The organism is Shewanella waksmanii ATCC BAA-643, from assembly GCF_000518805.1.
GTDB lineage: Bacteria > Pseudomonadota > Gammaproteobacteria > Enterobacterales > Shewanellaceae > Shewanella > Shewanella waksmanii.
Map to the genome: position 1 here is coordinate 1 of NZ_JAEH01000010.1, position 57,671 is coordinate 57,671.

Consider the following 57,671-nt stretch of genomic DNA (forward strand, 5'->3'; position numbering starts at 1 on the left):
GTTCAGATTGGCGTAGTTTTCTTAAAGAACACAACCTTGAAGCAAGTATGAGCCGCAGAGGGAACTGCCATGATAACGCTGTTGCAGAGAGTTTTTTCTCACTCCTAAAGAAGGATAGAGTTAAGCGAAAAGTCTATAAAACCAGAGATGAAGCACGCTCAGAAATATTTAACTATATCGAATATTTCTATAATCCAGTGCGCCATCATGGTAGTAATAACGGACTGTCACCAATGAAGTTCGAAAAGCAGTATTTTGAGAAACTAGAAAGTGTCTAGATAACTAGGGGCTTACCATTGTGAGCCTATGAATTTGAATCGAAGAGAAAAACTTCAGGTGTAGATACAGTTGCGAGCTTCCAAAACATGGATGTTTTGGCAGAGCTTACAGGGATGTACTTGCAGCGTCTCGTAGTTGTATCTGCACAATAGCCTGCGGCAGGCAACTAGGCTGATACAATCAATGTCAGGTTCACTTACATTTGAACAAAATAAAGCTTTTGGTCGAAAGCTTGGGTGTGGGTAAAGCGCCACGACGTTGATCCAAACAGAGTTTGGAAATCACTCGTATCACACAAATGAAATTGTACACAGGCAAGAAACAAATTTGTGGTGTAGATACAGTTGCGAGCTTCCAAAACATGGATGTTTTGGTAGAGCTTACAGGGATGTACTTGCAGCGTCTCGTAGTTGTATCTGCACAATAGCCTGCGGCAGGCAACTAGGTTGATACAATCAAGACCAAGCAATTCGTTAATGTCACTTAAGATTGAACAAAACACAGCTTTTAGTTGGAAACTGGGGGGGACAAAGCACTACAATGTTAATACCTTTAACTCTGCACAAAAGGTTGCATATCCGCTTCACTAAACGGTAAAACCTCGCCAACTTGCATATCACCGAGTTGAATGTGCCCGACTCGAACTCTGACCAGCCTGAGAGTAGCAAAACCCACTGCAGCGGTCATTTTGCGTACTTGGCGGTGTTTACCCTCATTGATCACAATTGACACCCAGCTAGTGGGACCATGGCGAGCGTCGCGGATTTTACGGCCGCGGTCTGGCAAGTCGGGTACGCTATCGAGTCGCTTTACTTGGCAAGGTAGGGTTTGGTGGGGCTGGCCTTTATGGGTAATACGCACACCTTGGCCTAACTGCTGTATGGCCGCTTGGGTTATCAAGCCGTCAACTTCTACGTAGTACTCTTTTTCAACGTTTTTGCTGCGTACATAATGGCTCATTTTACCATCTGTGGTTAATAAGATGAGTCCTTCAGAGTCATGGTCTAGCCGACCAATGGCCATAATTCCTTGAGGAAAAGAGCCTAAGTCAGCCAATAACGGCTTACGTTTACGCTGCTCGGGGACAAATTGGCTTAGGGTTCCGTAGGGTTTAAAGCATCGAAAATGGGCAACAGACATAATGCACTGTAATTAGCTTAGGGTAGACAGCTAGTGTAACGGCATTTAGAGGGAGCTGCATGTACTTTGGCTTACAGTTAATGGATGACAGCGCTGTCATTTGGGGTTATAGTTATGTTAATAAATGGCATTAACGCTGAGTTAATGCCTGGCATCAGCAGTTACTGAAGCTGGTTGGTGCACTTAGGCGCTTTAGCCACATTCAATCTCCATTTATAGAGTCAACGTTATGCAAATTGTGATTTTAAAAGACAGTAATGAAGTGGCGGCTTACGGTGCCAATATTTTTATCAACCAACTGCAGAAAAAAGCCAACTCAGTTTTAGGTTTAGCCACAGGCTCAACCCCGGTTGCGCTTTATCAAAAGTTGATAGTTGCAGCCACGTCAGGGACGATCAGTTTTAAGGATGTCACCACGTTTAACCTCGATGAGTACTTAGGCTTAGCAGGTAGCCATCCACAAAGTTATCGTTACTTCATGAACGAGCAGTTGTTTGATCATGTTGATATCAACAAAGACAACACTCACGTGCCACCCGGTGATGCCAGCGATCCTATTGCAGCCTGCGAAGGTTATGAGCAGCAAATCGTGGCCGCAGGCGGCGTGGATATTCAACTGCTTGGTATCGGGCGTAATGGTCATATTGGTTTTAATGAACCTTCGTCTGGCTTGATGTCTCGTACTCGAGTGAAAACCTTGACCAAAGCCACCATCGACGATAATGCCCGTTTTTTTGCTGCCGACGAATATCAACCACACCTGTCTATCACCATGGGGATAGGTACGATTTTAGATGCCAAAAAAGTCGTGCTATTGGCTACTGGTGAAAACAAAGCCGATGCTATTTTAGCAACAGTAGAAGGTGCGCTAACGGCATCTTGCCCAGCATCTGCGTTGCAATTACATCGCGATGCGGTTTTAGTCATCGACGAAGCTGCTGCATCAAAGTTGTCTGACTGTGAGTTCTATAAGCACATTGAAAATGAGAACCAGAAACTGCAAGCACAGCTCGCCAAGTTGTAAGTGGCACCTTATCCAAGAAAAGCAGGCTTAGCCTGCTTTTTTTATTGCTAAATTATCTATTCCAACTGATTAAATTGGTTAACTATTTGACGGCAAGCACAGTTAGTTCCTATGGTTAATACCAATCAGTATAAGAATTTGATCTACTCAGCGCGCTTTTGGCAAACTAATTCAAGGCGAATAACTGAAACAATGGTTGCTCCCTTGTGAGGTTATTCAACGCAGAAGTAGGTAGCCAAAAACGCGCCAGAATGGCGAGTTTTAACAGTTCTGATGCTGTGTTAACGAGCTTAACCGTAGAACAACTATGCTCTTCACTCGTTGCCTTACCTCAGAACCGCTAAACTCTCGCTGAGTGACTAAATGTTTATACTGATTGGTATAATAGATAACGTTAACAGGGAATAGACCTCATGCTTAAAAAAGTACTCATCATCTTTGCTGTACTCATTGCGCTGCCGTTTGTACTGGCACTGTTTGCGCCAAAAAACTACTCGGTAGTTACCAGCGTTGATATTGGTCGAGATAACCAAACCGTTTATGACTATGTGGTGTTACTTAAAAACCAAGATAATTTTAGTGTCTGGGCGCAGGTGGACCCACAGATGCAAAAAAGCTATCGAGGCGAAGATGGCCAAGTGGGTTTTGTGTCTGCCTGGAAAAGCGATAATCCGGATGTCGGCGAGGGTGAGCAAGAGATCACCGCGATTGTACCGGGGCAACGCATTGATTATGAGCTCAGGTTTTTAGCGCCTTTTGAGGCAGTGTCACCGGCGTACATGATTGTCACCCCTATTGATGCTGATAATACTCAAGTCACTTGGGGTTTTACTGGGCACCTTGATTATCCGATGAATTTGATGATGTGGTTTATCGATTTTGAAACCATGATTGATAACGATTTAAGCCAAGGGCTGAACTCATTAAAGTCATTGCTTGAAGCGCAATAACGTCTATTTCGGTAGCTTGAATTAACTTGCCATGACCATAGCGAATTGCCATTTCAAGCACAAAAATGCATTTGCTGTTAGTGATTAATTGATAGTCCTTCATCGCAGTTAGCCTATCTAGCAACGCCTCGCTTTCATCGGTTCTAGTAATGCCTGTGAATGATTTTGATTGAGTAAAGCTCTACTAAAATGAGTAGAGCTTTACTGTCGAGTTGCAGGTTAAATTGTTAGCTGTATTTTGTGGTGATGTCTATGGCTTTATACAGGTGAAGCTTTCGGCTTTCTCCATATCGCCAGTGCCATTATAGGTCGCTATTTCAGGGAAAGGACAGAGCGGGCGTGAACGATCTTTGGCCCAATTATTGGGTAGATCTAGGTTTTCTGCGCGGGTATTGGCAATAACTTTTTCTGGTGCTTCACCTCTTTCTACCCAAGCAATAATGTCTTCTAAGATGAAGTTAACTTGGTCAGTAGCTGGACCTTGGCCACAGTGATTCATACCTGGTACTAAGAATAACTTAGCAAAAGAGTCAGCTTTACCCCCATTTGCCTCATCAACGTTTTGATACCAATCAATGGTGTGTTGTACTGAGAATACCGGATCAGAAGAACCATGTACTACAATCATTTTGGCGCCACGCTCTCGGAGCGTATCAAAAGCTACTTCGCCATTTAATCCCATAAACTGCATGGCAGATTCATTGAATTCGTTGGTGGTATGGTTGATGGCAAAATTTGCTTCATCCATATCTAGGTTAATTGAGTATTGATAAGCTTCAATTAATCCAGGATCGCCATAAACATTATAGTCATCAAATTCTGTCGGCGGCACACTAAACACGGTCGCCACAGTGCCTGCATCGCGACTAAAAGCGTTAACCATTTCCCAAGATATCCAGCCATCATAGCCAATACCAATGTCATATGGGAATTGAGCATAAAGTGCTGTGCCATCTGATTTTTGTGGTCCTTGCATTATGTTGTCTAATGCGGTCTTTTGCTCATCCGTTAAACAGGTGCCATCTCGTTCGCCCACACAACTTGGTACATCTCGTTGTATATCAAACGCCATTTGGCAACCCACAATATTATTTACCATGCCATCTGCTGCGCCATCTAAGGCATCACACAGTTTCGTAACAGTATTTGCGATTAGCATATACTCTGCTGGGGTAACTGTTGCCTCTACAGCACTTTTAATCGCCGCAGCAGAGTCCATAGCAGTACCATCAGGGATTAAAGTGGCGAATTGTTGAACACCATATAACTGTGTAATAGCGGCTTGCGGCAGATCGAGTCCAGGGTTAGCGACAAGGTATCCATCATATTGTTCAGGTAGCCGGCTTGCTGCGACCATAGTGTGACGGCCGCCATTAGAACACCCACCAAAATAAGAACGATCTGGCGCTTTGCCGTAGGCTTTCTCGATTAACGACTTAGCCATTGGTGTAAGCTTTTCGACCGCTTGGTAACCATAATTAAGTCGTGCTTGGTTATCTAGCCCGAAGTATTGCTGCCCATACCCCTCATGGCCCGCATCAGAGCTAATAACTGCAAAGCCGTGGTTAAGTGCGCTTTCATCTTTGTGGACAAATCTTAAAAAGGTACCAACGGCTGCATTTACTCGGCCGTCTAAGCCGCCATTGGCTTGATAGTAGTAGCGCCCAGTCCAATCGATGGGTAAGCGCATTTCAAATTTAATTGCATAAGGTTGTTCTGTTGAACCTTGCAGGCCATTACCCAAACGTGATTCCATTTCGCCAGTAATAACACAATGCTCTGGTGCGGTGAAGCCTGAAACTTCACCTGCTTCAACCTTTACCGCAGAAGTAATTGTTGTGTCGTTAAAATCGAATTCGGTGATTAATTCATCGCAGAGTTCAAGCGTTGCAGGTTCTGCCTCTCCGAGAATGGGAAGATTGGTATTTTTATTATTGTCTGAGCTATTACAGGCCGTAAGTGGAACGGATAAAGCAACAGCGATAGCAATAGCATTAAATTTGTACGTCATAACAACTCCATATTTTAATATTATAGTAATTTACGCAGCAGGGGGGGGAGTGGAGCCAGCCAGTTGAGCACTGGCTCCGGGGAGCAAAGTAAGTCTGATGAGGGGCCTACTTCATGATGAAAAGTTACAGCTTAAATTTATAGTAAACGTAGAAGCGAGTATCAGTAAGGTCATCACCTTCTGCGTAACTAACTATTGCGTGGCGGGCTCGAACGCTTAGACCATCAACATATTGTGCTAAATCGTAAGTAACAGAGAAATCTGTTTCGTCAATATCTGTTGCGCTATTACCATCAACTTGATAATTGGCGTAGTTAACATAAGCGCTGACACCACTTAATACTGAGTCCTCGTTAAATCGATAACCAAGTTGAGCGCCATAAGCTTCTTCTTCAGCTCGAGCTGATTGATGAACTTGTTGAATAATGACTTTGTCGTCACCAAATGGCGCAACTACAAAGCCATCGCCAGTTTTCACGTACTTAACCGTGGCGTCAAAGCCATTCCATTTTGTACCTAAATGGAAGCCGGCTTGGTAGGTGTCAAAATTAGCCTCTGTGGCATCTAGGTTGCCAATTGAGTCTTGCTTTAAATACGATGGCTTGAAGTACCATTCAGTCGCTCCAAACTGCTTACTTATGTCGAATTTGAGGTGATATTGACTGTATACATCTTCCATGGAGTAGTACCACAGGCTTGTTTTGGCTTTAACGACATCAGTTGGAATGGTGTAGTTCGCACCTACAGCAATCATTGGGTTGTCATCAAAGTCAATATCAGCAACATTAATGCCATTACGTTGCATCTCACCTTTTACTCCGTCAGCAACAGACACGAACTCTTCGTTAGTCCAGCCCATGTAGTCAGTAATGTACAGTGCAGAGAGTTTAAGGTTATCGAATGATGTATTTTCAATACTTACACCGCGATAAGTAAACGGAATTGCGCGCAATGGGAATGGATTCATCATCGGCGTACGTAGCTCTTGAGCACCAATTCTGATGTTAGTGTCGTACCAATTACCATTAACAAAGTATTCTTGTAGGCGGTTAACTGATTGGCGCTCAGTCACCATACCTGGCGCGCCGCCGCCAACTAGACCATAAAGGCCATCATTGGTTTCCCAAATTGGGTTTGCAGAAGCAAATGAGCCGCCAAAGCTAATGCCGTTTGACTCGCCGGAGCGTAAGTAGAATAGCCCGCCCAAACTAGTATCACGGCGATCGGTAGCCTCACTATCAAAGTCTCTTTGGAAATCAAATAGTTGTAGTTGACCCTTAAAGCTGCCGTCTTTGAATATATTTTCTAATGGGTCAGCAGCAAAGGCAGGATTTACTGTCAAACAAGCTGCGACAATAGGTAGTAATTTAGTTTTCATAACTGTAATCCTTGTTATATTTAGATACTTGGTTTTTTAACCAAACCTTATGGCGTAACTAAATCAAATCGTAAATGACAACTGCCACAGTAGTTCACAGACTCTTCGTGTTGTTTGTGGCAATAGTTACAGTTAGTTTCTGTACCGAAATGGCGATTTTCATGCGGGTTGGTAATAGGGTGACCAGCCGTTGTTTCAGCTAGTTCAGCAGTGTCATGACACTCGATACACGTCGTCATGCGTACTTCATCTTTCATATTGTTAATATGGCAGTCTTTACAAACTAGGCCAGCATCTTTATGCGTTGCTTCAAGTAACTGCGAATCAGCAGCGATTGCTCCCGTTGTAAACAAGCTGAAAGCAAGAGACAACACGATTTTGTGAAGTGTTATTTTTTTCATAGTTTTATTCCATTGTTTCATTTTGAAGGCGCCCGAAATATCGGGCATCAACTTTGTTATTCATTAATGAGTTACAGTTTTGCCACGTACTTACCTGTCAAATAGCCTTCCGTGTAACAGCGGCCTAAAGACAAGCCAAATACAGTGAGTGGGTAATCAACGCCACCATAGAAACCGCCAGCCATATTGCCGGTAACAAATAAGCCGCCAATTGGGTTGCCATCCGCATTGAGTGCTTGTTGATTTACGTCAACTAACATGCCTGAGTTGATGGCGGAGATGCGCATACGGCGGTGAATGCCATAGAATGGCGCTTTGAGTACTGGAGCAAGGCGATTAGATGGCTTCCCAAAATCTTCATCTTGGCCTTTTTTGCATAACTCGTTATAACGCTCAACATTGGCTTTAAAGGTTTTTGGATCGCAACCTAATTTGACCGCAAGCTCTTCTAATGTATTTGCTTTGAAAGTATTGACTTGCGATGCATACACGCCTTTCTTTTCAGTTGGGTCTTCTGGCATGTACTTTTTTATTTCTTCAGGTGACCACAATTTGCCAGGCCAGTCTTTGGCGTCAGTCATATAGTTAGAGTCAAAAATCTGCGAGTAGTAGCCTGCGTCTTCTGCGGTGCGCAAGTAGTTATTCATTAGCGACATATCAACAGTTTCGTTGACAAAGCGCTTACCCTGGCGATTGACTGCTAGGAATGGCATGTCACACATAGAGGCAGGTCCTGCGTCAAAGTCGTGTAGCATTTTGGTATGACCGATTGGCTCAATGACACCACCTGCCCAATAAACCATATTGAAACCGTCACCGGTACGGTCCATTTGCTTGCGCTCAAAGTGTTTTAAGTCTGGAATGAAGAAATCACACATGGCTTTGTTGTTCTGGTAATCACCTGCAGATACGATCACACCTTTTCTAGCCATAAACTTGTGGTATGAACCGTCACGGTTTTGGGCAATAACACCGATAACTTTGCCAGACGGATCTTGGATTAGTTGATTCGCTGGGGTGTTGAAGAAAAATTTAACCCCAGCTTTTTCAGCGACTTTAGCAAGGTCGCGCATGCCATCGCCTGTGGTGTAAGGCTTAGGGCCACAGAAAGAAGTCACAAAGTTCAGTTTATATTCTGTGAGGCCACGAATACCATGTTGAGGCCCTGTTCCCTGATCGACAATACTACCACCGCCCTTTTGGGTACGGTCAATAACCCAAGAAACTGCTTCTCCTGAGTTATAGGCCCACTTTCTTAGTAGGGCTGGGTTGGCACGGTGTGCACTGTCACTTAATAATCTATTGACTAGTGCTTCTACACCCGCTTTATCACAGTTTTTTATATCGAGCCCGGAACCAGTATTGCCCTGAGAAACCACAATGGCTTGCTTTTGAATTACGGCGACTTTTGCACCACTTTCAGCTGCAGATAAAGCTGCTGGCACACCCGAAGCCCCGGCGCCGACAACTACGACATCAAATGTTTGTGTTGAGGATATTTGGCTATCTTTAATGGCTTTAGGTTTCGGCATGAAATCTAATGTTGCACCGCCATCGCTACTTTTCGCTAAGTTTTGGTTGTCGACAGTTTCAGCAAGTGCACTAGAACCCGTTAAGCCAGCAAATGCTACGGCACCGGTTCCCATCGTCGCGCGGGATAAAAAGCTTCGGCGAGATATACCATTTTGCAGTACATTTTTTGTGTATTGATCCATGACCTTAGTTTCAGGTGATTTATTTTTACTCATTTCATGCTCCTTTGCCCCGCGAACTGGATTGGCGCTAATTACCGTTTGTTCTGCTTTAAACTTCGCAAGGTATCTATTTTCTTGTTATAGAAAGTGAGAACGAGGCTGTGTGACGTTGTGCAGCCATCATGTTTTTATAAATATCAAATGTATGACATTTGATATTTAAAATGTATGACATTTGAATTTGGCTGTACACGGAAAAAGTTCCAAGCTGTAAAAAGCATCACATATTGAGTTTTTTTCACGTAGGGTTCACTAAAATCAACAATGGTTTGAGGATTTGCTATCTGTATGTTGCTTTATTGAAAAATCAGCGCTAGGAGCATTGGTGGGAAATAATGGCCGGGAATTAATCGAGAAACTACTACTAATATACGTATGTGATAGAATTATGATCTATCTACTTTGAGGATGTATTTTGACCCCTTTCAAACCTGTCAAACAAGTAAAGGCTTCTGAAGAAGTTTTCAATCAACTAAAGTCGGCTATTTTTAAAGGGCAATACCTTGCTGGTGAAAAGCTACCTTCTGAACGAGAACTCATTGCGACTTTTTGTGTTAGTCGCACGGTAGTCAGAGAGTCGATTAAAGCTTTAGAAGCCAGTGGCTTAGTGCAAATAAAGCAAGGCGCTACTGGTGGTGCATTTATTAAAGAGTTGACCTTTGAAAGACTGACTTCAGCGACTAAAGATTTATTCTTCATGAATCAAATGACGTTTAGTGAAATTTGCGAAGCAAGACTGAACATCGAGCCTATGGTTGCTCGCTTGGCTGCTGAGAACTGTACAGAAGAATGTGCCGAAAAGCTCAGGTTAGCCTGTTCGAAAGAAAATGACTCATTGGAGTATCCAGAAACGGTAATGTTAAGAAGTCATGTTCATTATTTGCTCGCGGATATGTGTAACAATCGCTATTTGACTGCGATCGTTAAATCTATGATTCAACTGGTAGGAAGAATTACCGAAGAATTTCAACCTAATACAGATGAGATACACCCTGCGGGTCTTCATGATGTTATTGTGGAAGCGGTCATTGCAGGTGATGGAGCTAAAGCTGAACGTGAAATGTATCTTCACCTCAAAACGTTTTTAACTATCACTCAAGAAATTGAAAGACAATATAGAGAAAGCTTAGCTAGCTGAACTTTAATTTAATATTGTTCAAAAGCGCAGTAGTTGAACTGCTAAATATCAATATAAAAGGTTTTATATGCCTTAATACCTCTGGTGAATGTTGAGACAATGATTTGCGAATTCCTTTGGAAACAACCTGTATACGGGCTGTGTCGTGAGTATAGGTAGATCGCCAATTTCAGATTAGTTTGCTTTTTTGTCTCTGTTTGGGAAGACTTTTCCATTACTATTCATGCTATTTTCGTATTCCTTACTTTTAATCTATTACTGGTTTAAGAGATAGATAACGGTAAAATTCACTCTATTTTTTATTGGTAATGTTTAATAAATTCAACTGGTTAACAGTTTACCTCCTCATGTTTTTTATATTAGTAACTCAAATGTAAATTTTGTTGAGAGTGGTTATCATTTTCATTAAGATCTTTGGCCTTTTTAGTGTGTTTAGAGACCTGCTAGTGTTACCAAAGAGGCTGATGATGGACCAAATGTTTAAACTAAAATACCCAGGGTTGCTACTTGCGATGTCCCTGACTGCACAGCCTAGCTGGGCAGAAGAGCCAACGACAACTGCTGCGGCAGATGAGAGTGAAATGGAGATCATCACCATTAGTGGTAAAGGCCTGATCTCTTATGTCAGTGCTTCTGCGGCTAAAACGGATATGCCGATTATTGAAACGCCGTCTTCAATCTCGGTATTAACCGAAAAACGTATTACTGACTTGGGGGCAGAAAACGTACAAGACGCCATAGGATACGTGGCCGGGGTCTATAATGGTCCCTATGGCGTCGACACCCGCGGTGACTGGGCACAAATTCGTGGCGTGTCGCCGCTGCAATATCAAGATGGTTTACAGATGATGTTTGGTAACTATAACAATGTCCGTACCAATCCCTATATGTTGCAGCAGATTGAAATTCTTAAAGGTCCTTCATCAGTACTTTATGGTCAAGGCTCAACGGGCGGTATCATTAACTTAGTGACTAAGCGTCCTGAAGCTGAGCAAAAAGGTGAAATTTGGGCACAAGTTGGTAACTACGATCGCAAGCAACTAGCCGCGGACGTAACCGGTGCCATCGATGAAGATGAGACCTGGTTGTACCGCTTAACCGGTTTGTACCGTGACAGTGATACCCAAACCGATCATGTTGAAGATAACAGCTACTTTGTTGCCCCTGCATTAACTTGGTTTGCCACAGACAGCACTAAGATTACCTTACTGGCCAACTTGCAAAAGAATGAATCGGGTTCAAGCACCCAGTTTTTCCCTCATGTTGGCACAATTCTGCCTGCGCCTAATGGCCAGATCCCAAGTGAGCGTTTTGTCAGTGAGCCTGGGTTTGACCAATATGACACGCAGCAGCGTGCGATCACCTTATTAATCGATCAAGAGCTTAATGACTATATGTCGCTACATTGGGCGACGCGATACGTAGACAGTGAATCGACTTACCGCACTATGTATGCTTGGCCATTTGCGTTGCAAGCTGACAATCGTTCGCTATTACGCTCAATTTCAATGAGTGATGCAACGGCTGAGGCATATACTTCAGATCTGCGCCTACAAGCCAAGTTTGACACCGGCTCAGTGGAGCACAACTTAACCTTCGGTGTTGATTATCAAGATGTGGAAATTGATACCGACCGTCTATTTGTTTGGAACGGCGGTGGCTTGATTGATATTTATGATCCGCAATACGGCGTTAACCCAGAGCAGTATCCGACTGATGCGGATATTCCTGATTCGCCAGCAGAGAAAAGCCAGCAACTGGGTATATACCTGCAAGACTCGATTAAGTTTGGTAGCTGGGTGATCAGTGGTGCTTTGCGACACGATCAAGTCGAATCTGACACGGCTACAGAAGGCACTCAAGATCAAAGTGCCACAACCGGTAGACTGGGAATTTTGTATAGCTTCGACTCGGGTATTGCACCCTATGCAAGTTACTCACAATCGTTTCTACCTATTTATGGCTCTAATGAAGTAGGTACACCATTTAAGCCCCAAGAAGGTGAGCAGTATGAGGTGGGGGTTAAGTATCAACCCAGTGGCACTGAGCATCTATTCACCGCATCGGTATTTGATATCACCGACAAAAACCGCAAGCAGTCGGCAGGGCCAGATCTGACTTTACAATTAGGTGAAGTTGAAATTCAAGGTCTAGAGCTTGAAGCGCAGTTAGAGTGGGATGAGATTGATGTCTATGCAAGTTATGCCTATACCGACTCAACCAAACATAGCTCAACGTTAGGTGAAGATGGCGCTAAGTTAGCCGCTATGCCAGATCACATGTTGTCGACTTGGTTAACCTATCGCCCACAGTCTTTCTGGCAAGGCTTCAAAGCCGGTGTCGGTTTCCGTTATGTTGGCGAAACCTCTGATGGCAGTATTGACGTCGTATTGCCTGATGGTACGGTAGCGCATAATGCGTTAAATACGGATGCTTATCACCTGTTTGATATGATGATTGGCTACGAGTTTGACCAATTTGATATTAGCGTTAACGTGGATAATATTACCGATGACACCGTTATTACGAGCTGTTTAGCGCGCGGTGATTGTTTCTATGGTCAGCGCCGTACCATTACCGCTAATGTGAGATATAACTTCTAGTTGCGCTAGCCACTCGCGGGCAACGTAGCGATACAAAAAGGCCATAGCTGACGCTATGGCCTTTTTGTATGTAAACCCTTTACCCGCTAGCAAGGCTATGCGGTTTGCGCTATCAAGGGGCAAGTTTGATTGCGGCCTTGGCTTTTGGCTTGATACAGCTGTTTATCGGCTTGTTCGATTAACTCATCGAAGGCGGTATTACGCAGGTGCCCGTAAGCGAGGCCGATACTGGCTGTAACGGCAAGATCGCTAGCATCAGCGCTGAATCTCAATTGTGAAATGCGCTGGCGTATACCCTCAGCAATGGCCTGAGCTGCTTTCATCTTGGTTTGCGGTAATACGATAATAAACTCTTCTCCCCCCCAGCGAGCGGCGATATCTTGCTGTCGTTGGCTAGCCTGGATCTGTTTAGCAATTGCAATCAATACCTTGTCACCTGTTTGATGACCGTAGTTGTCATTAATCGCTTTAAAATGATCAATATCGATGATCACAACAACTAGGCTCTTATCTGCTTTGCTGGCCTTAATAAACTGTTGGGTTTTCTGATAAAAAGCCCGGCGGTTGTTCAAACCTGTGAGTGGATCCGTTTTAGCCATGTATTCGGCGTGCAGTTTGTCGCGCTCGCTAATTCTAAACTTGTTCGCCAGCGCTAAAGCCAGCAAGACCACATCAATCAGTAAGCCCACTTCTCCTGCTCTAAAGGTCATATTGCTGTAGGGAATTACGCCAATAACAGCAAGACCGGTAGTCGCGGTACCTAACATTGATGATACCGATGCCAGCAGAAAAATTTTCGCGTTGGGCATATTGGCGCGCCATGCAAAGAACCCCAACATCAGCATCAGAAAAGAGAACAACAGCATAAAATCAAAGGCAAGGATCAATGCCATCACCTGGTCGTCAAACAGGTACGCTAAGCCAAAGAGACCAGGGAAACCAATGCAGATAGTACTGATTAACCTATGTAGTCGCGGGTAGAGTTGGCGAATATTTAAAAACCGTAACGCAAACAGCAAGCCAAATACATTGAAGGTCATCATCAGTAGTGGTAAGCCCCACTGTTGCCACATAGGAGTGTTAGACCAGAACCAGCGAAACCCATGGCCAGTATAGGCTAAGTTCATTAGTAAAAAAGAAAACAAAAACAAGGAATAGAGTAGGTAACTGATGCTACGCATACCGATAAACAGCATCAGGTTATAGATCAATAAACAGGTTATTGCGCCATAAATAAACCCGTAGGTATAACTTTCAAACTCCAGCTCGTCTGCCGCTTGATTATGGGTGAGTAAATACATCGGCACGACCATAGGGTCTGGGCTGGCAATATGAAGTAGTAGCTGCGATTTACCCGGCGGTAGCATCAGCATGCTATTGAAGTAACGGCCGTTGTCAGCACGTTGATCAAACGGATATTGGTCCCCCAAAATACGCACTTTAGTCACAGCTTGTTGATGAAACTGGTAAAGCTCGATACGGTTTAACCAGGAGTTTTTGATTTGAAAGAACCGGCTTGTTGGCTTGTCGTTGGGATTGAGAAACTCAACGGCTATCCAGGTTGGCTCCGCCCCAATGCCGAAGTTAATGGTCGGGCTATTTTGTCGCGTAAATTGACCTTGTTGAAACAACTGCCTTGCTTGTATTGCTTGGATGGGCTGTTCGGGGTGATAAACATAGCTGTGCTCGCCGATGGGCTGGTGATATTCATGGCTAATGTCAATCGAGGCAATAGCTTGACGCGCGTTGGCTTGGGCCGCGGTGTAAAAGCTGCTCAACACGAATATGCATAACAAAACGAGTGGTGCCCATCGATGAGTCAACATAGTTAAAGGTCACTTTATATGGAGTTGGCCAAATTATCTGCGCGATTGGGTTGCTTACCGGCAATGATAGTTGGCTAGTTTACAGTATCTTAACATCCAAGGGGCTCGGCTATTGGTATTAATCGGTAAAGTTTTGTTGCGTGCGCAATGAAATTGAGGCTGTGTAAAGCAACTGCTACAAGGATGAGTTATTTTAGCGTTGCTTAGAAAAGCTGATTTTTGTTGTCAGGTTTGCTAGTTTGGGTCATCGTTTATTGGCACTGTTTTAGACTAAGGATTGCGCATGTCAGAGATTCATCACCCACTCACCGATTTTATTAAATACAGTGAAGCTGAGATGCTTACCCGTGCCACTGAGCAATATACAGAAGTGAAGCGCCGGCACAGTATTCGGATGTTTTCAGACAAGCCTGTACCACAGGAAATTATTGCCAAGTGTATTCAGACTGCAGCGACAGCGCCAAGTGGTGCCAATCATCAACCTTGGCATTTTGTCGCCATTAGCGATCCTGAAGTGAAAGCGCAAATTCGCGAGCAAGCTGAGGCGTTAGAGCGCTCTTTCTATGAGGGCAGAGCTGGCGAAGAATGGCTAGAAGCACTGAAGCCGTTGGGAACCGATGCTAATAAAAGCTACCTTGAAAAAGCGCCGTGGCTGATTGCGGTGTTTTCACAAAAACGTGGCGGCCTAGATAACAATGAAGATACGACTAATTACTACGTTCATGAGTCGGTTGGCATTGCCACAGGCTTTTTGCTGCAAGCCTTGCATCATGCTGGATTAGGTACACTAACCCATACGCCTAAGCCTATGTCTTTTTTGAGTAAAGTCTGTAACCGAGACAATGATGTTGATAGGCCTTATATGCTGATAGTGGTGGGTTATCCTGATGACGATGCCACCATTCCTGAGCATTCAACTAAGAAAAAATCGCTGGATGAAATTTGTACTTTCCTATAAAAAAACGGGCATCAATGATGCCCGTTTTTTTCACTCGAACTTGTCAATATTAGAGCGTGGCATGGGGACCAAAAACTTCATAATGAATGGCATCGCTCTGCACGCCCAGCGCCAATAATTGCTGCTGCACTGCGCGCATAAAAGCAACGGGTCCACAAAGATAGAAATCACCATCATTAAGGGGTAATTGCTCGGCTATAGGAGCCAGTTGCATTAGGCCTTGGTGAACCTCAGTACCTTTGATCGAGTCACTGGTTTGCTGCTGATTAAGCCATAGGTGGCAGCGCAGCGGTAATGCTTCACTTAATTGCGCAACACGTGATTGAAATGATAACTGCGCGGCATTTTCACAGGCATGCAAATAAGTGATGCCATGTTGATGTTTATTACTGGCTAAGGTTTCTAGCATCGCCTGCATTGGGGTGATCCCCACACCGGCAGAAATGAGCACAACTGGCTTATCATTATCTTGGTAATGGAAATCACCGGCAGGCGCAAACAACTCGACACGGTCACCCACGTTTACGCTGTGATGCAGATAATTGGACACAACACCATCCACTGCTGACTCGCCTGTTGCAGCAGCATTGGCAGACTCGCGTTTGACAGAAATACGATAGTGAGTGCCATTGGCCTTATCAGATAGCGAGTACTGGCGGATCTCTTGATGTGGGTGACCGTCGGGAGCAACTTTAATACCGATGTATTGTCCGGGTAGGTAATCGGCGACCGCCAGACCATCTTCTGGGCTGAGGATAAAACTCGTGACTAACTCAGATTCAATGACCTTGTCACTGATGATAAACCCCCTTGGGCCCTGCCAACCGCCGGTCTTGTGACTGCTGGCGTGATACAAGCTGGCTTCTTTATCTATAAAGACATTGGCCAGCAGCCCATAAGCTGCGGTCCAAGCTTCTTCTACTTCAGCGGTAAACGCATCAGGTGCCAGTTCTCTTAGTGTCTCAATTAAGTAATGGCCGACGATGGGGTAGTGTTCGGGCTGAATGTGAAAGCTCGTGTGTTTATGGGCAATGCGTTCCACTGCGCTACCTAATGCCGCAAGGTTGTCGATGTGTTTGGCATAGGCCAAAATGGCATTGAATAACGCCGCACTTTGGCCGCCAGAATGTTGGTGGCTCAAGTTAAAAATATCTTTTAGCTCAGGGTTGTGGCTAAACATACGCTGGTAAAAATGTTCAGTAATGGCAGTGCCGGCTGATTCTAGTAATGGCACGGTACTTTTTACGGTATTGATATGTTGCGCAGATAACATCGATATATCCTTTTTTGTTGTCATTATCGGTAGCCAATGCTGACTACCCATATATTAGCCCAATCAGGCCAAGTTGTTGCTTCAGGTGAATAAAGTGTCGGGTTATTCAGGTTTAAGCTTATTTACTGGCCCTTGCCGCTGTGAGAATTGGTATGTAGTGCCAAAGAAATAGCCCAAAAGCGATAATCCAGCAGCCAGCACTGAGTTGCCAGCCAAGTATCGGTTGGCCAACGCTTGGCAATGCGACCCGCGCTACAGCGCCTATCAGCAGCAATGCGAAGGCTGCAATCATGTTGCGGTGGACACTCAGTGCACGTCCGGTATGGCCTAACGAGACCCGTGAAATCATCGCTAAGATCATCGCACCTATCGTGCCGACGGTGATCATGTGTAATGCATCGGCAAAACGAATACTATCGACGTGATAGCTTAGCCCTAAGCCGATTAAACCTATGGCTAAAGCAAAGTATGACGCGTGCAAAGACCACAGCAGAGGGACCTTGGCGGTTGCCAGTGGCGCCCAAAAATACTGTCTCATCAAGTGTAAGGTGCCACTGAGAATCAGCAGACTAGCGGGCGTGAAAGGTAATGGCACAAAATAACCTAGCAGAAAAACACTGGCGCCGATGACTGTACTTATAAGCAGTAACTTATCGAGCATGGGCGTTGCTGTGACCTTGGCATGTTGCGCGCCGCGACCGGTGAAAAAGGGGATAACTCTGCCCGCGACTATGCCGACTAGCAGGCCAAAGACTAAAATTGCCGAGCGAGATAAATGCAGAGCCAGCGCAGTGTTGTTAGCAAAGTCACTGAGCAAAACCCCAATATTGAGCAGCATCATCATGCTTAGCAATGGAATGAATTGATAGTTACGCTGACTTTTAGCAGTGACTACCATCGTCGCGAGGTAGGTGATACTGATTAACCACCACAGGCTTTGCATGCCGACAGTCAGCCATTGTAGTCCGTCAGTGGCAAACCAAATCAGGCCTCTAGCTGCTAGCCAGATCAGGGTCAACGCAATCAATCTCCAGCCATGAATACTCTGCTTGCCGGTCCATGTTTGTGCGGCGGTTAATAAAAAGCCCACAGCGATAGTGGCCCCAAAACCAAATAGCATTTCATGGATATGCCAAACGACAGGCGATAAGCTGCTATTGCTAAGCATTATGTCGTTACCCGTAAGCGCTAACCACCAAGCTAGCATACTGATACAAGATAGTAGGCTGGCAGCGATAAACCATGGGCGAAAAGCCAGCTCCCACAGCGGGTGTTTAGCAATCGTGTTGGTCAATCCAACAGTACGTTGTGGAGATATTTGGCTGAGCTGACCATCACTATTTAGGATAGTTTTGCTATTTAGCTTAATAGGTTGTTTTGCCATAGCCTGCTTCTTGTTATTGAGTTGTCGAGTTGTGAGTTAAGGGGGTTAGTCGTTGGCTAGAGACAGCTAACGCTGCTAACTTGTCAGCGGCCACTTAAAGCTGTTTGTACCCCAGTCCATCTAAGCCGATACAGCGCACCACGTAGCCGATTTTGATAAAGGTTGCGAATAGGATGAGCGCTATATGGCTGGCAACTTGGGCCACTAAAGAGAAATGAGTGGCAAAGGTGTATCCCACCAATATGCTGAGCAACATGCCGATCACGGCGATAGCCATAGTGATGTTGCCCGCCGACTGCACACGCTGATAGAAACTGGGACCTTGAGCGATTTGGGCATGAGTCGATGGCGTCGCGAAATAATCGGGAGTTGTTAAGGTCATGGTTTGCATAGTAATGCTCCTTAATAAGCCATTATCGTGACGGCAATCTTGAGGTGTCGGCGATAATTTATTTTGGGTAACTAACACTGTAATAGCGATAATCGTGCCAATTATAAAAATCACTAATAATCAATTAATTATGATTTTTACATTGAAAAAAAGAGTCTTTATGACTCACTATTTTTGCTGTCAAAAAGACTGCTTGGTATCTTTTTGACTGTGGTGTTAGACTGATATCGCGCCGATTACTTGGCATCGTGCCAAATTAAGCTGTTGAACTAGGATGACAACATGAGCGAAATCTCCTCTGCTGCGCTAATTGCCTTAGCGTTAGATTTGACCCAAAGCTTGGCGGATAAAGACAGGTTTGATCGCTTGCTGAGTACGGTGCGCCATGCGGTGGATTGTGATGCGGTGGTATTGCTACATGTACAAGGTGAGCAGCTAAAACCTTTGGCACTGCAAGGGCTTGCCAAAGAAACCTTAGGGCGACGATTTGAGATTGGTGCCCACCCGCGTTTTTTACAGATATGTCAGTCAACGGAGCCGGTACGCTTTGCTGCAGACTGTGGCTTACCTGATCCCTACGATGGCCTGTTATTGGTTCACGATGGCGATCTGCCTGTGCATGCTTGTATGGGGCTGCCACTGCTGGCCAATGATCAGCTAATCGGGGTGCTGACATTAGACAGCATGGTGCCCAATGTGTTTGATGATATTCCCAAACGCAGCTTGGATATTATCGCAGCTATGTCCGCTGCCACCTTAAATACTGCCATGATGCTGCAGGAGCTAGAAAGTCATTCGCAGCATAGTCAGCAAGTGGTCGCTGAGTTAACCCATGAAGCCTTGGTGAAAGATGGCGGCGAGCTTATCGGTGACAGCGAGGTCATGCTCAAGCTTAAAAATGAAATTGACATGGTGGCAGGCTCTGACTATTCGATACTGATTGAAGGCGATACCGGTGTCGGCAAGGAGCTGGTGGCCAGAACCATTCACACTCGCTCTTCTCGCCGTGATGCCCCTTTAGTTTATGTTAACTGCGCCGCATTGCCGGAAACCCTGATTGAAAGTGAGTTGTTTGGTCACGTAAAAGGTGCTTTTACCGGAGCAGATCGTGACCGTGTGGGTAAGTTCAGCCTCGCCAGTGGCGGCACTATTTTTCTTGATGAGATTGGTGAGCTACCGCTTGCGGTACAGAGCAAACTGTTACGTGCCCTGCAAAATCAAGAGATCCAAGTGGTTGGCAAAGACAGTATTGAGCACGTCGACGTGCGCATTGTAGCAGCGACCAATCGTCAACTTGCCGTTGAAGTTGAACAGGGGCGTTTTCGTGCTGATCTATACCACCGCCTCAGTGTTTATCCGTTGCAAGTGCCAGCACTGCGCGAGCGTGGCGGCGATATCAGCTTGCTGGCAGGGTATTTTATTGAGCTTACTCGGCGTAAGTTAGGAATGGGGCAGTTGGCGATAACCGCAGATGCTTTAGCCTTATTGTCGGCGTATGACTGGCCCGGCAATGTGCGTGAACTTGAGCATGTAATTAGCCGTGCAGCGCTGCGTGCCCGTGGTGATAGTCGCACCGATATTGTGCGTATCGGTTTAACTCACCTAGCGTTGACCATGCCGCAGCAATCCGATACGCAGCCCATAGCAGCCAGCGCAGCAGTAGCTGTTGATACTCAGCTTAATCTCAAGCAGCAAACGGAAGCCTTTCAGCGACAATTGATTATGCAAAAACTGGCTGATCATCAAGGAAATTGGTCTGCAGCAGCTAAATCGCTGAATGTGGATCGTGCTAATTTAAACCGTTTAGCCAAACGCTTAGGCATACAAGTGAGCAAACGGGTAGAGCTAAACTGAGTATTGCTTTAGCAACAATTTATATTCAATTGGGCGAAATCGCTGCGACTTTGCTATAATCCGTGCCCCAAATATGTCGGTTAATCGAGTTTGAGACTAAGTTTATGAGCAGTGTTGGCATCTTTAGACCTAATGAACAGCCCCCGAAAGAGCCGGTTGCGGTGCAATCGAATCGATTGGAGCTGCTGGCACCGGCGAAAAACGCCGATTACGGCATTGAGGCGATCAAACATGGTGCGGATGCCGTATACATAGGCGGTCCTGTGTTTGGTGCTCGTGCGACAGCGGGTAACAGCGTTGAAGATATCGCCCGCTTATGTGAATTTGCTCATCGTTACCATGCGCAAGTGTTTGTCGCGATAAACACGATTTTGATGGATGAAGAATTACCGCAGGCGCAACAACTTATCTGGGGTGTTTATAACGCCGGTGCCGATGCGCTGATTGTGCAAGACATGGGCATATTGCAACTGGATATTCCGCCAATAGCACTGCATGCCAGCACGCAGATGGATAACCGTAGCCCAGAAAAAGTTGCCTTTTTAGAGCAAGTCGGCTTCTCTCAAGTGGTACTCGCCCGTGAACTAGGATTAACCCAAATCCGTGAAGTGGCTAAAAACACTAACATGCAGATTGAGTTTTTCATTCACGGAGCCTTGTGTGTGGCCTATAGCGGCCTGTGTAATTTGAGCCATGCTTTTAGTAATCGCAGCGCTAACCGTGGTGAATGTTCGCAAATGTGCCGTTTGCCAGGTGAGCTTAAAACCCGTCAAGGCGAAGTGTTAGCAGAAAACGAGCATCTGTTATCGCTAAAAGATAATAACCAGACTGACAACCTTGAGGCTTTGATTGATGCTGGCGTGCGTTCTTTTAAAATTGAAGGCCGCTTGAAAGACTTAAGTTACGTGAAAAACGTCACCGCCCACTATCGTCAAGCACTCGACAAGATCATTGCTAAGCGTCCAGAGCTTAGCGCCTCATCCCATGGTCGCTGCGAGCATACATTTACCCCAGATCCAGAGAAAACCTTCAACCGTGGCCGAACTGACTACTTTGTCAATGAGCGTAGCCAAGGCGTGAGTGACTTCCGTTCGCCTAAATACATAGGTGAAGAGGTCGGTAAAGTTATTTAGTTAGGCAAAGACTTTATTGAAGTCAGCTCAACTGAGGTGTTTAACAATGGCGATGGCTTAGCCTATTTTCCGCCTAATTACACTCAAGCAAAGCAATCTGATGATAAGTTGCAGGGGTTACGAGTTAACCGTGCTGATGGGCTCAAGCTCTATGTCACAACCATGCCTAAAGACTTAAAAGTGGGCGCGACGCTTTATCGAAATCACAACCAAGCATTTGAGATGGTGTTGGCAAAAGAGTCATCTAAGCGAATTATCCAAGCGGACTTGTGCTTAACCGATAGCGAAGACGGGGTCAGTTTGACCATTACCGATCAATACGGTCATCAGGGGACGGCGGCCATTGTGGTTGAAAAGCAATTGGCCAGTGATATTGAAAAAACCACTAAGAATATCCGCAAGCAATTAAGTAAATTAGGCAGCACCGACTTTAGCGCCCGTGAAGTGCAAATTAATACTGAGCAGATGTGGTTTATGCCGGCCTCGCTGCTTAATGGTTTACGTCGTGAAGCTGTGAGCGCACTGGAAGCCGCTAGAGTGAATGACTATCTGCGTCCCACAGCCTGGAAACACAATCAAGATGCGGTGTATCCAGTGAAGCATTTAAGCTTTATGGGTAATGTGGCTAATGAACAAGCCAAAGCGTTTTATACTCAGCATGGTGTGATTGAGATAGAAGACACCTATGAGAAAAACGGTATTACCGAAGATGCGCCCTTAATGGTCACTAAGCACTGCTTACGATTTAATTTTAATCTTTGTCCAAAAGAGGTACCGGGAATTAAAGCCGACCCTATGGTGCTAGAGATTGGTAAAGATGTGCTTAAACTAGTATTTGATTGCCCTAAGTGTGAAATGATGGTTGTTGGTGCCAATAGACAGGTATAAGCTAGCTGGGTCAATACACTAAAGGATTAAGGAATCGATCATGGGACTACTCGACTCGCTGATGGGCAATGCCTCCGAAGTAAACTTAGAGGAGTTAGCCGCAGAGTTAGCACCTATTATGGCTGACGGTGAGAGTTTATCACTGGCTTATAAAGTCATTAGGGACATGTTTGTGTTTACCAACAAACGACTTATCCTGATAGATAAGCAAGGCGTGACGGGTAAAAAAGTCAGTTATCATTCAGTGCCATACAAGTCGATCACCCACTTTGAAGTGGAAACCGCGGGTACCTTCGATATGGACTCGGAGCTAAAAATCTGGATATCTGGACAAAAAGATCCTTTAGTCAAAGAGTTGAAGAAAGGCACTGATGTGGTGGGTATTCAAAAAACCATTGCCAACTATTCACTGAAGTAATTTAAACAGCCCGAGTATCAGCTCGGGCTGTTTGCTTTTGATAGCTTGAGTTATCGTTGCCTGAGCGTTGATGCACGTTACCAAGGTGACGTTGAAGGATATTGATTAAACCTCGCGACGGTTAAGCGATAGCGTATCGTTTAAGTTATACCAATCAGTATAAGAATTTGATCTACTCAGCGCGCTTTGGGCAAACTAATTCAAGGCGAATGATTGAAACAATGGTTGTTCCCTTGTGAAATTATTCAACGCAGAAGCAGGCAGCCTAAAACGCGCCACAATGGCGAGTTATAGCGATTCTGAAGCTGTGTTAACGAGCTTAACCGTAGAACAACTATGCTCTTCACTCGTTGCCTTACCTCAGAACCGCTAAATTCTCGCTGAGTGACTAAATGTTTATACTGATTGGTATTAGTTCATGTTCGCTAAGATTAAGGAGGTAGCTTGCGCATTGTCATTGCCACGGATATTTTTGGCAAAACTCCAGAGTTCAGTCGTTGTCTTGAATCATTTCCCTTTGCTTATCATCTTGTCGACCCCTATCAGGGCAAGTATCAGTCTTTTGCGGATGAGCATAGTGCCTATCAATATTTTATCAACAATGTCGGTATCAATGCTTATGCTGGCCATTTAGCGCAGGTTATTCAAGCTGATGAAAGCCCCACGGTGGTCATAGGTTTTAGTGTCGGTGCTGCCGCACTGTGGCAAGTCTCAGCCATGAGCGCTATCAAACACGTTGTGGCGGGGTTTGGTTACTATGGTTCGCAAATTCGTCATCAAATTGAACTACAACCACAGTTTGAACTGCAGTTGGTGTTTCCGCGAACAGAACCCAGTTTTGATGTCGGTGAACTTGTCACGCAGTTGGCTACTACGGCTAAGGTCAATGCTGTGCAATGTCAGTATCTGCATGGCTTTATCAATCCGTTGTCCGTCAATTTTCATCCTAGAGGCTGCGCCGATGCACTTCAATATTTAACCAAGCAGGTAGGCCGTTTAAGCGACTCAATGACTCGCATGTGACCGTTCGCACTAGAGCGCTGTAGTAATAATGATTATGATGCTAGCAACAGGGCAAACCGTGTTAAGCATATCGACTCGAATTGAAGGTGAATTAAGATGAAAAAAGTGGCTGTTATTTTATCTGGTTGTGGCGTATTTGATGGTGCAGAGATCACTGAATCGGTACTAACCTTGCTGCATATTGCTAAAGCTGGCGCAAGCTATCAGTGCTTCGCGCCCGACATTGAGCAAATGCACACATTGAACCATCTAACCGGTGAAGAGATGAGCCCCAATCGCAATGTGTTAGTCGAATCAGCGCGTATAGCGCGAGGCGACATTAAGGCGTTGGGTGAACTTAACTGTAATGAATTTGATGCGTTGATTTTACCCGGTGGCTTTGGTGCCGCTAAAAATTTGTCAGATTTTGCGGTCAATGGCGCCCAAGCCAGTGTGCAAGCCGAGGTATTAGCCTCTTGCCAAGCTTTTGCTGAGGCGAAAAAGCCTGCTGGCTATATGTGCATTGCTCCGGCGATGCTGCCTTTGGTTTATGGTAAGGGAGTGAAAGCAACCATAGGCAATGACGCCGAAACCGCCGCCGCGATTGATATGATAGGTGGCGATCACCAAGACTGCCCTGTGGATGAGATTGTGATTGACCAAAACCACCGGGTGGTCAGCACACCGGCCTATATGTTGGCGAGTTCAATTGTTGAAGCCGATGCCGGTATCAGTAAGTTAGTTAATCAAGTACTCGCGATGACCTAATCCATCAAACTAGCTCGACCACAAAACCGCCACATATTTGTGGCGGTTTTTTTGTATTTGATTGCCATTACCTCAGGCTATTTAGTTTTGAGCACCATTAGCCTGCTGGCAAGCAATGGCGTGAATTAACCGCTCGGGCTGATCGATGCCGAGATAGACTTGGCGGGTATCGCCAATGGGTTGCTTAAGCTCAATAGCGAGGTTAGGCGTGCCAGATAGGTTATAGCGCTTTGCATGTTTGCTACGAGGGATAAATTGGCTGTTAGGTGTGATACTGGCAATATTGGCGATATCAATGCTTAAGCTTGGGTATAAGCCATAGCGAATGATGAGTTGCTGATTATCGATGCTAATAGGCCGTTTGGCTAAAGCGCGGTACTCAGCAATGAAAAACAGCAAGATTAGCAAGGTGAGACCGCTAATGATATTGGCGGCGAGGGGTGACCATAAGAAGTGCAGCAATAGGTGCATAAGAGGGAGTTCAAAGGCAATAATTACGATGAACCCCAATGTGTTATCGCGGCAACCGTCTTTATTGTGATAACTAAAATGCTGCTGTCCACGATAGTATTGAGGCTGGATACTATCGTGGCACAGCAGGTAGCTCCATAGGCGTAAGTCAAAGCTCAGCAGTGTGGCTAGCGGTTGATAATGGGTCAGTTTGGCAATGGCATCTGCTAAGGCGTCATCAGGGTCGCTAGCTGCGTTTAACGCGCTTTTGACAGCCAAAATCACCAGTGCAATGCTAAATAGCTCAATGGCCAATATTACTGCTAACACCACATAGCGCAAGGGAGATAATTGACTAATTAGCACCTGTTGTTCGGTGGGAATTATCAGGCTCCCTATCAACAGCATGAGTGCGATATAGGCCAATGCCTTGAGGGTGGCAGTGCGTTTATCGCCGATAGCCCAAAAGCAGATGGCGGGCAGCACCAGCAGAATATCCAATAGATATAACCACTCTAATTGTGCGAGGCCTGCATCATTGAGCGGTGATGGAACATGAAAATTGAATGCCCAACTGAATGCCAGCAATAACATCACTGCTAAGGGGGCGTAGGGTTTGTACTGAGCAATACTTTTCAATGGTTTCTCCTTGGCCTAAGGCCTTGTATTGGATTCAGATTGACTGCTGGCTGGTGACGCAAAACAATACGCTGCATTCACCTTCGCCTGCTGCGTGCACACTAGAGTAAAAGCTGCAATGACTCGGCAGCTCGGCGGCGATTTGCTCGTTTGCTTGCTGATATTGATTCACATCGATTTGTCCATGGGCTAAAAGCAATGCAGCGCTGATGTTAGCCCTTGAGTTCGCTCGTAAAAAATCGACGGCACTGTCCAGTGAGCTAAAGGCAAAAAGGTGCGCACTAGGGTCACTAAATAATCGTAAATCAGCCACATCAAGATTGTCGGGCATTGTCTTACTCACCAACTTGGCTTTAATGTTGCTGGCTACCGTTCTAGCAATGTGGTCATCATTGCTCGGGTTGGCAATAAATAGCACCGGGCAAAGATTTATCCGGCAGCGCATTAAGATTTCTTGCGCTTGCGTCATATTAGCACCGGTGACAATCAATAGATCACAACCATCCAGAGCTTGGGGCGATAGGGCGATGATGTCTGCGTTCTCGCGGCAACCTTTTGCTAAGTTATCAAAGCGAGTCATGACAATGTTAGCAGGTGCTAGCTCATCAATAGGGTGAAAATTTAAAGACAACCCAATGTACTCCTAATCAGTGGCAACAGTTGCCCGTTGCTAAGCCCAAGTGAGGTGTTGATGTTAAAGTAGTTTCACTATGGCATAACAGCCCAATACCCAACTTGCATTGAAGAATGCTCTTAGTAGCCAGGGTTGATTGCCGTAGGTGATGTTGAACACTTTGGTGGCAACTACGCCTAGACCCATTAGTGAAAACCAAGGGGTTAAGGGCCAAACAAATTGCGCTTTTAGCAGTGAAATTGCTAAATCATGCAGCGCGCCGCTGACGGTAAAAGTGGCGATGATGGCTAACGCGCCGGGCATCACTTGCCTGCAAGGCTGCATGATAAAGCGGGCCAAATAATAGCCCCATATGGGATTCCAGTAGAGCCAAAATTGTGCAAACGAGGCTGCCCCTAGGGAGTTGTGGAGCATATTGCTCAGTGAGCCTGCAGCGCCAAGGGCAACGCCATTTCGCTTTTTAACGTATTGCGCTAATGTCATCTGCGGATGCTTCAACTTGCCTCCTTGTGCTTTTTGCAGCGGTAGCTTGGCTATTGCCTTAAGCTAACATGTTGGTTGTGGTGATCATACTTATCACCACGCTGCTGTTAGGCGATACTCAGCGACAGCATACAGAGCCACAGCAGCTGCACACCATAGGATAGCCGCTGTTGCAGCCCCGGGTTGGTTTGTTGTCGCACGGCGATAACCATCTTATATAGGTAGTAGACAGTGATAAGCACTGCAGCTACCGATATCAGTCGTATAGAGATGGGGGTAATTAAAGATGTTGGCCCCAGGGCGACACAAATTGGCGCGATGAGTAGCGACAGTAACATGATAAAACCTGCCCAAGAGTGGATCTTGCAATGGCGACTGGGCGTTTTAGTATAAGGGTCGGCATCCATAGGGAAGTAGCCTGCCACCCATGTCCCTATGCCATGCAATCCAATCAGGTAACCGGCCACGTGCAGTGAGATATGGGCGTTATCAATAGAGATGACATGCCAGCCACACAGCAAAAATAACAAGCCTAATGGGTAATTATTGATCCGTGGTGATAGCTTTTGAGTAGGGCTGCCAACGGCGCCCAGTTCACTGCAAAATTGCCGTTGGTGGCTATAGCCAGGGTAATACCTAGCAGCAATATAGACACCCAGCACGATCCAAATGCTGGCAATGATCCCTGAATAAACACTGAGAGTATGTAACAACGCTGCTGTCCTTGCGTGAATTGATTTATGTCTAGTTAACTCATTTATGGCTGAGTGATTTTTGCATGGGAATACAATCTAAGCTGATGCCTCTTGGCGACTGGTAAGTCGCAATTTTGTCTCCAACAAAACCGCAGCTACGATAAAAAGCAGCGGCGTTGAGCGTGGACTCTAACATCAGCTGAGATAAACCTTGTTGCTTGGCCTGTTGTTCTAAAAAAGCCAGCATCTGGGTAGCGATCCCTTGGCCAAAGTAGTCAGGGTCAACAAAAATAGCGTCAATCATGGTCGTATCTACGGTCAGCATGCCACAACCAACCACCTGTTGGTTAAGCTCTGCCACGTAAAATGCGTTAATAATGTCCTGTTTTATGGCCTCAGAGACTTCACCTTCGGTCCAAATCGCTAGCTGCTCAGATGAATAGAAGTCGCTACATTGGGCTAATATTGCCCGCTTGCGTAGTTGACATATAGCGCTGATATCAGCAGCCAGGGCTTTTCTTATCACCATGTGCTACTCATCCTTGATTACTTAGAATAGGCTAATTTATATCATGGCAGTCAATTGAAATCTATCAGGATTATTTCATATTTTACATTCATTTAACTTGTGTGAGTAACAAGATTGACGTTAGCGGTTGTGATCGTCAAAAGCACTACTTTTCTCATTGGGTGCCAAATTAATTCACTCGTTTAAAGCGGTGTATTTTAATCGATTTATTTTGTGCTGCAGATGTCGGTATCGATTGCTTTTTTTCACTGCCAATTTGTTGTGCTTAGTGTTTTATCACGCAGTTTTTCGATCTCAAAGTTGGCTATTTGACTGTTTGCATACGTCAAGATATTGCCAGTTGAATTAGCTCAGTTATGTCGTGATAATCGCTGCCAGTTCAATAGCGGAACTATCTAAATTTATTAATAAATAACAATTTTTCAAAAGGAGTTGTTTGCTGTGAAAAAGTCAATTTTTTCGGTGTCGACAATCGCTACTGCGCTGTATTTTTCTGTGCCAACAACCGCAATTGCCCACGGTTGGGTAGAATTTCCCCAGGCACGCCAATCTATCTGCTATGAACAGGGCGGCATATGGACTGGTAATCCGCCTAATGCAGCATGTAAGGCTGCGCTAGAAGTGTCAGGCACTTATCAGTTTGTGCAGCGTAATGAGGTTGCGATTAACATTCAGGCGCCGGATTATCTTGATGCGCAAAAAGTCAGAGCAGCAATTCCCGATGGCAGCCTTTGCTATGCCAATGACCCACAAAAGCGAGGATTAGGTGTTGAGCATGGCGACTGGACCCGCACAGAGGTAGCGCCGGGCACTTTTGAGCTCGTGTTCAACGCCACGGCGCCGCATAATCCGTCATATTGGGAGATTTATCTCACTAAGCCAGGTGTCGATGTGTCAAAGGCGCTCAGCTGGGATGATCTCGAGCTGATCCAAGAGTATGGCAATATTGAAGTCGGCGCCGACAAGAAGTATCGCATGAGGGTTACGATTCCTGCTGAGCGCAGTGGTGAGGCAATACTATACACCCGTTGGCAGCGTATCGATCCAGTGGGAGAAGGCTTCTACAACTGTAGTGACATAAACATTAGTGGTGACGAGTTACCGCCAGTCGACCCTGATGAGCCGTATCTACATAAAGGTGAACAGTTTATACCCAATGACGTCTCGTTACAGACACCGCAAATTGGCGAGTCTGTTAAGTATGATGTGCTCAATCGATACGGTGATATTCACACTAGCTTTAGCCTAGAAATTACCGAAGATAACCAGCTAGATTGGGACCGTTTGTTAGCGGCTAAGATCAGTGGTTATTATGAGTCTAATCACAATGGCAATGTGTTTATTGGTGATTGGCATGCTGAAATGAACCACTATATGTATTTCAGAGATAACCTCTACGCCAACTATTTTAATGCCAAAGATGAACGAGCATCTGGAGTGTTTAGTATTGTTGCTGACGAGGTCAATCCGGGCTTAACTGCTGTCATTACCCCACAAACATTGCAAGAGATTCAACTGGCGGAAGTGCAGCACGGCACGGTGGTGGTGCTCAACCCGTTAAACACTACTGGTGACTATGACCAAGTGGTTTGGCAACAATTGAGTGGCCCAGCTGTTAATACTGATCAAGGGCGCTACGATGAATTAATCATTGATACGGACGCTTTATCGGGCGGTCAAGACCATCAGTTATCCTTCCAGCTTACTGTGGCCAATGTCCAAGGCAGTGATAGTGCGGTTTACAGCTTCACGGTGAAATCTGGCGATGATGAGATACCAAGTGATGGAAACTGGTTGGCTGACAAAGTGTATGTTCAGGGCGATATAGTGACTTTTGCTGGTCGTAGTTGGACTGCACAGTGGTGGACTCAAGGTGAGCAACCTGGTACTACCGGTGAGTGGGGAGTGTGGCGTTAGTAGTGATAAAATCTGTTGGCCTAGAGAGTAACTTAAGATGCTGATTCTATGAGCTTATTTTAGACGTTTATGCTAACAACTTAATCTATTGACTCACGGATTGCGACTTGGCTAAACGGGCGAGTAATAGAGGCTAAATCTAGGCGCAAGGGTTTTAATATAAGCGCTTGCGCCTTGTTATCTTAATGCTGCTCTCGCACTGCGGTGACAGTGATTTCAATGAGCACATCGCCCTCTAGTGCCACACCGACACACGCCCGTTGTGGCCAATGTTGCGGGTCGTCTCCCAGCCAATCACACCAGAGCTGATCCATAACGGGTTTGTTTTTCATATCACTAATGTAAACCTGCGCCGAGACTATGCGGGTTTTATCGCTACCCAGCTCAGCTAAGTTTTGCTCTATGGTGGCTAAGGTCTGCTGGGTTTGCTCAGCGATATTCAACTGTGTATCCGCCGCTGTTGCGACTGTCCAAACCAAATCCTGATAGGCCGTAGACTTATTGCGGCCGATATATCTGCCGCGTTGACGTTCAATCACCATTGTATTCCCTGTTTTAATTGCGTATCTATTTGCGCTTATCCCAGTACTGCTGTTAGCACCCTTTGCCAGTTACCGCCCATGATTTTGTCTCGTTCTAGGCCGCTAAACCCAGCGCCGGCCAAGGCATCATCAATACGCTGCATGCGGTTAATATGATTAAGCTCTGGCACCACTACGTGTTGCGGTTCAACATCAAAACCTAATACGCCACGTGCGCGTAAACTGTGCCACCAATCTAGGTACTGTTTAACGCCTTGCGTATTGTCATTATCCAGTGCCTGTAACTCTTTGTGGCCTCGTAGTGGATAATCATTGGCAATGGCCACCGCATCGATGCCAGCGACATTGGCGACATGTTTTAGGTGAGCTAGATAGTGATCAGTTGTCGGTGGGTTATCTTGGGTCAACCAAAAAGTCATCATGAACACCCCGAATAATCCACCCGTACCCGCGATGGCTTTAAGCACATCGTCAGGGGTGCAGCGTGCATGGTTTACAATCGATCGCACCGCGCCATGGCTTTGTACTATCGGGGCTTTTGACAGCTTTGCGGTGTCTAGGGCAGATTGAGGACTGGAGTGACTGACATCAATGAGAATGTTGCGGCTATTAAGTTTAGCAATCAGCTGTTCACCCGCGGTAGTTAGAGGCAAGTTGAGGCCTTGTTTACCATTATTATCTAGTGCACCGCCAGCAAATAAATTGCCGTAGTGGTGGGTTAATTGTAACGCGCGTAACCCTTTATGATAAAACTCATCGACTTGATCCAGCCCAGAAGTGATGCTTTGCTCAACACAGTCGGCGCCTTGGATTTGGAAAAATACCGCGGTGCGTTGGCTGTCGATCGCTTTGTTTATATCGCTGCCAGAGCGCCCTAATAATAGCTGTTGTGGATTTTGGTTTACTCGGGCTAGCGCAGCAGTGATGCTGTCCATGCAGGCTTTGTAAGTCCGTTTATAGTTGGTGGTGCCATCGGGCTTTTTGATGGCTTCTATGGCTGAAATGTCGCACAAGTAAGCATCAAGTTTAGATGCGGCTAAGTCGGCGAGATCGTCAGGTAAGAAAGATAAGCCGTCAATGTAAACCCGTTTTTTAGGGCTGTTGAGGCTATAGGCTAATGGGGTTTGTGTCAGTAAAACTCCGGCTGCCATGGCTTGCAGTATCCGTCGTCGTGAAACTATTGCTGAGGCAGTTGCTGAAGTTTTAAGCACACTATGCTCCTATTATGAGTGTTTGCAATAAATGCTACCAGTAAACAAGCTAAAAGTAGAACAAAGTATCTAATGCAATATCTTGAATATTGTTTGATTATAATTTGTTGATATTTAAATATAAAGTAAGTATTTTAACTGGCGTATTAACACATTCAGGGATAGTTTTGTGATTGAAATTCGTCAGGCAACGGCTGCAGATCTACCGCTTTTTTTCCAATATTTAGCTAAGCAGCTTGAGGAAAATGGCGCCAATAATACTCCTCTTTTTCAGCCCTTATCTCGCTCAAAAAGCCAATTGAGTGATGATATGCGTATTCGTTTCGCTGAAGGCATTGTCAGAGAACGCGACCAAGCTGGTTGGCGCCAGTTGTGGATTGCCATGGATAACGGTCAAGTTTTAGGCCATATCGATATTCGCGCCACCGATGAGCCCTATACCGAGCACCGTGCATTAATGGGAATAGGGGTGGATGCCAGTGCGCGCCAACAAGGGCTTGGTAAGCGTTTGATTGATCATCTGTTTAGCGATTTAGCTTCGCAACTTAATTTTGGTGACAGCATTGTTGAGCGTATTGATTTGTGGGTACTGAGCCACAATCAAGCGGCGAGGAATCTGTACCTGTCGATGGGCTTTAAGTTATGTGGCGAGTTAACGGATATGTTCCGCATTGACGGTCAATCACTGGATCACACCTTGATGTCGCGACTCGTTTAAGCTGCATGTTTAACTGCAATGCGCGCCAATAATAGCGATTCCATTCAAAAATTGTGATTTTTTGTGCGCTTGACAACCCCGTCTGCATAGGTAAATATCGGAGCACTTTTAGTAAGTTGTCGGTATTAGATGGACGTGATTACCAGCATAAAAATAGTGTCAAATTGGTGGTCCTTAATACTGTTTACTTAATCAATATCAGGAGCCTGTTATGATTCGTAAGCTATGTTCGATCGCATTGTTAGCGGTATTATCACTGCAAGTACAAGCTGAAAATTACTCTATTGGTACCGGTGGACAAAGTGGTATTTACTATCCTTTTGGTGGTGCGTTAGCCAAAGTGTGGTCCGATAATGTTGCAGACGTTAATGTAAAAGCAGAAGTGACCGCAGCCTCGGTAGAAAACACCATTAAAGTGGTACGTGGCGACATGATTGCTGGCATCGCCATGGGCAATGTCGTGCTGGATGCCTACAAAGGTGAAGGCAAATTTCGCAGCGAAATGCCCGTGAAAACCTTGTTCGCGCTCTATCCGAACTTAGTGCATGCTTTGACCTTAGAAAAGTCAGGCATTACCTCGCTATCACAGCTTAAAGGCAAACGTATCTCCTTGGGGGCACCGGCAAGTGGCACGGCTGTTACTGCAGCAGCGTTACTGGCTTCTATTGGTATCGATGTTAAAAAAGATATCGACGCGGTTTATCTTAATTATGCGGAAACTACTAATGCGCTGGCTAACGGTCAGATTGATGCTGGTTTCATTGTGGGTGGCCAAGGTGTTGGTGCTGTCACTCAGGTAGCATTGACTCACAAGATTAATATTATTGATATTAGTGCCGCAGAATCGGCCGCTTTTATCAAGCAATACCCAGCATATAGCAGCTACAATATTCCAGCCGATGTGTATAACAATGTTGATGAAGTCTCGACATTGAGTGTGTGGAATGTATTAGTTGTTAGCGCCAAAATGGATGATGACATGGCGTATAACCTCACTAAAGCCGCCTATGAAAATATGGATGAGGTACGTAAAGTGGTTAAAGTGGCCGATGCCACCACACCAGAAAATGCCTCACGTTTAGCCGGAGTGCCTCTGCATCCTGGCGCGCAAAAGTATTTAGATTCTATTGCTAAGTAACTCCATTAGGCCGTGTTAAACACGGCCTAATCTATTTGTGGCGGCAGCCGTGTTGTTCATGTGCTGGCGCCCATGTTGTAAATGACTATTGAGGACAAGATATGACAACACGTCATGAAGAACCTGTACTCAATCCTCCCCAGAATGAGCCGCCAGCACTGCAGCAACAAGATAAACTTATTAACACCTTTGGTTATCTGATATTAGTGATTGCAGTGTCTCTTAGCGCATTTCAGATCTGGCAGGGGATCACTTCTACTATCTCGGCAACGTATTTTCGTCCGGTGCATTTATGCTGGGTGTTGGTGCTGATATTTCTGCATTACCCGCTAATTAAAACTCGTCAAAGTGTACTGTACATACCCGGCAGATTAGTCGATTTAGCCTTATGTGCGGTCACGGTTTATGCGGGTTATCGCATGTCGATATTTGACTATAACGATATTGACCATCTGCTGTATGGCTTAGGGATCGAAGATCTCGTGGCAGGCTGCGCGTTGCTGGCCTTGCTGCTTGAAGGATGTCGACGCACTGTTGGCTGGGTGATGGTCTTGATTGCTGGCTTATTTCTCGCTTACAGCGCGTTTGGCGATATGTTACCCAGCGCAATTGCGACCAAGGCATACAGCTTACAAGAGCTGATTCAATTCCAGATTTATTCGGCTAATGGTGTTTTTGGCTCAGCCTTAGGCATTGCAGCAACCACAGTATTTATTTTTGTGTTATTTGGCGCTTTTCTTGAAGTCACAGGTGCCGGTAAGTTTTTTATTGATTTGGCATTTTCCATTGCAGGTCGATATCGCGGTGGCCCCGCAAAGGCGGCGGTATTAGCATCAGCCGGGTTAGGATCTATCTCAGGGTCTGCCATTGCCAATACGGTCACCACGGGCTCTGTCACCATTCCCATGATGAAAAAATTGGGCTACAAACCGCAGCAAGCTGCGGGTATTGAAGCTGCCGCGTCTACAGGGGGGCAGATCATGCCGCCAATTATGGGCGCTGGGGCTTTTGTGATGGCGCAGTTTACCGGCGTGCCCTATAGCGAAATCATGCTGGCGTCCATCGCACCCGCCATTTTGTATTTTTTCTGTACGCTGCTGTATGTCCATCTGATGGCCTGTAAATTGAATTTACAAGCGGTGAGCCGAACAGAAGCGGTGTGGCAAGTAATGAAGCAAGGTGCCCATCACCTTATTCCTTTGGTGATGATAACCGTGCTGCTAATGATGGCCTACTCGCCACTGTTAGTGGGGGTTGCGGGTTGTGCGGCGATTATTGTGACCGCCGGCTTACGTCGACATAGTCGTATAGGGCTGAAAAAATTCATTGCAGGCATGAAAAATGGTGCCTTACTGGCGTTGCCAATATCGGTTGCCTGCGGCGCCGCAGGGATTATTGTTGGAGTGGTTGGCCAAACGGGGATTGGTCTGCAATTTACCCAGTTTGTGATGGAGTTTTCTGGCGGCTATATGTTAGTGGCGCTGGGCTTAATCAGTATTGTTGCCTTGGTACTGGGGATGGGATTACCAGTTACGGCTGCCTATATCGTACTGGCGGTGATGGCGGTTCCGATGTTGGGTGATTTTGGTTTGCCATTGTTGACGGCACATCTCATCGTGTTTTGGTTGTCGCAGACATCAAATGTCACTCCCCCAATTGCACTGGCCGCCTTTGCCGGGGCTGGTGTGGCAAATGCCAACCCAATGAAGTCTTCGGTAGAAGCCTTTAAGCTCGCAGGTGGGCTGTTCATTATCCCGATTATGATGGCCTATACCGATCTGCTCAACCCGCAAGCAAGTACGCTGGAGTTTGTGTTTGCCATCGTACAAACCGCGGCGATAATTTTGGCCATTGCTATCGCTATTGAAGGGTTCTTGATGCAGGCGTTATCTAAGTGGGAGCGCATCATCGCAATTGTGACGGTGCCGTTTATTCTGCTTAACCCGCTGAACCTCGGCATGGTGGCAATTGGTATCATTGTGGTTTTGGTATTTTTGCAATGGCGCCGTGCGCCGCAAGCGAAGGTACAGTCTCAGCCCTAACAGCCAATATTCTCATCGATGATGCAAAAGGGAGCATTGGCTCCCTTTATTTTTGAACTCTGCCGGTAATTCACCGAGATTTCACTGATGTTCACTCGCTGAAACCTCATACTGAGCCGATATTGATGAGCGCATGTAAACGTCACTCGATTAGCATGCGAGCGCGTAGCAAATATGAAAAGGAATTCAAATGAAGTATTTAGGGTTGGCGGTATTACTGTTGCTGTCTATGGCGAGCCATGCCAAACCTATCCACAGCGACAATCGATTACTGCCAAATGAGCCACTGGTAAATGCGCAAGCTCGCTTGTACGACTTTACCGCAGTTGCGAAGTTACAACCTTTAGTGGCCCAACTCAAACAGGGGCAAACGGTGAGTGAGTCCCAATGGCAAGCCTTATATGCGTTGCCGGCTTATCAACTCATTTTTACCATTTCTAGCCATCGCCCTGAGCAGCTAACTAGGCGCTATCAAGTTGCTTTTAATCCGAATGAGCGTTCAGCATTTGAGGCTTTAGCTGAGTCTGAGCAGTTTGAGGTGTTACATCTACGTCAAGCTTTTGATGACCTCAGTTGGTTGCCGCAGTATCAGCATTGGTTGGTTGAACAAGATGCCCTAGCGCGCAGTAAAGCACATGCCTTAGCCTTGCTGCCCTCGTTTGATGCGAATGCTTATGAGGTGCGGTTTATGTTTGCTCTATTTGGCCAAAATGCCCATGCGGCGGAAATTGGCGTGGTGATGGACGCCTATATTGGTTACTTGAGCGATCAGCAAGCGCCGTTTGAATTGGCAGGGCATGAACTGCATCATTTTTTCTACGGTATTATTCATCCTGTGGCGCCGTTGGATATGAGTAACCCATTTGAGCGGGTGTTGTACCATGTGCAAAAAGAGGGCGTGGCAAACTTAATTGATAAGCATAACTTCAGTGATGCTGACTCGCCTTTTGCTGAAAGCCTTAAACAGCAGTTTGCCAAGCAGATGAGCTTAGCGCCAGATCACCTGGCCTTGCTTGATAGATTGCTCACTGCGGCGCTAGATGAGCCCCAGCAAGCGGATTTTATGACGTTTCAACAGGCACTACCTTTTTGGGGGCATACGCTGGGCTGGTACATATGCCAGACCATTGTTAAAGCCGGAGAGTCAGAGGCGCTGATCATAACCTTAAATCAGCCCCATCAGTTATTTACGCTATATAACCAAGTGGTTGAACAACATCAGCTGACTCAGCCGCGTTTTTCCCAAGCAGTACTCGATTACTACGAGCTATTATCGCAGCAATAGCCTGTTATGAGGTTAATAGCATGGGGCAGTGCGGTGGCAACACCATATCTATGGCACCCGGTTTGACACTTACACTTAATTCGGTGGTGCTAATTGGTTCACCGTCGAGGTTAATGGGCATGGCTTGTTCGGACTGCCACACTGCATGGGTGGTTTTGTGGCGTTTAACAAACTGACCCGACTCGATGTTGTCATCGAGCAATTCTGCAACCACAGTGCTGAGTTCGTGGGCGGGGAACGCTTGTAGCGAGACCAAGTCAATAAGCCCATCGTTTATGTACGCATGCTTAGCTAGCTCTTGGCCTCCGCCAGCCATACGTCCATTGCACACGGCGCCAAATAAGATACTGCTGCTATAGGCTTGATCTTCAATGATCACATTGCCGGGAAACGGCTGAAAGTTAAGTGCTTGAACTAGACCTGTTAGGGTATAAGCGCCGCCGCCAAGGAAGTTTTTAAGTTGTACCGGTGTGGTGGCGGTGACTTGAGCGCCGAAGCCGCCAGTGGCCATATTAACAAAATAGTGCTCATTGGCTTGGATGATATCAATCGCATAGGCCTTGCCACTCACGGCCAGTTTAAGTGCGGCTAATGGCTCTGAGTCTATCTCGCAGGCCGTCGCAAAGTCGTTGGCGGTGCCAAGGGGCAATATGGCCACTTGTGGACGCTGTTCAATGGGATGATGCATTAGTGCGCTGGCAACTTCATTGACTGTGCCGTCACCACCCCCGGCAATAATGCGCTGGCAACCCTGTTGAATGGCCTCATCGACAAGGCGTGCCATATCACCGCCTTCCCAGGTGACCCTGATCTCTAAATCTGTGCCTTGCTGCCGAATGGCATATACCGCATCTCGAATGGTTTCTAACGCGGCTTTTTTACCATTGAGGAGTAATCTTACTTTCATTGCCACCACCGTAAATTGATTGGTATAGCTCACAGTAGCATAGCTGGCGGCGCTTAACCCAAGTAAAAACAAGTTACTGTTAGGCGGTATGATAATGTCGGCCTAGTCCTGCTATATCGCCACTGACTGAATCGTTTGTGCAACGGCCAGCAAACCGTTAGTGCGAGAGGGGCTTAACTGACCTGCAAGGCCTAAGGTTTCAAAGAACTGATTGAGGTCAAAGGCCTGGATCTGCTCAGCGGTCTTACCGTGGCACGCAATAAGCAATAAGGCTATGAGTCCTTTGACTATGCGCGCATCGCTATCAGCGACGAAATAGTGTTGTTGGTCAATCTGGCGGTGATATAGCCAAACTGTGCTCTCACAGCCTTTAACTTGTGCTGAGGCGACTTTTAATGATTCATCCAGTTTAGGCAGTTGCTTGCCAAGTAGCATGATTTCACGGTATCTAGTCTGCCAGCCGTCGGCTTGAACGAAGCGTTTTAGAACGGCTTCGCTATCTAAATTTAGCGCTAAAAACGCGGCAGAATCAGGTTGGGTTGCAGACATGGCGTTCTCAATATTTAAATTAGTCAATCAGCATAGCTTTAACAGATGATAAAGCCTCAATAAAGCGGTCAATATCTTCATGGCTGGTATAAACGCCAATAGATGCACGGCAGCAACCGCTAATTTGCAAGCTGTGCATTAACGGCATCGCGCAGTGATGACCACAGCGAATAGCAACGCCTTGTTGGTCGAGTAAAATGCCCACATCTTGATGATGTTCTCCGTTGAGATTAAACGCTACCGCACCACAGTTGTCATTATGCGCAGCATACAGGGTGATACCACCGAGTTGCTGTAATTGCGTTTGCAGGTAGTTGACTAGTTCTGCCTCGCGCTTTTGGGTGGCGGCCTGAGGTAGGTTAGCAATATAGTCTATGGCTGCGCCTAGTCCAATAACTTCTGCAATTGCCGGTGTGCCGGCTTCTAAACGATTGGGTAGCGTATTGAAACTGGTGCCATCAAAACTGACCTGCTCAATCATCTCTCCACCCGTAAGCAGCGGCGTCAATGTATCAAGCTGTTGATATCGGCCGTACAAAATACCTACGCCGGTTGGGCCATACATTTTATGGCCGGAAAATACATAGAAATCGCAATCAATCTCCTGCATGTCGACACGTTTGTGTGCGACGGCTTGTGCGCCATCGACCAAAGTCAGCGCTCCGGCAGCCTTCGCTTGTGCAACCATAGCTTGAACTGGATTGACGGTGCCTAACACATTAGATACATGGTTGATGGCGACGATACTTGGACTTTGCGCAACTAATGCTTGGTAAGCCTGCTGATCGATTCTGCCATCATCGGCCAATGGAATGGCTATGACTTTGGCACCCGTGCGCTGCGCCAGTTGTTGCCAGGGAACAATATTGGCGTGGTGAGCTGCGGTGTCGACTAAGATGACACTGTTACTATCAAGTTTTTGATTCAGGCCCCATGCTACTTGGTTGATCGCTTCGGTGGTGCCATGGGTGAAAATGATCTCTTCGCGGCGTTGGGCATTAACAAATGCCTGCACTTTATCACGCACGGCTTCATATTTGGCTGTTGAACGAGCTGAGAGTTGATGCGCAGCACGGTGAACATTGGCATTATCATAGCGGTAAAAGTCAGCCATCGCATCTAGCACTGACTGGGGCTTTTGACTGGTAGCAGCGGTGTCGAGATAACACAGCGGATAGCCGTCAAGCGTCTGTTCTAAGGCGGGAAACTGTGCGCGCAATGCGAGAAGTTGCATCTATAAAACCTGATAAATTAAGAAGCCAATATAAAACGCCCAGATCTTCGGAGATCTGGGCAAGTATTGCAAGTGAGTTCTATGACTTATCTTAGCCTAATTTGACTGATTAAGCTGATAGGTATTATGGACAAGGCATACGGTATAACTGGCCAAGCTCTTCAAGCCGTTGCATCAGCTCATCAGATAAGCTGACTTGCAGGCTGGCGATGTTGTCGCTAAGTTGCGCTACCGAGGTTGCGCCAATGATATTACTGGCAACAAAACTGCGTTGATTAACGAACGCTAACGCCATTTGTGCTGGATTAAGTTGAAACTCTCTTGCGAGCTCAACGTAAGCGCGGGTCGCTTCTATTGCCATGGCTGAACCTGTGTAACGAGCAAACCGTTTAAAGAGAGTTAATCGCGCTCCTTCAGGCCACTGGTTGTCTAAATACTTGCCACTTAACGCGCCAAAAGCCAAGGGGGAGTATGCCAGTAGTGGTATCTCTTCGCGGTGCGCAATCTCAGCCATACCCACTTCAAAACTACGGTTGAGTAAGTTGTAGGGATTCTGCACACTGACAACCCGAGGAAGTCCATGCTTCTCAGCCAGTTGCAGGTATTTCATCAGCCCCCAAGGGGTTTCATTCGATACCCCTATGTAGCGTATCTTTCCTTGACTCACTAAATCGGCCAGCGCCTCAAGCGTCTCGATTATCGGTGTCTGCGCAGCGGTTTCATCGTGTTGATAGTTTAGGTTACCAAAGAAGTTGGTATGGCGATCCGGCCAATGGACTTGGTAAAGATCAATGGTATCGAGCTGTAATCGGCTGAGTGAATCGTCGACAGCTTGATGAATATTGCGCCAATCCAGTGCCATGTTGGGGCGGATATAGTCGCCTTTCACCCCAGGAGCCGCCACTTTACTCGCAATGATTAAATCGTCTGTGTGACCACGCGCTTTAATATACTCGCCGAGAATACGTTCTGTTTCACCTTGGGTTTCGGCGTCAGGAGGAACGGGGTACATTTCAGCGGTATCAATAAAGTTAATGCCAGCGCCGATGGCATGATCGAGTTGTTTGAAGGCTTCGGCTTGGGTATTTTGCGCCCCCCAAGTCATCGTGCCCAGGCAGATCTTACTGACATTCAAAGAAGAGTGCGGGATGCGGGTATATTCCATTAAAATCTCCCGGAAAAAATGAGTTAATTTACCTTGAGGCTATCAATGTTTAGGTCAAATAACTAGGGGGTAGCGCCACTTGTGCTGGATTGCTAAGCACAAAGCCTCAAAGTGTTAATAGCATAGGCATTTCACAAGCATCGTGGCCGGTGCTGCCCAGAGGTGCATCAAGGTGAACAAAGCCAAGTTTTTCATACAGACGCACAGCTTCGGCAAGCACTGCCGTGGTTTCCAAGTAACAGGCTTGATAGCCTTGATTCTTAGCGAAAGCGATGGCTTGGCAAGCTAAGCGCTTGGCAAAACCTTTGCCTCTTAATGCGGAGCTAAAGTACATTTTTTGCAGCTCGCAGGTGCCGGCAGCGCCGCTGAGTGGCGCAATGCCTGCGCCGCCAAGGATTTGTCCCTCTTTTTCTATGACCCAATAGCAAGCCTGTTCATCGGCGTAGACTTGGCTAAGATGATCTAGACTCGCATCAGCAACACCGTAGCCCTTATCTGGTGTTAAACCGTATTCGGCAGACACTTCGCGGATCACTGCCGCCATGGCGGCATCGTCATCGGCCTCGATGATTCGCACACAGTAGTCTTGCTGCAACTCGGCTAAATCTATTGCACGGGTATAGCCTGTTAAGGCGGTTTCTAATTCAACGATGGCTGCATCTGACAGTTGTGCCAAAATCTGTTCAAACAATCGATTTTGTTGCTTATTCAATTTGTTAAGCAAGCGTTTTCCCTGCGGCGTGAGCTGGCATAAAGAGCTACGGCTGTCTTTGGGATTATTGCGGGTGCGCGCAAAATGCTTTTCACACAGCTGGCTAATGGCACGGCTGGCATTGGACTTATCAATATTGAGAATCTCGCTGAGCTGTTTAATCGACAACTCTTGGTGATTAAGTTCAATCAGTGTGTGTGCTTGCACTGGCGATAAGGGCAGGTCGCCTAGCACTGAGTCGAGCAGGCCTAACTTTCGAACTAGACAACGAGATAAGCTTCTTAGGGTTGAGCAGGTTTCATCGGTATCATCCTGACAATGATAACTCGGACACACTTGTGAATTGTCTTGGCCGCCAAATGCTGCATCGGCACTCGTTGAGTCTAGCTGGTTTGATTGTTGAGTATCGACGTGGTCAAGGTCAGTATGTTTCATCCAAGAAGAAGCCATTTTGGTTGCGATTTACATCTAAGTTAGAAGTCTAGGGCAGAAAATGCAAGCCCAGCTAGCCTAAGCCTGGACTTTTTTTGCGCAAGACGGGCATGGGCTCCGTTTTGGCAGAGTCTGTTTCCTAATGAGTTTACAGGGGCAGGTAGTAGGCCTTGCCCCAAGGCTTAGCAGCTATTTGGCGTATTGTTGTGGATGTAGTAAAGGTGCCATAGCTAACGTAAGGGCTTGGGTGTAGGTACTCTCCCTAGTCGCTTGGCCATTGGTTAATAAACCAATGGCGCCGCCTTTTTGTTTGATATTGTGGGTATTAAACACCGAGTCCATCACATCGCCTAATTCTTGACCTTGTTGCAGCGCCTTAAAAATTGCGCGTGGCAGGGGCAGTTCACAGCTGCGCCCTAAGCTCATTTGTTGTTCACCATAGCCGATAACAACGTAAGCAAAGGTGACTGCGCCATGTTCAAATTCATCGACTCCACCTTCCATAGCAACAAACAGATCTAATACGCCTACTGCTTTCTTGGGGCCATGGGCACGGCAATACTGCATGCGATTGATGGCACCTTGTTTAGTCTGTTGATTGGTCATTGGTTGATCTGGCACTAAAGAGGGGGCATGCATTCCGTGGCATTCAATCACTAAATCTGGGAAAAACGGACTGATGGCATGTTTAGCCGCGGCAATTTTTACTGGGTTAAGTGACCCAACGGTTAGGCGAAGTTGCTGAATTTGATTGTCTAGTAAGTTCATAGTGTGATTGGACATTGAGCTGTGAAGTCATTCTGCCATAGGGCATACGCTTTGCCCACAAGCTTTACCCTGTGCATTAGATAAAGCTTATTTTTCGTTTTGATTAAATTTGAGCAATAACAGCATTTCTCAATAGGGCGAATGCTTGCGCTATCCAGCAAGCGGTAACTAGTTACCGAGATTAGCAGCAGTGATATAGAGCGCCATCTGCAAACACAGTCTCGCAGGATGTCTCAATCTACGTCTTTTTGTGACTGCGCTATCGCTTTTGTAGGCTGCATTTCTTTGGTGTTAGCAATACCTAAATCAGTAGTGGGTAATATAAGGTGAATTTGCTGTTAAATTTTGCTGCATTACGGTTACTACTATGGCACTTTTTTGAAAATTTACTACGTAAAATCTTCGATATTGATCCCAATATCAGCTCATTCTGAAATTTGATTACCAAATATGGCGCTAGATCAATTTTTCCGCTGTGCGCTTGTATATCCTGAGCGCGAATTTGCTCCTGCTTTGCCTTTAAGAAATGGTCATGGGTGAAGCGGTACGAGCCGGACTCCGTAGGTTTTATAAACCCATACCTTAAAGGTCATGTTTATGCGAAATGATGTAGCTGCTTCACCCATAGATAACACCCCATCAGTTAACGCTTCACAGGCAGAAAAACTCAGTTGGACCCGCACAGATACTACCTGGATGCTGAGCTTATTTGGCACCGCAGTGGGCGCTGGCATTTTATTTTTGCCGATTAATGCTGGTATGGGAGGTTTTTGGCCACTCGTGATGATGGCATTGCTCATCGGCCCGATGACTTACTTAGCTCACCGCGGTTTATCTCGCTTCGTTTGCGCTTCACAAAAGCAGGGCAGTGACATCACCGACGTGGTTGAAGAGTGCTTCGGCGTAGGTGCAGGTAAAGCCATAACAGTACTGTATTTTTTTGCTATTTATCCTATCGTATTGATATACGGCGTAGGGATTACTAATACCGTTGACAGCTTCATTGTCAATCAGTTGGGTATGGCTTCACCGCCACGTTTTATTCTGTCTGGAGTACTGATTCTGGCGATGATGTCAGTGATGGTGTCTGGCGAGAAGTTAATGCTCAAGGTCACCCAGTTTTTAGTTTACCCATTGGTCGCCATTCTGGCCTTTATGTCACTGTACCTTATCCCAAGTTGGAAGACCGACGCGTTAATGTCGGTACCGACTACCGGTGATTTTTTGGGGACGGTATGGTTAACGATTCCGGTATTGGTTTTTGCTTTCAACCACTCTCCGGCAATCTCACAGTTCTCGGTATCTTTGAAGCGTGAGCACGGCGCGAACGCGGCTAAAAAAGCCGATGTGATACTGCGCAATACCAGCATGATGTTAGTTGGCTTTGTGATGTTGTTTGTATTTTCTTGTGTGTTGTCGCTAAGCCCAGCACAGTTGGCTGAAGCCAAATCAGAAAACCTACCGATTTTGTCCTATCTGGCTAATGTCCATGCCAGTGGCTTTGTGAGTTACTTTGGCCCCATCATTGCGGTTATCGCGATTGTATCATCGTTCTTTGGCCACTACTTAGGCGCGACAGAAGGCTTAAAAGGGATCATTGCTAAGCAGTTACGCAGCAGCAATAAAACCGTATCAGATGCCAAGTTAGACAAGTTTATTCTAGGTTTTATGTTCCTCAGTATTTGGGGTGTCGCGATCATCAACCCCAGTATTTTAGGCATGATTGAAGCGCTAGGTGGACCGATTATTGCGGCTATCTTGTATTTGATGCCGATGTACGCGGTTTACAAGGTGCCAGCACTAAAAGCTTATCGCGGCCGCATTAGCAATGTGTTTGTCATCATTGCGGGTTTACTCGCCATGACGGCAATCGTGTTTGGCATGCTGTCTTAAGCGAATTTGTTGCAGTGAGTGACAACAAGCCGTCGGCCAATGCCGGCGGTTGATATTGGATAGGTTAAGGTAACGCCATGTTCAGTGCATTTGAAATTTTTAAAATTGGTATCGGCCCATCAAGCTCCCACACTGTGGGGCCGATGAAGGCTGCTAAAATGTTCGCCCAAGAGTTAATTGATAGCGAACGACTGAGTGAGGTAACCCGTGTCAGCGTGGGTATTTATGGCTCTTTGTCACTGACGGGCAAAGGTCATCATACCGATATCGCTATAATTATGGGGCTGGCGGGTAATAGTCCTGAGACTGTCGACATTGATAGCATTACGCCTTTCATCAATGAAGTCGAGCGATTACAAGTATTGCCTTTGAGCGCCGAAAAACACTTAGTGGACTTTCCTTCCCACGCAGTGGTTTTTCACGATCATGCGTTACCACTGCATGAAAACGGCATGAGTTTACATGCTTATCATGGTGATGAGTGCGTGCTGAGCAAAACCTACTACTCTATTGGCGGTGGCTTTATTGTCGAAGAAGCACAGTTTAATTTGGTGGCGGCAAATGAAGTGATTGTGCCTTACCCTTTCAACAATGCCGCTGAACTGCTCAGCACCTGCCGTGAAAATGGCATGAGCATTAGCGCACTGATGATGGCTAACGAACAAGTATTCAATAGCGAACAAGCTATTTATGATGGTTTTGGTGCGGTGTGGAATACCATGCAGCAAGCGATTGATAAAGGTTGCCGTACTGAAGGGGTATTAGCTGGGCCGTTACGGGTGCCTCGCCGCGCCCCGGCGCTGTACCGTCAATTAATGACCCAAGAGCGCTTATCGGCAGATCCTATGGTGATTGTGGATTGGGTTAACGTGTTTGCATTAGCGGTGAGTGAGGAAAATGCGGCAGGTGGTCGAGTCGTGACTTCGCCGACCAATGGGGCTGCGGGGATTATTCCTGCAGTATTAGCTTATTATGATAAGTTTATTCAGCCTGTCACTGAGCAAGAGTATACCCGCTACTTTTTGGCGGCCGCTGCGGTGGGCTCATTGTATAAACGTAACGCCTCTATTTCCGGTGCCGAAGTGGGTTGCCAAGGGGAGGTTGGGGTAGCTTGCTCTATGGCTGCAGCTGGATTGGCCGAAATCATGGGGGCGACGCCATCACAGGTCTGTATTGCAGCTGAAATTGGTATGGAGCATAACTTAGGACTGACTTGCGATCCTGTTGCTGGGCAAGTGCAAGTACCGTGTATTGAACGCAATGCGATAGCGGCAGTTAAAGCCATTAACGCATCAAGAATGGCGATGCGTCGCAATAGCGAGCCCAAAGTGTGCTTAGATAAAGTGATTGCTACCATGTACGAGACAGGCAAAGACATGCATGTTAAGTACCGCGAAACCAGTCAAGGTGGCTTAGCAATAAAAGTAACCAGTATCTGCGCTTAACCGTGTAGTGCTAAAAAAGCCGTCGCTTGTCGACGGCTTTTTTGTATTAGGCTGGTTACTTCTGTTCATACATCAAGTAGTAGCTTTGCTCCATTCCCAAAGCACTATAGGTTTGTTGCGCTTTGGTGTTGTCCTGCTCGACATATAATCGGAAGCTTGCCGCGCCACCATTGTCTGCGGCGATGTTTTTAACCGCATCATAAAGCTTTTTATAAATGCCCTGGCGACGGTTTTGTGGGCGAATATAGACGCTTTGGATCCAATAATAATCTTTTGCTCGCCAGTCGCTCCATTCGTAAGTCACCATGAGTGAGCCGGCAATTTCGCCATCAATTTCTGCGACCAAATAGAAGCCGCGGCTAGGGTTTTCAATCAAACTGGTTACGCCACGCCTTAAGATAGTGTCATCGAGGGTTAACCCTTCTGTTTCTTGTGCCATCGCTTGGTTGAAAGCCACAAGTGCATTGATATCGTTACTATTACCCTGTCTGATCTGCATGACGATTACTTATTTTGAGGAATACGGCTGGCTACTTTAGCACTTTTTCTTCTGTGTGGAAGTGAAAAATAGCCGCAATTTTTATTCGACTAAAGTCTAACTCTGCTAAACTTTTATTATTCCACTTTGTTGATGAGGTGCATGATGCCAGAGCGTAAAACTTCTAGTCAGTTAGCCGCCAATAAAACACATCAATCTGCTGCGCTGCGGCCGGATCCTTCGGTGCCATCAGTGTCGGAGGCTCAGTTAATTGAGCAGACACAGCACGCTCTCGAACGTGACTGTGATGAAGTGCACCATGTGTGGCATTTTGTCATTACGCTTGCAACCCTAGGCGTATGGGCGCTTGTCTGGTGGCACCTTATTTTACGTGCACAAGGTAAGAAGGGGCATTTGTTTCATGGATTTGATGATGCCTATTGGAGCTATCTTATTGAGCGTGAACAGCCGCCTGCTGCTTTACATCGCCAACAGTTTGATAAGCCAGTTAGTCGCAGTTACCGTCAGTTTGATGCCTAAATCATAAACTTAGTGACATGGAGCAAAGTGGGGTTAAGGTTGAACAGGTTCAAACTAGCGAAGATAAGTTGTCAAACAAAGTCAGTACGAACAGCATATTAATGAGCGTAACATCGAAGGCAGATGTTACGCTCTTTTACCCCATCAACTAAAGTGATAGCTGATTGGTATTGAGTTTTTACAAACGGCTTAAGATTAATTGAGTGTTACCTTGCTCATCTTGAAGCAGTAGCTTGCCTTGGCTCATTTTACCCTGCGAAATTAAAGGTAGCGCCCCCATGACGCGCTGTTCTTGCACCATTAGTGCTTCAACACAGGCTTTCATGGTGTTACCGGCAGGCATTATGCTCACCTGCTGACCTTCCACACTATACTGTCCAAAAAGCTGGTTACAGCTATTGTTGCCTGACAACTGGCCATCTTCTGCAAAGGTGAGTTTGGCGGGACTATAGTCGATGACGGGTTTTGCTTGTGCAACTTCAATATGCCAAGTACCAATAAGATTCAACTGGGGTTGTTCGGTTTGTGGTGCGGACTGGCAAGCAGCCAAGCCCAATAATGCAGCACCTAATACAATAAGCTGTTTAGACATGAGTGTGGATTCCAAGGTAGATATAGGGATATAGTTTGACAATTCTTACGCTAGATAAAAAGATCAAATTAGGCTTTTTTGATGATCTTTTGTTTATTTTGGCGGTTTTTGTGCTGTTTAGTCCATCAATTGGGCTAATTGCGCGATAACATCAACGCTTGAACGCGGTTATCGCTCATTGAGGGGCGAGTTATGATTCGAACATTAAAGTTATTGCACTGGCTTGGGCTGTTGATGCTTACCGCGGGCGTTGGTTGTTATTTGATGACAGAGATGGCGCAACAAGTCAGTGGTATGGTTACCATCGCTTCCCTTATTGGACTTGGGTTGGTGGCGATGTCGCCATTTCCTGTGGTGCTATTTATCCAGTGGGCTAAAGCGCAACCTACTCATACAGACAGCCCACGGGATAACAAGGATTAGGCTGATTACAATTTAATATTTAGCAGTTTTTCCTTGTTATCAGCGAGGTTTTGCATAGCGGCTTTTTGCATGGGCTCAAGGGATTGGTGGGTGTTAGGGGTAAAATAGCTTTGCCCTGTAACAACATTGAGCTTGATACTTTCTTTTGCTATCTGCTTTTTAAGCCGATTGATCAACGCTGACAAATTAGATTCGTTGTCAACAAATGCCAAGATAATGAACATGCGCTCACCGATGCGTGCGGACACATCAGCATCCCGTAAATTATCATGCACGATTCGTGCTATCTGGCGTAATTTTTGTTCATGCAGTAATTGGGTTTCGCTCGCTTGTGGGGCAATATCCTCTAACAAAATGATACCCGCATGGGAGCCAAAACGGCGGCTTAGGCTTAGCTGTCTGGGGGCCATTAGGCTAAAGCCGTAAGGGTTGAGCATGCAGGTTTGCTCATCTTGTACCGACAGCATCTGTACTTGCTGCATTAAGTGAAGTTGCTTTAACTCACCTTGTATTAGAGATTTTGCAGTTTCTAACAGTGGCAAAAGCTTGTTCAGATACTGCAATTGTTTCGCTTGGCAAATAATAATAGCACCAAATAGGAAACCATCTGGCCAGTACAAAGGTAAGATGATTAACTGCTCAAACTGGCGCAGTTGCAGAGATAGGTTTTGTGTTTCAGAACTTTGAACAATGCCATATCCCGTGTAGCTTGTTAGCAAACTCTCGAGCTCGGCATCTTGAAATTGCTCACCGCCATATAAGCCAAAATTGGTTTTTTGACGGCTGCAAACAATTTGAAAGTCGTCATCCATTTTTTGCACGATGACACTGGACTGAGCTTGGTAAAATTCACTGAGGATATCCACTTGTTGCTGCCAGCGAGGCAGATTAATGGCCGGGTGATCTTGTTCTCGCAGCCATAAATTGTCGTGACTTTGCTGGGCAAGCATGGGCGCCTTCTCTACGTTGATGCAAATGAGTCTCTACACTATCTAGCCAACTAGCATACTGAAAAAATCGCTACAGCATAACCGTTTCTTTTACCGTTTTAAGGAACAGTCTGTTTGCCTGTTAAAGCTGTGATCTAAGGCGGCTTGTATGATTTTTGACCTTGCACGCTTATAGAATGTATGGTGTTGTATTCGGTTATAACCAATCGATAATTAAGAGTTTTTACTCAGTTTCTTGCGGTTGTTGCTGATAAGATTTCAGACCAGACTTAGCCGCCTCTATCATTGGGGCTAACTTAGCGGGTGAGTCTGGTGCAAAAAAACTGTGGGAGCGATCGAGTAGCAAGTTAGGGTTTTGCTGAGTCAGCAGTTTTTCTATTCTTAAATAGATATGCTGCAAGTCCCGTTCAGAATCAACAAAAACTAACACGATAAATAGATCATTGCTGTAATGGGCAGCAATATCTGCGGTGCGAATGGTGTCTTGGATAATGCCACCTAGTAGGCGGTTATGTTTATCTTCAATTTGCGGTATTTGTGGAGACTGGCTATCGAGTTCAAACATCAAAATGCCGGCATGGGCACCAAAACGTCGGCCCAGATTGAGTTGACGCGGAGCCATCATAATAAAGCCGTAGTGGTTTAACATGCCGGTTTCGCGATCACGCATCGACAATGATTCAATGCGCTGGCTTTGGCACAATAACGCTAAATCTTGCTGCAACAAAATTTGAAATGGCTCCAACATAAACGCGTTAATGTTGGCCGATTCATCTTCGTTGGGCTCAACGACACATAAACAACCAAAAACGCTGCCGTCAGGCCATAGAATAGGTCGCGAAATCAGTTGTCGATTGGCGCCTAAATCATTGACCACATCTTCTTTAATATATTGGGTTAAATCTATGCTTAAGCCATCAGGGTCGGAATTGCTCATTGTGTCAAATAAGCTCAAGTTATCGTCATATAAAGTGCCCGAGATAAATTTTCTGCTAGGGTTGGCCGAGCCGACGATGACTTCAAAACCGAGATCGGTGCGCTGCGCGACAAAGGCGGCTTCAGATTGGTAGTAGCGTTTCATTAACTCGCACTGATGCATCCAACGCACTAAATTTATCTGCGCGTGGTCATCTTCAAGTAAACTCAAACCAGTATCTATGGTGTCGGGCAGCATGGGCACTATTTCCTTGTGAACATTAATTCATTGTGGCTTGTGGTCGGTGTTTTTGCAAACCTAGGCGATTTGTTTCAATCTGGCGAACTCAGTACAATAGCGTTTTTACGTTACAGACAGTATTGATGATCACAATTAGAGCCGCGATCGCTGCTGATGCCGCAGCTATTGCTCAGTTAGAGCAGCAGCATATTAATGCTGAATTAGGTCAGTCAGCGGTGGCAATGACTGGGCAGAGCTTTTCACTAGCGCAAATTGAACAATTGATAGACCAGCACTGGGTTGCGGTAGCGCAATCAAAAGCAGAAATTGTGGGTTATGTGATTGCGGGCCGCTGGTCGTTCTATCAGCAATGGCCGCTATATCAATTTTTACAGCGAAAAGTTAGCGACTATCAAATTGATGGTCGAACACTGAGTGCGAAAAACAGTTGCCAGTATGGTCCAATCTGGATCAGTCAACACTTTCGTCAGCAAGGGATTTTTACCCAGTTAGTTGCGCAATTGCTGAGTCAATTGCCGGGCGATATTCACAGTGTGGTGACTTTTATCGCCGAAGACAACCAAGCCTCTTTTAACGCCCATACTTATGGCGCAAAAATGCAAGTATTGGATTATTTTGACTTTGATGACCGAGATTATTACCTACTTGGTTGCCAAGCGAGGTGAGTGTGATGCAAGACGAGCAAGATTTTAGTGAGCTATTTAAGGCCTATTTGGATTTGCAATTATCCGCTTTCGATAATCTTAAGTTAGTCACTGCGGTATTGACCGAGCACGAGCAATCTCATCAATGCTATCGTGGTGAACGCGATGGGGCGCCATGGTACTTTGTCCAATGGCAAGAGCAAGTGATTGAATGTGGCAAAACCAATGACTACGCAGCCAGTATTGCCCTTGTAAATAAAGCGATCCCTTTTAGCTCAAGCGAAGAGATAGATGTACCGGTTATGTCACTACAGCAGGTCGGCTACATGTGCATGGAATATGCACACTTTGATCATTGTTAAGCTCAAATAGCGCACCAGATTGCTGAATATTAATTGTTGTTAAACTAAGCCGAAACGATTAGCGCTTATGTTAGCATCGATTAATGGTGTGTTTGTCTGTGTTCTTTTCTATGCCAACGCAAATCAAAATCAGTAAATTTAATGCCGTCATTGTGCTACTCACCGCAATGATGCTGCTATTTATCAGCTGGGCAATTTACAGTGCCAATATTGGCCAGCAGACCCTATTTACCGAGTTGGTGAGGGCTTTGCCCTATGGTGACAAAATTGGCCATTTTGTGTTGTTTGGCACGTTAAGCCTACTGCTCAATTTAAGTTTGTCGATGCGAGTATTCCGGCCTCTAAAATGCTATTGGGGAACCTTGTTAGTGGCGGTATTTGTGGTGGTGGAAGAGGGCTCTCAAGCGCTAATCCCGAGCCGAACCTTTGACTTAGCTGATTTACTCGCCGATGCTGGCGGCCTGGCATGCGCCGCCATTTTGACTTACTTCATCGACCATCGCCTGAAAAAGCGCGCAATAGCGCAAACTTATTGATTAGTGCCAACCAGGTGCAACGGTTGGTCATTGCTGAGATAGGCTTCATCAACCTGTTGTAATTTATTAAAGTCGATCATTGACCTAATACCGTCTATATAGGCTTGGCCACGTTCTGAATATTTGTCCAATGTGGTGGCCAGTTCCATGCCGGTAATAGGCAGGCTTTGCTGACGTAGCTCAGCTCGTAATGTGCGTAACTTTTCATAGGCAGCGTTGCGATTGATATTAAGCACATACCCCTCAACAGAGGCTAATGGTGTGTCAAAGCGGGCTAAGCCGTAATTACCTAACTCTTTGCGTTGCTGTTTTGGAATCATCCCATTACCGCTAAAATCCCACTGTCCGAAAAACGCATTGCCTTCAACGGTAAAGCGAGAGGTTGCCCAACCACTTTCTTCGGCCGCCTGCGCAAGCGCAAGCGAAGGTGGAATGATATCAATGTGAGATAGCAGTATTTGTCTTTCAGGCTCCGTAAGTTGAGTTGTAGAAGCGGTCTTTATTCGGTACTTCTCCGCCAGACCAATAAGTTGGGTGTCAGCCAATTGTGCAGCTTGTGCGATCTTTCTCTCAGCAAGGACCTTCTCGTTTGCGACCAGTATGAGGGGGGCCATCAGCCGGAAAAATACCATTTTTTTGGTTTGTACTGGGATTTCATTTGAGGTTTGTTGCCATTTTTCGCTGACACTTTCGAACGTTAGCCTTGGCACTTCGCGGTTGCCTTCACGCCAGCTTTCGTTGTTGTAGTTGAGTGAGTCAAATAGTGCGATTAGCGCATCTAAAGACTCAATAGTGACATCTTTTGCTTGGCTAATTTTGATCTGCTTGGTGTTGGCTGCCAGGCGAGATGCTTTATTTTCATCTGTCATGCCTGCCGTTTGTGGCGCGGTGTTGTCTGTTTGGCTGACATATAGGCCTACTGCAATTAGCGCAACAGCAGCTACTGCGATGGCAAGTTTGATTTGGCTAGGGGTCATGAATGAGCCTGCTTTGATAGGTCACGGTAAAAACAAATTATAGCGCTAACTTAAAGTTGTTATTGATTACTTGTCAAATAACTAAGCTTACTTGCTGCCGATAAGTGAACCAATAGGCGCGCTAATACGTAATGAGGTTATGGTTATCATTGAGGCACGCTAATGACGAAATTGATGGGACTTCTTGGTGTGGCAGGTCTGCTACCGTTCATCATTGCCAGTGGCTTGGCCATGGTGCAGCAACCATTGTTTGGTCACGCGGCATCTACACTCTTTGTCACCTATAGCGCCAGTATTTTAGCATTTCTAAGTGGCTCTTTATGGGGCCGAGAAACCCATGCGTTGCAAAATAATGTCAATGATTGGGTGATGGGACTGAGTAATGTCTTATGCTTGCTAGCATGGTTGTGTTTGTTGCTAACAGCAACGCTAGGTGCAGTTGCGCTGTTAATGCTGGGGTATATCACCACGTTAATCGTAGAGCGTCGTCAAGCCACCTTGGTGGGGATAGATCCAAGCTACCTGAAATTACGAACCTTACTGACCGCTGTGGCCGTTGGCTGCCACGTGGTAATGTTACTAGGGCTTTAATCATTCACCCTATAAGCTGGCATTAGTCGATACGAAATGGGAGTTGAAGATGAAACTGACAATATTTTTCGATGGTCAATGTCCGCTGTGCGCCGCCGAGATGAAGCAGCTAAAACAGTATGATGAATATGGCAGCATCGAACTGCAGGATCTCAATCAAACAGGTTTTGCGGAAAAATTCCCAGAAATAGATCCTAACCGTGCCAATCTGATCCTGCATGGCATGGACGACAAGGGTAATATCTTGTTGGGCTTAGATGTGACTTATCGCGCTTGGGTACTGGTGGGGAAAAAGTACCGCGTGGCATTCTTACGTTGGCCTGTGATAAAACCAATTGCCGATATCTTCTACCTTGGGTTTGCTAAACATCGTTATCGAATTAGCTACTTGTTAACAGGTAAAAAACGCTGCAGTGAGGGCAGTTGTTCATTATGACGGCTAATAGCCCCATTGCCGTTGTTATTGGCGCAAGTAGTGAAATTGCCCAAGCAACTATTGCTAAGCTGCGTTCACAGCAAAAAGTGATTGCGATCTCCCGCCACCGACAGCGGCACCCCCAGCCTAATGTGTGTGACTGGCAATGTGACTATAGTGAAGCGAGTATTGTCGCGATGACAGATCTACTGACCGAAGTCGGTGGAGATATTAATCGGGTGTATATCTTTAATGGTGTGCTGCACCACAGTGATCAATTTCCAGGAAAGCGTGTTGAAGACATTGATGCCACAGCGATGTTGGCGAGTTTTCAGTCTAACAGTGTAGTGCCCATATTGTGGTTGAAGCATTTGTTGCCGGTGCTGTCGGGAAAGCAAGTGTGCAGTTTGACCGTGATGAGTGCAAGGGTTGGCAGTATTAGTGATAATCATCTTGGAGGTTGGTACAGTTATCGAGCCTCAAAAGCGGCGCTAAATATGCTGATACAAACTGCGGGAATCGAGTACGCTCGCCGCGCTAAGAACGTGGCATTACTGTGTTTTCATCCGGGCACAACCGACACCGCTTTGTCGAAGCCGTTTCAGTCTAATGTGCCAGCAGGTAAACTGTTTAGTACGGATTTTGTTGCGCAGCAGTTATTGTATGTCAGTGAGCATGTGCATCCGATTTGTGGCGCACATTTTCTTGACTGGCAGGGCAACAAAGTTGACTGGTAGTCAGCTGTTGTAAAAACAAAAAAGCCGCCTAAATAGGCGGCTTTTTTATAATGCGTTAAGCATTATAGGTTCGCATCAGCGCGTAGGGCTTCAGCTTTGTCGGTACGCTCCCAAGGGAACTCTTCACGACCAAAGTGACCATATGCTGCGGTTGCTTTATAGATTGGGCGAGCCAAGTCTAGCATTTCAGTTAGACCGTAAGGGCGTAGGTCGAAGTGACGACGTACTAGGTCTATCAGTAGTTCCTCTGCAACCTTGGCAGTACCAAATGTTTCTACACTAATAGAGGTCGGCTCTGCCACACCAATAGCGTAAGAAACTTGGATTTCGCAGCGATCTGCAAGACCTGCAGCGACAATGTTTTTAGCAACGTAACGTGCGGCATAGGCTGCACTGCGGTCAACTTTAGAAGGATCTTTACCTGAGAAAGCACCACCGCCATGACGTGCCATGCCGCCATAGGTATCAACAATAATCTTACGACCCGTCAAACCACAGTCACCCACAGGTCCACCGATAACAAAACGGCCTGTTGGGTTGATGAAGTATTTGGTGTCTTTGCTTAACCACTTAGCAGGCAAAACCGGCTTAATGATGGTTTCCATCACGCCTTCAATCAAATCTGCTTGATTCACTTCTTCGCTGTGCTGTGTCGACAAAACCACGGCGTCGATACCAGCAACACTGCCGTCGCTGTTATACGCAAACGTGACTTGGCTTTTCGCATCAGGGCGTAACCAAGGTAGGGTTTTATCTTTACGTACTTCAGACTGACGTTTAACCAGCATGTGCGAGTAGGTAATAGGAGCTGGCATCAATACATCGGTTTCGTTATTGGCATAACCAAACATTAAGCCTTGGTCACCGGCGCCTTGCTCTTTTGGATCGGCACGATCAACACCTTGGTTGATATCTGGAGATTGCTTACCAATGGCATTTAGTACCGCACATGAATCGGCATCAAAGCCCATATCTGAATGGGTGTAACCAATATCACGAACAGTTTTACGAGTGATCTCTTCGATATCAACCCATGCAGAAGTCGTGACTTCACCGCCGACCATCACCATGCCAGTTTTGACATAAGTTTCACAAGCCACGCGGGCTTTAGGGTCTTGCTCTAAAATTGCATCAAGTACCGCATCAGAAATCTGATCGGCGATCTTATCGGGATGACCTTCTGAGACCGACTCAGAGGTAAACAAGTGTTTTGCCATAATTGGAAAATCTCGTCAGTAATCAAAAATGAGTGTGTAGAAGTATCTACATCTAGACGGCTATAATAATTGAAAAACTGTCTTTACGCACCCCCTGATGCCAAAAATTACTCCAACTTGTGACCTAATAGTCATTCTTGTAAATCATGTTATGCAGTTTAAGTACTAATTATCAGTTGGTTACTTATCATTTTGATAGCTGACGACTTAAGGCAACTTTAGGTAATTTACTTTTATGTGAATTAGCTCGCAGCAATAAGATTGTTCACATTGGCTGTTAATATCACCATTTGGTCAATAAACGTTTGCGTCTGCCGGGTATGTAAGCGAAAATATGGCTCCCAAAATTCGCCTATAGACCTTATAAAATAACCTAAGCAGGAGAGAGCATGTCTTCTCGTAAAGAACTCGCTAACGCTATCCGTGTGTTAAGTATGGACGCAATCCAGAAAGCTAATTCTGGTCACCCAGGTGCCCCAATGGGGATGGCTGATATCGCCGAAGTACTCTGGAATGATTTCCTAAAGCACAACCCAAGCAACCCAAATTGGGTAGATAGAGACCGCTTTATTCTATCTAACGGTCATGGCTCAATGCTGATCTACTCTCTACTTCATTTAACGGGTTATGAATTGCCTATGGCTGAACTAAAACAGTTCCGTCAACTGCACTCTAAAACACCGGGTCACCCAGAATATGGTTATACGCCAGGTGTAGAAACCACCACAGGTCCATTAGGTGCTGGTATCAGTAATGCAGTCGGTATGGCCATTGCTGAAAAGACACTGGCAGCGCAGTTTAACCGTCCTGGCCACGACATTGTTGACCACAACACATACTGTTTCTTAGGTGATGGTTGTTTGATGGAAGGTATTTCGCATGAAGCTTGTTCACTTGCGGGTACGCTTGGTCTAGGTAAGCTGATTGCATTTTGGGATGACAATGGCATTTCTATTGATGGCCATGTTGAAGGCTGGTTTACTGACGATACGCCTAAACGTTTTGAATCTTACGGTTGGCATGTGATTGCTAATGTTGATGGCCATGATAGCGACGCTATTCGCGCAGCAATCGAAGAAGCTAAATCTGTTACTGACAAGCCAACAATGATCTGCTGCAAAACCGTTATCGGTTTTGGTTCTCCAAACAAGTCTGGCAGCCATGACTGTCACGGCGCACCACTTGGTGCAGATGAGATTAAAGCAGCACGTGAATTCCTAGGTTGGAGTCACGGTGAATTTGAAATTCCAGCCAATGTTTATGAAGGTTGGGATGCTAAACAAGCTGGCGCGAGCAACGAAGCAGCTTGGAACGAGCAGTTCGCGGCGTATGAAGCGGCCTTCCCTGAGTTAGCGGCTGAATACAAACGTCGTGTGGTAACCGGTGAGCTCCCAGCTGATTTTGAAGCGAAAGCACAGGCTTTCATTCAAGAATGCCAAGACAAAGCTGAAGGTATCGCTAGCCGTAAAGCTTCACAAAATGCCATTGGTGCATTTGGTGCCATCCTACCTGAATTAATGGGTGGCTCAGCTGACCTTGCAGGTTCTAACCTAACCTTATGGTCTGGTTCTAAAGGCATTCAAGATGATCCAGCGGGTAACTATATTTACCATGGTGTTCGTGAATTTGGTATGAGCGGTATCATGAACGGTGTATCGTTGCATGGTGGTTTTATTAACTATGGTGCGACTTTCATGATGTTCATGGAATATGCACGTAATGCGGTTCGTATGTCTGCATTGATGGGTATTCAAAACATCTTCGTTTATACCCATGACTCAATTGGTCAAGGTGAAGATGGTCCAACTCACCAACCTGTTGAGCAACTTGCCAACTTACGTATGACGCCAAACATGACAGTATGGCGCCCTTGTGACGCTGCTGAAACCGCAGTGGCTTGGAAGTCTGCAATTGAGCGTCGTGATGCGCCAACATCGTTGGTATTTAGCCGTCAAGGTTTGCCTGCTCAAGCGCGTAGTGCAGAGCAGTTAGCCAATGTTGCTAAAGGTGGTTATGTACTGAGTGATTGTGCAGGTACGCCAGATGTAATTTTGATTGCTACCGGTAGTGA

Annotated in this window: 56 protein-coding genes and 1 pseudogene (1 of these 57 running past the window's edge); 29 read left to right on the plus strand and 28 right to left on the minus strand. The window is 46.0% G+C overall.

Going from position 1 to position 57,671, the window contains the following annotated elements; all coding sequences use genetic code 11:
• Nucleotides 1–278 (plus strand): IS3 family transposase (locus L865_RS0106335; protein ID WP_028772461.1); only part of this gene is annotated, 278 nt, incomplete at its 5' end.
• Between the two features lie 553 nt (nt 279–831).
• On the opposite strand, the gene L865_RS23240 is transcribed toward L865_RS0106335, so the two are convergent.
• Nucleotides 832–1,419: a pseudouridine synthase gene (locus L865_RS23240; protein ID WP_037470656.1), complete on the minus strand. Its 588-nt coding sequence runs from the start codon at nt 1,417–1,419 to the stop codon at nt 832–834.
• A 229-nt stretch (nt 1,420–1,648) separates the two neighbouring features.
• Between L865_RS23240 and nagB the strand changes: the two genes are divergently transcribed.
• The 3 genes from nagB (at nt 1,649) to L865_RS0106350 (ending at nt 3,393) form a co-directional block, all read left to right on the plus strand.
• Nucleotides 1,649–2,443 (plus strand): glucosamine-6-phosphate deaminase, encoded by a 795-nt coding sequence (gene nagB, locus L865_RS0106345; RefSeq protein ID WP_028772462.1) that lies wholly within the window; start codon nt 1,649–1,651, stop codon nt 2,441–2,443.
• A gap of 206 nt (nt 2,444–2,649) precedes the next feature.
• Nucleotides 2,650–2,787, plus strand: coding sequence for a hypothetical protein (locus L865_RS25420; protein ID WP_157577471.1), 138 nt, complete (start codon nt 2,650–2,652; stop codon nt 2,785–2,787).
• Between the two features lie 69 nt (nt 2,788–2,856).
• Nucleotides 2,857–3,393 (plus strand): SRPBCC family protein, encoded by a 537-nt coding sequence (locus L865_RS0106350; RefSeq protein WP_028772463.1) that lies wholly within the window; start codon nt 2,857–2,859, stop codon nt 3,391–3,393.
• A 250-nt stretch (nt 3,394–3,643) separates the two neighbouring features.
• Here the strand turns inward: L865_RS0106350 and L865_RS0106355 are convergent, their stop codons facing one another.
• The 4 genes from L865_RS0106355 to L865_RS0106370 all read right to left on the minus strand — a co-directional run bounded on the left by L865_RS0106355 (nt 3,644) and on the right by L865_RS0106370 (nt 8,931).
• Nucleotides 3,644–5,404: a tannase/feruloyl esterase family alpha/beta hydrolase gene (locus L865_RS0106355; protein WP_028772464.1), complete on the minus strand. Its 1,761-nt coding sequence runs from the start codon at nt 5,402–5,404 to the stop codon at nt 3,644–3,646.
• 124 nt (nt 5,405–5,528) lie between these two features.
• The gene (locus tag L865_RS0106360) at nt 5,529–6,782 is read right to left on the minus strand and encodes an OprD family outer membrane porin (protein ID WP_028772465.1); all 1,254 of its coding nucleotides are present in this window, start codon (nt 6,780–6,782) and stop codon (nt 5,529–5,531) included.
• A 47-nt stretch (nt 6,783–6,829) separates the two neighbouring features.
• Nucleotides 6,830–7,183, minus strand: a complete 354-nt coding sequence (locus tag L865_RS0106365; protein ID WP_028772466.1) for a cytochrome c3 family protein — start codon at nt 7,181–7,183, stop codon at nt 6,830–6,832.
• 71 nt (nt 7,184–7,254) lie between these two features.
• On the minus strand, nt 7,255–8,931 hold the full coding sequence (locus L865_RS0106370; RefSeq protein WP_028772467.1) for an FAD-dependent oxidoreductase: 1,677 nt from the start codon (nt 8,929–8,931) through the stop codon (nt 7,255–7,257).
• 421 nt (nt 8,932–9,352) lie between these two features.
• Here L865_RS0106370 and L865_RS0106375 point away from each other — a divergent pair, with 421 nt between their 5' ends.
• Together L865_RS0106375 and L865_RS0106380 are read left to right on the plus strand one after the other, a co-directional pair.
• A complete protein-coding gene (locus tag L865_RS0106375) occupies nt 9,353–10,075 on the plus strand; it encodes a FadR/GntR family transcriptional regulator (protein ID WP_037470659.1) in 723 nt (240 codons plus the stop codon).
• Between the two features lie 467 nt (nt 10,076–10,542).
• On the plus strand, nt 10,543–12,678 hold the full coding sequence (locus L865_RS0106380; RefSeq protein WP_028772469.1) for a TonB-dependent siderophore receptor: 2,136 nt from the start codon (nt 10,543–10,545) through the stop codon (nt 12,676–12,678).
• 95 nt (nt 12,679–12,773) lie between these two features.
• Here L865_RS0106380 and L865_RS0106385 read toward each other — a convergent pair whose 3' ends face one another.
• Nucleotides 12,774–14,459 carry a sensor domain-containing diguanylate cyclase gene (locus L865_RS0106385; RefSeq protein WP_051484481.1) on the minus strand — a complete coding sequence of 562 codons (1,686 nt, stop codon included), beginning with the start codon at nt 14,457–14,459 and terminating at the stop codon, nt 12,774–12,776.
• A 328-nt stretch (nt 14,460–14,787) separates the two neighbouring features.
• On the opposite strand from L865_RS0106385, the gene L865_RS0106390 reads away from it, so the two are divergent.
• Nucleotides 14,788–15,462, plus strand: a complete 675-nt coding sequence (locus L865_RS0106390) for a nitroreductase family protein (protein WP_028772471.1) — start codon at nt 14,788–14,790, stop codon at nt 15,460–15,462.
• Nucleotides 15,463–15,511: 49 nt separating this feature from the next.
• Here the strand turns inward: L865_RS0106390 and hmpA are convergent, their stop codons facing one another.
• The 3 genes from hmpA to L865_RS0106405 form a co-directional block, all read right to left on the minus strand.
• Nucleotides 15,512–16,735, minus strand: coding sequence for an NO-inducible flavohemoprotein (gene hmpA, locus L865_RS0106395; RefSeq protein ID WP_028772472.1), 1,224 nt, complete (start codon nt 16,733–16,735; stop codon nt 15,512–15,514).
• Between the two features lie 118 nt (nt 16,736–16,853).
• Nucleotides 16,854–18,119, minus strand: a complete 1,266-nt coding sequence (locus tag L865_RS0106400) for an NnrS family protein (RefSeq protein ID WP_084632481.1) — start codon at nt 18,117–18,119, stop codon at nt 16,854–16,856.
• A gap of 94 nt (nt 18,120–18,213) precedes the next feature.
• The gene (locus tag L865_RS0106405; protein ID WP_051484482.1) at nt 18,214–18,510 is read right to left on the minus strand and encodes a hypothetical protein; all 297 of its coding nucleotides are present in this window, start codon (nt 18,508–18,510) and stop codon (nt 18,214–18,216) included.
• Nucleotides 18,511–18,792: 282 nt separating this feature from the next.
• On the opposite strand from L865_RS0106405, the gene norR reads away from it, so the two are divergent.
• The 6 genes and pseudogenes from norR to elbB all read left to right on the plus strand — a co-directional run bounded on the left by norR (nt 18,793) and on the right by elbB (nt 24,573).
• Nucleotides 18,793–20,364 carry a nitric oxide reductase transcriptional regulator NorR gene (norR, locus tag L865_RS0106410; RefSeq protein WP_028772475.1) on the plus strand — a complete coding sequence of 524 codons (1,572 nt, stop codon included), beginning with the start codon at nt 18,793–18,795 and terminating at the stop codon, nt 20,362–20,364.
• A gap of 104 nt (nt 20,365–20,468) precedes the next feature.
• Nucleotides 20,469–22,385: pseudogene (locus tag L865_RS23245) on the plus strand (peptidase U32 family protein).
• Between the two features lie 40 nt (nt 22,386–22,425).
• Nucleotides 22,426–22,803, plus strand: a complete 378-nt coding sequence (locus L865_RS0106420) for a PH domain-containing protein (protein ID WP_028772476.1) — start codon at nt 22,426–22,428, stop codon at nt 22,801–22,803.
• A 235-nt stretch (nt 22,804–23,038) separates the two neighbouring features.
• Nucleotides 23,039–23,176, plus strand: coding sequence for a hypothetical protein (locus L865_RS25425; protein WP_157577475.1), 138 nt, complete (start codon nt 23,039–23,041; stop codon nt 23,174–23,176).
• 71 nt (nt 23,177–23,247) lie between these two features.
• Nucleotides 23,248–23,826 (plus strand): dienelactone hydrolase family protein, encoded by a 579-nt coding sequence (locus L865_RS0106430; RefSeq protein ID WP_028772477.1) that lies wholly within the window; start codon nt 23,248–23,250, stop codon nt 23,824–23,826.
• A gap of 96 nt (nt 23,827–23,922) precedes the next feature.
• Nucleotides 23,923–24,573 carry an isoprenoid biosynthesis glyoxalase ElbB gene (gene elbB / locus L865_RS0106435; protein ID WP_028772478.1) on the plus strand — a complete coding sequence of 217 codons (651 nt, stop codon included), beginning with the start codon at nt 23,923–23,925 and terminating at the stop codon, nt 24,571–24,573.
• Between the two features lie 81 nt (nt 24,574–24,654).
• Here elbB and L865_RS0106440 read toward each other — a convergent pair whose 3' ends face one another.
• From L865_RS0106440 to L865_RS0106460, 5 genes are all read right to left on the minus strand, one after another.
• Nucleotides 24,655–25,662 (minus strand): hypothetical protein, encoded by a 1,008-nt coding sequence (locus L865_RS0106440; protein WP_028772479.1) that lies wholly within the window; start codon nt 25,660–25,662, stop codon nt 24,655–24,657.
• 34 nt (nt 25,663–25,696) lie between these two features.
• Nucleotides 25,697–26,293, minus strand: a complete 597-nt coding sequence (locus L865_RS0106445; RefSeq protein WP_028772480.1) for a hypothetical protein — start codon at nt 26,291–26,293, stop codon at nt 25,697–25,699.
• A gap of 63 nt (nt 26,294–26,356) precedes the next feature.
• Nucleotides 26,357–26,794, minus strand: coding sequence for a hypothetical protein (locus tag L865_RS0106450; protein WP_028772481.1), 438 nt, complete (start codon nt 26,792–26,794; stop codon nt 26,357–26,359).
• A 92-nt stretch (nt 26,795–26,886) separates the two neighbouring features.
• A complete protein-coding gene (locus L865_RS0106455) occupies nt 26,887–27,492 on the minus strand; it encodes a DUF998 domain-containing protein (protein WP_028772482.1) in 606 nt (201 codons plus the stop codon).
• 40 nt (nt 27,493–27,532) lie between these two features.
• Nucleotides 27,533–28,003 (minus strand): GNAT family N-acetyltransferase, encoded by a 471-nt coding sequence (locus L865_RS0106460; RefSeq protein ID WP_028772483.1) that lies wholly within the window; start codon nt 28,001–28,003, stop codon nt 27,533–27,535.
• Between the two features lie 441 nt (nt 28,004–28,444).
• Between L865_RS0106460 and L865_RS0106465 the strand changes: the two genes are divergently transcribed.
• Complete coding sequence (locus L865_RS0106465) at nt 28,445–29,920, plus strand: lytic polysaccharide monooxygenase (protein WP_157577477.1); 1,476 nt, start codon at nt 28,445–28,447, stop codon at nt 29,918–29,920.
• Between the two features lie 182 nt (nt 29,921–30,102).
• On the opposite strand, the gene L865_RS0106470 is transcribed toward L865_RS0106465, so the two are convergent.
• Both L865_RS0106470 and L865_RS0106475 read right to left on the minus strand, forming a co-directional pair.
• Nucleotides 30,103–30,462 (minus strand): RidA family protein, encoded by a 360-nt coding sequence (locus L865_RS0106470; protein ID WP_245608401.1) that lies wholly within the window; start codon nt 30,460–30,462, stop codon nt 30,103–30,105.
• 35 nt (nt 30,463–30,497) lie between these two features.
• Nucleotides 30,498–31,613 (minus strand): membrane dipeptidase, encoded by a 1,116-nt coding sequence (locus L865_RS0106475; protein WP_051484491.1) that lies wholly within the window; start codon nt 31,611–31,613, stop codon nt 30,498–30,500.
• A 229-nt stretch (nt 31,614–31,842) separates the two neighbouring features.
• Here L865_RS0106475 and L865_RS0106480 point away from each other — a divergent pair, with 229 nt between their 5' ends.
• The 4 genes from L865_RS0106480 to L865_RS0106495 all read left to right on the plus strand — a co-directional run bounded on the left by L865_RS0106480 (nt 31,843) and on the right by L865_RS0106495 (nt 36,856).
• Nucleotides 31,843–32,391 carry a GNAT family N-acetyltransferase gene (locus L865_RS0106480; RefSeq protein ID WP_245608402.1) on the plus strand — a complete coding sequence of 183 codons (549 nt, stop codon included), beginning with the start codon at nt 31,843–31,845 and terminating at the stop codon, nt 32,389–32,391.
• 211 nt (nt 32,392–32,602) lie between these two features.
• Nucleotides 32,603–33,529, plus strand: coding sequence for a TAXI family TRAP transporter solute-binding subunit (locus tag L865_RS0106485; protein WP_028772488.1), 927 nt, complete (start codon nt 32,603–32,605; stop codon nt 33,527–33,529).
• Between the two features lie 101 nt (nt 33,530–33,630).
• Nucleotides 33,631–35,571 carry a TRAP transporter permease gene (locus tag L865_RS0106490; RefSeq protein ID WP_051484483.1) on the plus strand — a complete coding sequence of 647 codons (1,941 nt, stop codon included), beginning with the start codon at nt 33,631–33,633 and terminating at the stop codon, nt 35,569–35,571.
• Nucleotides 35,572–35,761: 190 nt separating this feature from the next.
• Nucleotides 35,762–36,856, plus strand: coding sequence for a DUF5700 domain-containing putative Zn-dependent protease (locus L865_RS0106495; RefSeq protein ID WP_028772490.1), 1,095 nt, complete (start codon nt 35,762–35,764; stop codon nt 36,854–36,856).
• A gap of 4 nt (nt 36,857–36,860) precedes the next feature.
• On the opposite strand, the gene yegS is transcribed toward L865_RS0106495, so the two are convergent.
• The 6 genes from yegS to yjjX form a co-directional block, all read right to left on the minus strand.
• Nucleotides 36,861–37,763, minus strand: coding sequence for a lipid kinase YegS (gene yegS, locus L865_RS0106500; RefSeq protein ID WP_028772491.1), 903 nt, complete (start codon nt 37,761–37,763; stop codon nt 36,861–36,863).
• A 111-nt stretch (nt 37,764–37,874) separates the two neighbouring features.
• Entirely contained in the window at nt 37,875–38,312 is a 438-nt protein-coding gene (locus L865_RS0106505; RefSeq protein ID WP_028772492.1) for a SufE family protein, read from the minus strand.
• Between the two features lie 19 nt (nt 38,313–38,331).
• On the minus strand, nt 38,332–39,546 hold the full coding sequence (locus tag L865_RS0106510) for an aminotransferase class V-fold PLP-dependent enzyme (protein WP_028772493.1): 1,215 nt from the start codon (nt 39,544–39,546) through the stop codon (nt 38,332–38,334).
• Between the two features lie 124 nt (nt 39,547–39,670).
• Nucleotides 39,671–40,711, minus strand: coding sequence for an NADP(H)-dependent aldo-keto reductase (locus L865_RS0106515; RefSeq protein ID WP_028772494.1), 1,041 nt, complete (start codon nt 40,709–40,711; stop codon nt 39,671–39,673).
• 106 nt (nt 40,712–40,817) lie between these two features.
• Nucleotides 40,818–41,858, minus strand: a complete 1,041-nt coding sequence (locus tag L865_RS24845; RefSeq protein ID WP_084632482.1) for a bifunctional helix-turn-helix transcriptional regulator/GNAT family N-acetyltransferase — start codon at nt 41,856–41,858, stop codon at nt 40,818–40,820.
• Between the two features lie 186 nt (nt 41,859–42,044).
• The gene (yjjX, locus tag L865_RS0106525) at nt 42,045–42,623 is read right to left on the minus strand and encodes an inosine/xanthosine triphosphatase (RefSeq protein ID WP_028772496.1); all 579 of its coding nucleotides are present in this window, start codon (nt 42,621–42,623) and stop codon (nt 42,045–42,047) included.
• A gap of 597 nt (nt 42,624–43,220) precedes the next feature.
• On the opposite strand from yjjX, the gene L865_RS0106530 reads away from it, so the two are divergent.
• Entirely contained in the window at nt 43,221–44,516 is a 1,296-nt protein-coding gene (locus L865_RS0106530) for an aromatic amino acid transport family protein (RefSeq protein ID WP_028772497.1), read from the plus strand.
• Between the two features lie 77 nt (nt 44,517–44,593).
• Nucleotides 44,594–45,961, plus strand: coding sequence for an L-serine ammonia-lyase (locus L865_RS0106535; RefSeq protein ID WP_028772498.1), 1,368 nt, complete (start codon nt 44,594–44,596; stop codon nt 45,959–45,961).
• A 55-nt stretch (nt 45,962–46,016) separates the two neighbouring features.
• Here L865_RS0106535 and L865_RS0106540 read toward each other — a convergent pair whose 3' ends face one another.
• A complete protein-coding gene (locus L865_RS0106540) occupies nt 46,017–46,460 on the minus strand; it encodes a GNAT family N-acetyltransferase (protein ID WP_028772499.1) in 444 nt (147 codons plus the stop codon).
• Nucleotides 46,461–46,604: 144 nt separating this feature from the next.
• On the opposite strand from L865_RS0106540, the gene L865_RS0106545 reads away from it, so the two are divergent.
• Nucleotides 46,605–46,979, plus strand: coding sequence for a hypothetical protein (locus L865_RS0106545; RefSeq protein WP_245608403.1), 375 nt, complete (start codon nt 46,605–46,607; stop codon nt 46,977–46,979).
• Between the two features lie 178 nt (nt 46,980–47,157).
• On the opposite strand, the gene L865_RS0106550 is transcribed toward L865_RS0106545, so the two are convergent.
• Nucleotides 47,158–47,571, minus strand: a complete 414-nt coding sequence (locus L865_RS0106550) for an META domain-containing protein (RefSeq protein WP_028772501.1) — start codon at nt 47,569–47,571, stop codon at nt 47,158–47,160.
• A 192-nt stretch (nt 47,572–47,763) separates the two neighbouring features.
• Between L865_RS0106550 and L865_RS0106560 the strand changes: the two genes are divergently transcribed.
• Nucleotides 47,764–47,994, plus strand: a complete 231-nt coding sequence (locus L865_RS0106560) for a hypothetical protein (RefSeq protein WP_037470666.1) — start codon at nt 47,764–47,766, stop codon at nt 47,992–47,994.
• Nucleotides 47,995–47,999: 5 nt separating this feature from the next.
• Here the strand turns inward: L865_RS0106560 and L865_RS0106565 are convergent, their stop codons facing one another.
• The gene (locus L865_RS0106565; RefSeq protein WP_028772503.1) at nt 48,000–48,944 is read right to left on the minus strand and encodes a GGDEF domain-containing protein; all 945 of its coding nucleotides are present in this window, start codon (nt 48,942–48,944) and stop codon (nt 48,000–48,002) included.
• A 223-nt stretch (nt 48,945–49,167) separates the two neighbouring features.
• Entirely contained in the window at nt 49,168–50,118 is a 951-nt protein-coding gene (locus L865_RS0106570; RefSeq protein WP_028772504.1) for a GGDEF domain-containing protein, read from the minus strand.
• A gap of 125 nt (nt 50,119–50,243) precedes the next feature.
• Between L865_RS0106570 and L865_RS0106575 the strand changes: the two genes are divergently transcribed.
• The 3 genes from L865_RS0106575 to L865_RS23250 all read left to right on the plus strand — a co-directional run bounded on the left by L865_RS0106575 (nt 50,244) and on the right by L865_RS23250 (nt 51,663).
• On the plus strand, nt 50,244–50,786 hold the full coding sequence (locus L865_RS0106575; protein WP_051484484.1) for a GNAT family N-acetyltransferase: 543 nt from the start codon (nt 50,244–50,246) through the stop codon (nt 50,784–50,786).
• Nucleotides 50,787–50,791: 5 nt separating this feature from the next.
• Nucleotides 50,792–51,127: a hypothetical protein gene (locus L865_RS0106580; RefSeq protein ID WP_037470669.1), complete on the plus strand. Its 336-nt coding sequence runs from the start codon at nt 50,792–50,794 to the stop codon at nt 51,125–51,127.
• A 98-nt stretch (nt 51,128–51,225) separates the two neighbouring features.
• Nucleotides 51,226–51,663, plus strand: a complete 438-nt coding sequence (locus tag L865_RS23250) for a VanZ family protein (RefSeq protein ID WP_245608404.1) — start codon at nt 51,226–51,228, stop codon at nt 51,661–51,663.
• Here L865_RS23250 and L865_RS23255 read toward each other — a convergent pair.
• Entirely contained in the window at nt 51,657–52,640 is a 984-nt protein-coding gene (locus L865_RS23255; protein ID WP_037470672.1) for a glucosaminidase domain-containing protein, read from the minus strand. The genes L865_RS23250 and L865_RS23255 overlap by 7 nt on opposite strands.
• Nucleotides 52,641–52,802: 162 nt before the next feature.
• Between L865_RS23255 and L865_RS23260 the strand changes: the two genes are divergently transcribed.
• Genes L865_RS23260 through L865_RS0106605 form a run of 3 tightly spaced genes read left to right on the plus strand, consistent with a single transcriptional unit; the run spans nt 52,803 to nt 54,383 of the window.
• On the plus strand, nt 52,803–53,231 hold the full coding sequence (locus L865_RS23260) for a DUF3429 domain-containing protein (protein WP_051484485.1): 429 nt from the start codon (nt 52,803–52,805) through the stop codon (nt 53,229–53,231).
• Nucleotides 53,232–53,280: 49 nt separating this feature from the next.
• Nucleotides 53,281–53,667, plus strand: coding sequence for a thiol-disulfide oxidoreductase DCC family protein (locus tag L865_RS0106600; protein WP_028772507.1), 387 nt, complete (start codon nt 53,281–53,283; stop codon nt 53,665–53,667).
• Nucleotides 53,664–54,383: an SDR family NAD(P)-dependent oxidoreductase gene (locus L865_RS0106605; RefSeq protein ID WP_037470676.1), complete on the plus strand. Its 720-nt coding sequence runs from the start codon at nt 53,664–53,666 to the stop codon at nt 54,381–54,383. Before L865_RS0106600 ends, L865_RS0106605 begins: the two co-directional genes overlap by 4 nt.
• Before the next feature lie 62 nt (nt 54,384–54,445).
• Here L865_RS0106605 and metK read toward each other — a convergent pair whose 3' ends face one another.
• Nucleotides 54,446–55,600 carry a methionine adenosyltransferase gene (metK, locus tag L865_RS0106610; protein ID WP_028772509.1) on the minus strand — a complete coding sequence of 385 codons (1,155 nt, stop codon included), beginning with the start codon at nt 55,598–55,600 and terminating at the stop codon, nt 54,446–54,448.
• Between the two features lie 389 nt (nt 55,601–55,989).
• Here metK and tkt point away from each other — a divergent pair, with 389 nt between their 5' ends.
• Nucleotides 55,990–57,671: the 5' portion of a transketolase gene (tkt, locus tag L865_RS0106615; RefSeq protein ID WP_028772510.1), read on the plus strand. It continues 313 nt past the right edge of the window; 1,682 of the gene's 1,995 nt are visible here — the first part of the coding sequence; it begins with the start codon at nt 55,990–55,992; its stop codon lies off the right edge, out of view.

Bases quoted from the DNA above. Each gene is read 5' to 3' on its own strand.
- L865_RS23240 (WP_037470656.1), bottom strand. From the start codon at position 1,419: ATGTCTGTTGCCCATTTTCGATGCTTTAAACCCTACGGAACCCTAAGC.
- nagB (WP_028772462.1), top strand. From the start codon at position 1,649: ATGCAAATTGTGATTTTAAAAGACAGTAATGAAGTGGCGGCTTACGGT.
- L865_RS0106350 (WP_028772463.1), top strand. From the start codon at position 2,857: ATGCTTAAAAAAGTACTCATCATCTTTGCTGTACTCATTGCGCTGCCG.
- L865_RS0106355 (WP_028772464.1), bottom strand. From the start codon at position 5,404: ATGACGTACAAATTTAATGCTATTGCTATCGCTGTTGCTTTATCCGTT.
- L865_RS0106360 (WP_028772465.1), bottom strand. From the start codon at position 6,782: ATGAAAACTAAATTACTACCTATTGTCGCAGCTTGTTTGACAGTAAAT.
- L865_RS0106365 (WP_028772466.1), bottom strand. From the start codon at position 7,183: ATGAAAAAAATAACACTTCACAAAATCGTGTTGTCTCTTGCTTTCAGC.
- L865_RS0106370 (WP_028772467.1), bottom strand. From the start codon at position 8,931: ATGAGTAAAAATAAATCACCTGAAACTAAGGTCATGGATCAATACACA.
- L865_RS0106380 (WP_028772469.1), top strand. From the start codon at position 10,543: ATGGACCAAATGTTTAAACTAAAATACCCAGGGTTGCTACTTGCGATG.
- L865_RS0106390 (WP_028772471.1), top strand. From the start codon at position 14,788: ATGTCAGAGATTCATCACCCACTCACCGATTTTATTAAATACAGTGAA.
- hmpA (WP_028772472.1), bottom strand. From the start codon at position 16,735: ATGTTATCTGCGCAACATATCAATACCGTAAAAAGTACCGTGCCATTA.
- L865_RS0106400 (WP_084632481.1), bottom strand. From the start codon at position 18,119: ATGGCAAAACAACCTATTAAGCTAAATAGCAAAACTATCCTAAATAGT.
- L865_RS0106405 (WP_051484482.1), bottom strand. From the start codon at position 18,510: ATGCAAACCATGACCTTAACAACTCCCGATTATTTCGCGACGCCATCG.
- norR (WP_028772475.1), top strand. From the start codon at position 18,793: ATGAGCGAAATCTCCTCTGCTGCGCTAATTGCCTTAGCGTTAGATTTG.
- L865_RS0106420 (WP_028772476.1), top strand. From the start codon at position 22,426: ATGGGACTACTCGACTCGCTGATGGGCAATGCCTCCGAAGTAAACTTA.
- elbB (WP_028772478.1), top strand. From the start codon at position 23,923: ATGAAAAAAGTGGCTGTTATTTTATCTGGTTGTGGCGTATTTGATGGT.
- L865_RS0106460 (WP_028772483.1), bottom strand. From the start codon at position 28,003: ATGGTGATAAGAAAAGCCCTGGCTGCTGATATCAGCGCTATATGTCAA.
- L865_RS0106470 (WP_245608401.1), bottom strand. From the start codon at position 30,462: ATGGTGATTGAACGTCAACGCGGCAGATATATCGGCCGCAATAAGTCT.
- L865_RS0106475 (WP_051484491.1), bottom strand. From the start codon at position 31,613: ATGGCAGCCGGAGTTTTACTGACACAAACCCCATTAGCCTATAGCCTC.
- L865_RS0106485 (WP_028772488.1), top strand. From the start codon at position 32,603: ATGATTCGTAAGCTATGTTCGATCGCATTGTTAGCGGTATTATCACTG.
- L865_RS0106490 (WP_051484483.1), top strand. From the start codon at position 33,631: ATGACAACACGTCATGAAGAACCTGTACTCAATCCTCCCCAGAATGAG.
- L865_RS0106495 (WP_028772490.1), top strand. From the start codon at position 35,762: ATGAAGTATTTAGGGTTGGCGGTATTACTGTTGCTGTCTATGGCGAGC.
- yegS (WP_028772491.1), bottom strand. From the start codon at position 37,763: ATGAAAGTAAGATTACTCCTCAATGGTAAAAAAGCCGCGTTAGAAACC.
- L865_RS0106505 (WP_028772492.1), bottom strand. From the start codon at position 38,312: ATGTCTGCAACCCAACCTGATTCTGCCGCGTTTTTAGCGCTAAATTTA.
- L865_RS0106510 (WP_028772493.1), bottom strand. From the start codon at position 39,546: ATGCAACTTCTCGCATTGCGCGCACAGTTTCCCGCCTTAGAACAGACG.
- L865_RS0106515 (WP_028772494.1), bottom strand. From the start codon at position 40,711: ATGGAATATACCCGCATCCCGCACTCTTCTTTGAATGTCAGTAAGATC.
- L865_RS24845 (WP_084632482.1), bottom strand. From the start codon at position 41,858: ATGAAACATACTGACCTTGACCACGTCGATACTCAACAATCAAACCAG.
- yjjX (WP_028772496.1), bottom strand. From the start codon at position 42,623: ATGAACTTACTAGACAATCAAATTCAGCAACTTCGCCTAACCGTTGGG.
- L865_RS0106530 (WP_028772497.1), top strand. From the start codon at position 43,221: ATGCGAAATGATGTAGCTGCTTCACCCATAGATAACACCCCATCAGTT.
- L865_RS0106535 (WP_028772498.1), top strand. From the start codon at position 44,594: ATGTTCAGTGCATTTGAAATTTTTAAAATTGGTATCGGCCCATCAAGC.
- L865_RS0106540 (WP_028772499.1), bottom strand. From the start codon at position 46,460: ATGCAGATCAGACAGGGTAATAGTAACGATATCAATGCACTTGTGGCT.
- L865_RS0106545 (WP_245608403.1), top strand. From the start codon at position 46,605: ATGCCAGAGCGTAAAACTTCTAGTCAGTTAGCCGCCAATAAAACACAT.
- L865_RS0106550 (WP_028772501.1), bottom strand. From the start codon at position 47,571: ATGTCTAAACAGCTTATTGTATTAGGTGCTGCATTATTGGGCTTGGCT.
- L865_RS0106560 (WP_037470666.1), top strand. From the start codon at position 47,764: ATGATTCGAACATTAAAGTTATTGCACTGGCTTGGGCTGTTGATGCTT.
- L865_RS0106565 (WP_028772503.1), bottom strand. From the start codon at position 48,944: ATGCTTGCCCAGCAAAGTCACGACAATTTATGGCTGCGAGAACAAGAT.
- L865_RS0106570 (WP_028772504.1), bottom strand. From the start codon at position 50,118: ATGCTGCCCGACACCATAGATACTGGTTTGAGTTTACTTGAAGATGAC.
- L865_RS0106575 (WP_051484484.1), top strand. From the start codon at position 50,244: ATGATCACAATTAGAGCCGCGATCGCTGCTGATGCCGCAGCTATTGCT.
- L865_RS0106580 (WP_037470669.1), top strand. From the start codon at position 50,792: ATGCAAGACGAGCAAGATTTTAGTGAGCTATTTAAGGCCTATTTGGAT.
- L865_RS23255 (WP_037470672.1), bottom strand. From the start codon at position 52,640: ATGACCCCTAGCCAAATCAAACTTGCCATCGCAGTAGCTGCTGTTGCG.
- L865_RS23260 (WP_051484485.1), top strand. From the start codon at position 52,803: ATGACGAAATTGATGGGACTTCTTGGTGTGGCAGGTCTGCTACCGTTC.
- L865_RS0106600 (WP_028772507.1), top strand. From the start codon at position 53,281: ATGAAACTGACAATATTTTTCGATGGTCAATGTCCGCTGTGCGCCGCC.
- L865_RS0106605 (WP_037470676.1), top strand. From the start codon at position 53,664: ATGACGGCTAATAGCCCCATTGCCGTTGTTATTGGCGCAAGTAGTGAA.
- metK (WP_028772509.1), bottom strand. From the start codon at position 55,600: ATGGCAAAACACTTGTTTACCTCTGAGTCGGTCTCAGAAGGTCATCCC.